This is a genomic window from Phyllobacterium trifolii, assembly GCF_014192095.1.
Classification (GTDB): domain Bacteria; phylum Pseudomonadota; class Alphaproteobacteria; order Rhizobiales; family Rhizobiaceae; genus Phyllobacterium; species Phyllobacterium trifolii.
The window spans coordinates 271,108-328,623 of record NZ_JACHXN010000005.1 but is presented as its reverse complement, the minus strand read 5'-3'; the positions used below and the strand labels follow the sequence as shown (position 1 = coordinate 328,623).

Annotated in this window: 55 protein-coding genes (2 of these 55 cut by a window edge); 22 read left to right on the top strand and 33 right to left on the bottom strand. The window is 56.7% G+C overall.

The genetic code is table 11. From position 1 onward, the window contains the following. Positions 1–1,107: the 5' portion of an HWE histidine kinase domain-containing protein gene (locus FHS21_RS10480; RefSeq protein WP_162702110.1), read on the bottom strand. The gene continues 279 nt to the left of window position 1, outside the view; the window shows 1,107 of its 1,386 coding nt (coding positions 1–1,107); it begins with the start codon at positions 1,105–1,107; its stop codon lies beyond the left edge, outside the window. A 280-nt stretch (positions 1,108–1,387) separates the two neighbouring features. Here FHS21_RS10480 and FHS21_RS10475 point away from each other — a divergent pair, with 280 nt between their 5' ends. Beyond that, entirely contained in the window at positions 1,388–1,609 is a 222-nt protein-coding gene (locus FHS21_RS10475) for a hypothetical protein (protein WP_112532199.1), read from the top strand. A gap of 7 nt (positions 1,610–1,616) precedes the next feature. Here FHS21_RS10475 and FHS21_RS10470 read toward each other — a convergent pair whose 3' ends face one another. Both FHS21_RS10470 and FHS21_RS10465 read right to left on the bottom strand, forming a co-directional pair. After that, on the bottom strand, positions 1,617–3,005 hold the full coding sequence (locus FHS21_RS10470; protein ID WP_112532198.1) for a sensor histidine kinase: 1,389 nt from the start codon (positions 3,003–3,005) through the stop codon (positions 1,617–1,619). Between the two features lie 49 nt (positions 3,006–3,054). Next, on the bottom strand, positions 3,055–3,810 hold the full coding sequence (locus FHS21_RS10465; RefSeq protein WP_183661856.1) for a Crp/Fnr family transcriptional regulator: 756 nt from the start codon (positions 3,808–3,810) through the stop codon (positions 3,055–3,057). A gap of 142 nt (positions 3,811–3,952) precedes the next feature. Here FHS21_RS10465 and FHS21_RS10460 point away from each other — a divergent pair, with 142 nt between their 5' ends. Continuing rightward, positions 3,953–4,360, top strand: coding sequence for a response regulator (locus FHS21_RS10460; protein ID WP_112532196.1), 408 nt, complete (start codon positions 3,953–3,955; stop codon positions 4,358–4,360). Here FHS21_RS10460 and FHS21_RS10455 read toward each other — a convergent pair. Both FHS21_RS10455 and FHS21_RS10450 read right to left on the bottom strand, forming a co-directional pair. Continuing rightward, the gene (locus tag FHS21_RS10455) at positions 4,343–4,894 is read right to left on the bottom strand and encodes an RNA polymerase sigma factor (RefSeq protein WP_112532195.1); all 552 of its coding nucleotides are present in this window, start codon (positions 4,892–4,894) and stop codon (positions 4,343–4,345) included. The two genes, FHS21_RS10460 and FHS21_RS10455, sit on opposite strands and share 18 nt — an antisense overlap. Positions 4,895–4,905: 11 nt before the next feature. After that, the gene (locus tag FHS21_RS10450; RefSeq protein WP_112532194.1) at positions 4,906–5,109 is read right to left on the bottom strand and encodes a NepR family anti-sigma factor; all 204 of its coding nucleotides are present in this window, start codon (positions 5,107–5,109) and stop codon (positions 4,906–4,908) included. A 185-nt stretch (positions 5,110–5,294) separates the two neighbouring features. Here FHS21_RS10450 and FHS21_RS10445 point away from each other — a divergent pair, with 185 nt between their 5' ends. The 3 genes from FHS21_RS10445 (at position 5,295) to FHS21_RS10435 (ending at position 7,948) form a co-directional block, all read left to right on the top strand. Further along, positions 5,295–6,089 carry a response regulator gene (locus FHS21_RS10445; protein WP_183661854.1) on the top strand — a complete coding sequence of 265 codons (795 nt, stop codon included), beginning with the start codon at positions 5,295–5,297 and terminating at the stop codon, positions 6,087–6,089. A gap of 76 nt (positions 6,090–6,165) precedes the next feature. Further along, positions 6,166–6,330 (top strand): DUF1328 domain-containing protein, encoded by a 165-nt coding sequence (locus FHS21_RS10440; protein WP_027231091.1) that lies wholly within the window; start codon positions 6,166–6,168, stop codon positions 6,328–6,330. A gap of 151 nt (positions 6,331–6,481) precedes the next feature. After that, positions 6,482–7,948, top strand: coding sequence for an ArnT family glycosyltransferase (locus tag FHS21_RS10435; RefSeq protein WP_112532192.1), 1,467 nt, complete (start codon positions 6,482–6,484; stop codon positions 7,946–7,948). Here the strand turns inward: FHS21_RS10435 and FHS21_RS10430 are convergent. Beyond that, a complete protein-coding gene (locus tag FHS21_RS10430) occupies positions 7,890–8,609 on the bottom strand; it encodes a glycosyltransferase family 2 protein (protein WP_112532227.1) in 720 nt (239 codons plus the stop codon). The genes FHS21_RS10435 and FHS21_RS10430 overlap by 59 nt on opposite strands. 299 nt (positions 8,610–8,908) lie before the next feature. Here FHS21_RS10430 and FHS21_RS10425 point away from each other — a divergent pair, with 299 nt between their 5' ends. From FHS21_RS10425 to FHS21_RS10410, 4 genes are all read left to right on the top strand, one after another. Next, on the top strand, positions 8,909–10,279 hold the full coding sequence (locus FHS21_RS10425; protein ID WP_246410967.1) for a murein hydrolase activator EnvC family protein: 1,371 nt from the start codon (positions 8,909–8,911) through the stop codon (positions 10,277–10,279). Next, entirely contained in the window at positions 10,269–11,594 is a 1,326-nt protein-coding gene (locus tag FHS21_RS10420; RefSeq protein WP_112532191.1) for a S41 family peptidase, read from the top strand. Before FHS21_RS10425 ends, FHS21_RS10420 begins: the two co-directional genes overlap by 11 nt. A gap of 99 nt (positions 11,595–11,693) precedes the next feature. Then, entirely contained in the window at positions 11,694–12,833 is a 1,140-nt protein-coding gene (locus FHS21_RS10415) for a divergent polysaccharide deacetylase family protein (RefSeq protein ID WP_183661852.1), read from the top strand. 24 nt (positions 12,834–12,857) lie between these two features. Further along, entirely contained in the window at positions 12,858–13,382 is a 525-nt protein-coding gene (locus FHS21_RS10410) for an RNA pyrophosphohydrolase (RefSeq protein WP_112532190.1), read from the top strand. A 34-nt stretch (positions 13,383–13,416) separates the two neighbouring features. Here the strand turns inward: FHS21_RS10410 and FHS21_RS10405 are convergent, their stop codons facing one another. The 6 genes from FHS21_RS10405 to FHS21_RS10380 all read right to left on the bottom strand — a co-directional run bounded on the left by FHS21_RS10405 (position 13,417) and on the right by FHS21_RS10380 (position 20,410). After that, on the bottom strand, positions 13,417–14,277 hold the full coding sequence (locus tag FHS21_RS10405; protein ID WP_112532189.1) for an alpha/beta fold hydrolase: 861 nt from the start codon (positions 14,275–14,277) through the stop codon (positions 13,417–13,419). A gap of 37 nt (positions 14,278–14,314) precedes the next feature. Continuing rightward, positions 14,315–15,817 (bottom strand): xylulokinase, encoded by a 1,503-nt coding sequence (locus FHS21_RS10400; protein ID WP_112532188.1) that lies wholly within the window; start codon positions 15,815–15,817, stop codon positions 14,315–14,317. After that, positions 15,807–16,898, bottom strand: a complete 1,092-nt coding sequence (locus FHS21_RS10395; protein WP_183661850.1) for an ABC transporter ATP-binding protein — start codon at positions 16,896–16,898, stop codon at positions 15,807–15,809. The genes FHS21_RS10400 and FHS21_RS10395 overlap by 11 nt, the downstream gene beginning before the upstream one ends. 113 nt (positions 16,899–17,011) lie before the next feature. After that, complete coding sequence (locus tag FHS21_RS10390; RefSeq protein ID WP_112532186.1) at positions 17,012–18,466, bottom strand: extracellular solute-binding protein; 1,455 nt, start codon at positions 18,464–18,466, stop codon at positions 17,012–17,014. 43 nt (positions 18,467–18,509) lie between these two features. Then, positions 18,510–19,538 (bottom strand): carbohydrate ABC transporter permease, encoded by a 1,029-nt coding sequence (locus FHS21_RS10385; protein ID WP_112532185.1) that lies wholly within the window; start codon positions 19,536–19,538, stop codon positions 18,510–18,512. After that, entirely contained in the window at positions 19,535–20,410 is an 876-nt protein-coding gene (locus tag FHS21_RS10380) for a carbohydrate ABC transporter permease (RefSeq protein ID WP_112532184.1), read from the bottom strand. Before FHS21_RS10380 ends, FHS21_RS10385 begins: the two co-directional genes overlap by 4 nt. A gap of 247 nt (positions 20,411–20,657) precedes the next feature. On the opposite strand from FHS21_RS10380, the gene FHS21_RS10375 reads away from it, so the two are divergent. Genes FHS21_RS10375 through FHS21_RS10365 form a run of 3 tightly spaced genes read left to right on the top strand, consistent with a single transcriptional unit; the run spans position 20,658 to position 23,181 of the window. After that, positions 20,658–21,284: a glucose-6-phosphate isomerase family protein gene (locus FHS21_RS10375; protein ID WP_210283466.1), complete on the top strand. Its 627-nt coding sequence runs from the start codon at positions 20,658–20,660 to the stop codon at positions 21,282–21,284. A gap of 29 nt (positions 21,285–21,313) precedes the next feature. Further along, positions 21,314–22,267, top strand: coding sequence for a shikimate dehydrogenase family protein (locus tag FHS21_RS10370; RefSeq protein ID WP_112532183.1), 954 nt, complete (start codon positions 21,314–21,316; stop codon positions 22,265–22,267). A gap of 2 nt (positions 22,268–22,269) precedes the next feature. Beyond that, on the top strand, positions 22,270–23,181 hold the full coding sequence (locus FHS21_RS10365; RefSeq protein WP_112532182.1) for an SIS domain-containing protein: 912 nt from the start codon (positions 22,270–22,272) through the stop codon (positions 23,179–23,181). Positions 23,182–23,191: 10 nt separating this feature from the next. On the opposite strand, the gene FHS21_RS10360 is transcribed toward FHS21_RS10365, so the two are convergent. The 9 genes from FHS21_RS10360 to FHS21_RS10320 all read right to left on the bottom strand — a co-directional run bounded on the left by FHS21_RS10360 (position 23,192) and on the right by FHS21_RS10320 (position 33,202). Continuing rightward, positions 23,192–23,944 (bottom strand): GGDEF domain-containing protein, encoded by a 753-nt coding sequence (locus FHS21_RS10360; RefSeq protein WP_112532181.1) that lies wholly within the window; start codon positions 23,942–23,944, stop codon positions 23,192–23,194. 101 nt (positions 23,945–24,045) lie between these two features. After that, the gene (locus FHS21_RS10355; protein WP_112551629.1) at positions 24,046–24,831 is read right to left on the bottom strand and encodes an LssY C-terminal domain-containing protein; all 786 of its coding nucleotides are present in this window, start codon (positions 24,829–24,831) and stop codon (positions 24,046–24,048) included. A gap of 263 nt (positions 24,832–25,094) precedes the next feature. Continuing rightward, on the bottom strand, positions 25,095–25,502 hold the full coding sequence (locus FHS21_RS10350) for a F0F1 ATP synthase subunit epsilon (RefSeq protein WP_112532179.1): 408 nt from the start codon (positions 25,500–25,502) through the stop codon (positions 25,095–25,097). A 58-nt stretch (positions 25,503–25,560) separates the two neighbouring features. Beyond that, a complete protein-coding gene (gene atpD / locus FHS21_RS10345) occupies positions 25,561–27,207 on the bottom strand; it encodes a F0F1 ATP synthase subunit beta (protein WP_183661848.1) in 1,647 nt (548 codons plus the stop codon). A gap of 18 nt (positions 27,208–27,225) precedes the next feature. Beyond that, positions 27,226–28,104, bottom strand: coding sequence for a F0F1 ATP synthase subunit gamma (locus FHS21_RS10340; protein ID WP_112532178.1), 879 nt, complete (start codon positions 28,102–28,104; stop codon positions 27,226–27,228). Positions 28,105–28,125: 21 nt separating this feature from the next. Next, the gene (atpA, locus tag FHS21_RS10335) at positions 28,126–29,655 is read right to left on the bottom strand and encodes a F0F1 ATP synthase subunit alpha (RefSeq protein WP_112532177.1); all 1,530 of its coding nucleotides are present in this window, start codon (positions 29,653–29,655) and stop codon (positions 28,126–28,128) included. Then, positions 29,655–30,215 carry a F0F1 ATP synthase subunit delta gene (locus FHS21_RS10330; RefSeq protein WP_112532221.1) on the bottom strand — a complete coding sequence of 187 codons (561 nt, stop codon included), beginning with the start codon at positions 30,213–30,215 and terminating at the stop codon, positions 29,655–29,657. Before FHS21_RS10330 ends, atpA begins: the two co-directional genes overlap by 1 nt. A 245-nt stretch (positions 30,216–30,460) precedes the next feature. Beyond that, the gene (locus FHS21_RS10325; protein WP_112532176.1) at positions 30,461–30,850 is read right to left on the bottom strand and encodes an AGROH133_08824 family phage infection protein; all 390 of its coding nucleotides are present in this window, start codon (positions 30,848–30,850) and stop codon (positions 30,461–30,463) included. A 168-nt stretch (positions 30,851–31,018) separates the two neighbouring features. After that, positions 31,019–33,202, bottom strand: coding sequence for a primosomal protein N' (locus tag FHS21_RS10320; RefSeq protein WP_183661846.1), 2,184 nt, complete (start codon positions 33,200–33,202; stop codon positions 31,019–31,021). Positions 33,203–33,322: 120 nt separating this feature from the next. Here FHS21_RS10320 and fsa point away from each other — a divergent pair, with 120 nt between their 5' ends. After that, a complete protein-coding gene (gene fsa, locus FHS21_RS10315) occupies positions 33,323–33,976 on the top strand; it encodes a fructose-6-phosphate aldolase (protein WP_112532174.1) in 654 nt (217 codons plus the stop codon). 55 nt (positions 33,977–34,031) lie between these two features. Here the strand turns inward: fsa and FHS21_RS10310 are convergent, their stop codons facing one another. From FHS21_RS10310 to leuS, 7 genes are all read right to left on the bottom strand, one after another. Next, positions 34,032–34,826 (bottom strand): ATP-binding cassette domain-containing protein, encoded by a 795-nt coding sequence (locus tag FHS21_RS10310; protein ID WP_112532173.1) that lies wholly within the window; start codon positions 34,824–34,826, stop codon positions 34,032–34,034. 9 nt (positions 34,827–34,835) lie between these two features. Next, positions 34,836–35,615, bottom strand: coding sequence for an ABC transporter permease subunit (locus FHS21_RS10305; RefSeq protein ID WP_112532172.1), 780 nt, complete (start codon positions 35,613–35,615; stop codon positions 34,836–34,838). Continuing rightward, positions 35,612–36,775, bottom strand: a complete 1,164-nt coding sequence (gene ssuD, locus FHS21_RS10300) for an FMNH2-dependent alkanesulfonate monooxygenase (protein WP_162702106.1) — start codon at positions 36,773–36,775, stop codon at positions 35,612–35,614. Before ssuD ends, FHS21_RS10305 begins: the two co-directional genes overlap by 4 nt. Before the next feature lie 20 nt (positions 36,776–36,795). Beyond that, positions 36,796–37,752 (bottom strand): aliphatic sulfonate ABC transporter substrate-binding protein, encoded by a 957-nt coding sequence (locus FHS21_RS10295; protein ID WP_112532170.1) that lies wholly within the window; start codon positions 37,750–37,752, stop codon positions 36,796–36,798. A gap of 186 nt (positions 37,753–37,938) precedes the next feature. Further along, complete coding sequence (locus FHS21_RS10290; protein ID WP_112532169.1) at positions 37,939–39,096, bottom strand: AAA family ATPase; 1,158 nt, start codon at positions 39,094–39,096, stop codon at positions 37,939–37,941. 29 nt (positions 39,097–39,125) lie between these two features. After that, positions 39,126–39,572 (bottom strand): LPS assembly lipoprotein LptE, encoded by a 447-nt coding sequence (gene lptE, locus FHS21_RS10285; protein WP_312879859.1) that lies wholly within the window; start codon positions 39,570–39,572, stop codon positions 39,126–39,128. Positions 39,573–39,690: 118 nt separating this feature from the next. Further along, positions 39,691–42,309, bottom strand: a complete 2,619-nt coding sequence (gene leuS / locus FHS21_RS10280; protein WP_183661844.1) for a leucine--tRNA ligase — start codon at positions 42,307–42,309, stop codon at positions 39,691–39,693. Positions 42,310–42,442: 133 nt separating this feature from the next. Here leuS and FHS21_RS10275 point away from each other — a divergent pair, with 133 nt between their 5' ends. Beyond that, positions 42,443–43,105 (top strand): YggS family pyridoxal phosphate-dependent enzyme, encoded by a 663-nt coding sequence (locus tag FHS21_RS10275; protein ID WP_112532166.1) that lies wholly within the window; start codon positions 42,443–42,445, stop codon positions 43,103–43,105. A 13-nt stretch (positions 43,106–43,118) separates the two neighbouring features. Here the strand turns inward: FHS21_RS10275 and FHS21_RS10270 are convergent, their stop codons facing one another. Beyond that, the gene (locus FHS21_RS10270; protein WP_112532165.1) at positions 43,119–43,655 is read right to left on the bottom strand and encodes a YcbK family protein; all 537 of its coding nucleotides are present in this window, start codon (positions 43,653–43,655) and stop codon (positions 43,119–43,121) included. 293 nt (positions 43,656–43,948) lie between these two features. On the opposite strand from FHS21_RS10270, the gene acs reads away from it, so the two are divergent. Next, on the top strand, positions 43,949–45,901 hold the full coding sequence (gene acs / locus FHS21_RS10265) for an acetate--CoA ligase (RefSeq protein WP_183661842.1): 1,953 nt from the start codon (positions 43,949–43,951) through the stop codon (positions 45,899–45,901). Between the two features lie 170 nt (positions 45,902–46,071). Here the strand turns inward: acs and FHS21_RS10260 are convergent, their stop codons facing one another. From FHS21_RS10260 to FHS21_RS10250, 3 genes are all read right to left on the bottom strand, one after another. Beyond that, the gene (locus FHS21_RS10260; RefSeq protein WP_112532163.1) at positions 46,072–47,337 is read right to left on the bottom strand and encodes an SAM-dependent methyltransferase; all 1,266 of its coding nucleotides are present in this window, start codon (positions 47,335–47,337) and stop codon (positions 46,072–46,074) included. A 356-nt stretch (positions 47,338–47,693) separates the two neighbouring features. Further along, complete coding sequence (locus tag FHS21_RS10255; protein WP_112532162.1) at positions 47,694–47,981, bottom strand: addiction module antidote protein; 288 nt, start codon at positions 47,979–47,981, stop codon at positions 47,694–47,696. Then, positions 47,974–48,243 (bottom strand): type II toxin-antitoxin system RelE/ParE family toxin, encoded by a 270-nt coding sequence (locus FHS21_RS10250; RefSeq protein WP_376772091.1) that lies wholly within the window; start codon positions 48,241–48,243, stop codon positions 47,974–47,976. Before FHS21_RS10250 ends, FHS21_RS10255 begins: the two co-directional genes overlap by 8 nt. Before the next feature lie 228 nt (positions 48,244–48,471). Here FHS21_RS10250 and FHS21_RS10245 point away from each other — a divergent pair, with 228 nt between their 5' ends. Continuing rightward, a complete protein-coding gene (locus tag FHS21_RS10245) occupies positions 48,472–49,866 on the top strand; it encodes an MATE family efflux transporter (protein ID WP_246410966.1) in 1,395 nt (464 codons plus the stop codon). Between the two features lie 96 nt (positions 49,867–49,962). Here the strand turns inward: FHS21_RS10245 and FHS21_RS10240 are convergent, their stop codons facing one another. After that, a complete protein-coding gene (locus tag FHS21_RS10240) occupies positions 49,963–50,175 on the bottom strand; it encodes a DUF1674 domain-containing protein (protein WP_112532219.1) in 213 nt (70 codons plus the stop codon). A gap of 134 nt (positions 50,176–50,309) precedes the next feature. On the opposite strand from FHS21_RS10240, the gene htpX reads away from it, so the two are divergent. The 6 genes from htpX to purH form a co-directional block, all read left to right on the top strand. Next, positions 50,310–51,281, top strand: coding sequence for a zinc metalloprotease HtpX (htpX, locus tag FHS21_RS10235; protein ID WP_112532161.1), 972 nt, complete (start codon positions 50,310–50,312; stop codon positions 51,279–51,281). Beyond that, complete coding sequence (locus FHS21_RS10230; RefSeq protein WP_112532160.1) at positions 51,278–52,675, top strand: RsmB/NOP family class I SAM-dependent RNA methyltransferase; 1,398 nt, start codon at positions 51,278–51,280, stop codon at positions 52,673–52,675. Before htpX ends, FHS21_RS10230 begins: the two co-directional genes overlap by 4 nt. Before the next feature lie 61 nt (positions 52,676–52,736). Then, a complete protein-coding gene (locus tag FHS21_RS10225) occupies positions 52,737–54,446 on the top strand; it encodes a heparinase II/III family protein (RefSeq protein ID WP_183661840.1) in 1,710 nt (569 codons plus the stop codon). A gap of 138 nt (positions 54,447–54,584) precedes the next feature. Then, a complete protein-coding gene (locus tag FHS21_RS10220) occupies positions 54,585–55,637 on the top strand; it encodes an aldo/keto reductase (RefSeq protein ID WP_183661838.1) in 1,053 nt (350 codons plus the stop codon). A gap of 42 nt (positions 55,638–55,679) precedes the next feature. Then, on the top strand, positions 55,680–56,906 hold the full coding sequence (locus tag FHS21_RS10215) for an MFS transporter (RefSeq protein ID WP_112551627.1): 1,227 nt from the start codon (positions 55,680–55,682) through the stop codon (positions 56,904–56,906). Between the two features lie 210 nt (positions 56,907–57,116). Next, positions 57,117–57,516, top strand: the 5' end (the start) of a protein-coding gene (gene purH, locus FHS21_RS10210; protein WP_112532156.1) for a bifunctional phosphoribosylaminoimidazolecarboxamide formyltransferase/IMP cyclohydrolase. It continues 1,217 nt past the right edge of the window; only the first 400 of its 1,617 coding nucleotides appear in the window; the start codon lies at positions 57,117–57,119; the stop codon falls past the right edge of the window.

Below are 57,516 nucleotides of genomic sequence, written 5' to 3'. Positions count from 1 at the left end.
TGCATTGGTAGCAAGCTCGTGCAGCGCAATGCCAAGCCCGAGTGCGTGGTCCGGCGGTAAAACCATGTCCTCCCCTGCGAGCTCGATCTGTCGAGGATCAAAACCCGCGTAAGGCTCCACTTGTTTTGCAATCAGATCGATCAGGCTGATGCCGCTCCATTCTCGATCGGAAAGCAATGTATGTGCTTCCGAAATGGCCCGAAGACGTCCTGAAAACGCCTCCATGAACTCGGCTGGATCGGATGTTCGATTGAGCGTCTGCCGTGCCAGCGATTGTAACATTGCCAAGGTGTTTTTGACGCGGTGATTGAGCTCGCGTAGCAGGAGCCGCGTTTTTTCGGCAGCTTTCTTTGTGTCCGTAATATCAATATTGACACCAACCGCCACCACGGGTCTCCCCTGGACATCGCGTTCGAAAATGCGGCCGCGTCCTAGAAGCCATTGACCCGATGACGCAGCGCGGAATTCTCCGACATAATCCTGATTACTGACCAGCGCGCGTGTGAAGGCCGATTTCATGATTGGAAAATCGTCGGGGTGCATTGCCCGGAAGACGTCTTCGCCGCTGACAGGTTGATCGGGACTAAGACCAAGCATGGAATAGGCCATCCTGTTGCCACTGAACTTGCCCGTGCGCAGATCCCATACCCAACTGCCGACATTGCCGACCTCAAGTGCCATGGAATTACGATCTTCATCCTGATGCAACTTCGCCATGGCGTCGGTTTCCGTGCGGGATTCACGTTTGAGCGAGATAAACGAACCGGCAAGTCTTGCCAGAAGCATGAGTTGCTCCTGCTGGCTTAAAGCAAATTCCGTTCGGGGCTCGTCGGACAGGACGCTGAGAGCTCCAATACACTCGTTTGAGACGCAGATCGGTGCAACGGCCAGGAACCGGAGATTCGGCCCATGGGTCACCGCATCGATTTCGGAATAGCGAACATCCTCCGCGGCGTTCAGAATGATCAGGCAACTCTTGTCAGGTGCTGCCAGTGAACTGGCTTCAATAGCCCAGATATTGGCTATCCCAAGACGCCCTGCATGGGACAAGATACGGCTTCGTTTCTCATCCACAAGCGTGATCTGTGCGCCGCTGCTGTTGGACATCGACAATGCGAGTTCCGCCAAACAATGGAATTCGTTGTCATGCTCGCGAATTTCAAGCGTCTTCAAACTCGAAAGAACATCACGACGCGACGACCCCGACAGAAATTCTAACGTGCTTTCTGAAATGTTTTCCGATCTCATATCCACATGATGGCTCGCATCGCCACCCTACTCATACCATCGATATAGCTCCCTCAAGAACGCAACCCTTTGTGCTTTGTTCCTTATTTGGAACATTTATCCAGCACCTTCGTTTTCGTTAGATCGAAGGAGGCCGAAAATGCTTGAAGCGAATGACATTCTATCTGACGAGGGTCTGAGCAGGGTCCAGAAGATTGCCAAACTGGAAGAACTGCTGAGCGAGGCTCGGGGACTACAGCGAGCGGCCACAGAAAGTGGTATGGATCCTGATGATGGTGTAACACGAAATTTGCGGGACATTGAACTTGCCCTTGGTCATCTGAATGCTGAAAAGCCGGAAACAGGTGCGGCAACGCTCTGACGACCGATCACTCATCCTTTTGAGTGGCCTCCGCTGACTGTATCTCCATGAGGCCGGGTAGCGCCACCTTTACTGAGGTGCCCCCACCCGGATGGACAGAGTAGACAACCGATCCGTCGAATTGCTGGCAAAGCTGATTGACGATAAGCGACCCAAGTCCAGAGGAGCGATTCTTCGATGTCTTCTGCATGCCAATGCCGGTATCGGCAATCTCCAGCCGCAGAACGTCATCTTCACCCCGCACAAGATCGATTCTTATCTCTCCGGCCTTGCTGCCCGGAAAAGCGTGTTTTATGGCGTTCATCGTCAACTCGCCGATGATTATTCCCAGCGTCGTCGCATCGCGGGAGCTCAGGTTTATTGGGGCAAGCTCTGCAACAATCCTGATATCTCGGTCATGGGCGGTCGACTGCTTGATATCAGCGATGACGTCCGGCAAATATTCATCCGCACGAACAGTCTCATGATCCTTTCCAAGCCGCAGACGTCTGTGGGCCGACGAAATGGTTTGAATTCTGTCGCGGGCTGCCCCGAGTGCGGCGCGTATTTCCTCCGACGATACGTCCCGCATCTGAATACCGAGTAGCGACGAGACCGTCGCAAGCGAATTTCCTATGCGGTGGTCGGAATCCTGCAGCAGTGTTTCCACGCGAGCCCGCTCCCGCTTTGCCAAGAGCATGGCTTTTTCAAGTTCCGCCGTCCTGTTTTGGACCATACTCTCCAGAATTGTTTTTTCTGAAAGAAGCAATGTTTGTCCCTCTGTCAGCTTGCGTACATAACGTCTGGTCCGGTTCGCAAGAATGACTGCCAGAATGAGACCACCCCCGAGGGAAGAGAGCGCAGCTATTGTTAGCCAGCTTCTCATTTGATCCACAGCAATGTTTCGTTCAATCAACCTTCGATCTTCTTCTGCGAGAAAGCCGTCGACCGTCTTGTTGATTTCATCGAGTTGACCAACGCCGAAATTTGGTCCGAGGGACTCACGCGCTTCCGTACTCATCCCCGCAACCGCCTGGGCAATCGCCGCATCCACGTTTCTCTGTTTTGCTTTCGCCAGATCGCGGATTCGAGTCGCCGTAGCTTGCTGCCGCGGATTTCCCTTGGTCATTTCCGTAAGCGTATTGAGGCTCTCGTCGAGCCGGGCTGTTACGTTCCGATAATGATCGAGTAACGGGGTACTGTCCGTCAAGATGAACCCGCGCTGACTGTTGTGAGCCTCGGTCATCAATGACAGCGAACCATACGCCTGTTCGCGCACCTTATAGGTGGCGAGGATATCGTCGATCTGATTGTTGACGCTGCGCGCAAGGATAATCGTGGAGCCGGCTGAACCAATAATCATGCCGAGCGAAAGCACGATCGCCAAGCCCCTTAGCGGCCTCTGTGAAAAACTCATGACAACTCTGCGCCACCACAACAAATGATGTGCCCTCCATGGGAATATCCTAGATATATGGTCGAAGCGTGCCCGGCAAACCCTGCCATCCCGATATGTCCAGGAGCACGTCCTCCTCAAGGATCTCGCACCCGCGATCAAGCCAACGAAGGGCGTTGCGAGCCGCGAGCTTCTTCAACGTCTTGTTAGTGTGAACAATCGAAAGGCCTAGCGTATCAGCCACATGTTGCTGCGTCAGCGGCACCATCAGCTTGTTACTCCTGACCATCCCCACTGATTTGGCACGCTGGAACACGAAGGCAAAAAGATAGGCTGCCCTCTCCAAGGCCGTGCGCCGTCCTACGCTCAGCAGGATTTCGTCGAGCATTTGTTCCTCGCGGGAAGCAATCCAGGTTATGTCATAGGCAAGTTCGGGATAGTTTCGGAAGAGGTTCGCAAGTTTATCGCGCTGAAATACACAAAGTATCATCGGCGACAAAGCCTCGATCGAATGCTGCATCTCACGCATCACAGATCCCTGCAGACCAATCAGATCACCAGGAAGAACATAGTTCAGGATCTGCCGGCGACCGTCTTCCAATGTCTTGTAGCGGAAGCCCCAGCCCGAGAGCACGGTAAAGAGGTGCGCACTGTTGGCACCCTCCACAAGGACAGTCGTACCGGCGTCGGCAACCAGCTCACCCGTTTTGAAGTCCGTGAGGAACGATATTTCTTCTTTGATATGCCGTTGAAAATGCGGAAACTCCTGCAATGGACACTTGTCACAGGGGTACTGCCGGGCAGCCGAAGTTTTCGTGGTTTTCATTGTGGCCGTTCAGTTGATGTCGGGTTACAAGTTATCATGCCGCCTGTGAATTGCTTAACATTTCTTCGCAATCCGCATGTCTTAGTTAAATGACATTGCGATTCCGTCCTGTGCATAAGAAGTCCCCACAGGAGCATCTTAAATGGAATTGAAAGGCATGCGACTTCTGGTCCTCGAAGATGAATATCTGATTGGACTAGAGCTGGAGCGCATCGCGGAAGAGTGCCAGGCGCAATCCGTCGATCTGGTTTCGAATGTTAATGAACTACTTGCCTGGATCGAAAGCGGGGCCGAATGCGACATTGCAATCATCGAGGTGGAAGCGCACGGCGTTTCTTCGTTGCAGGCGGCTACCCTATTGCAATCGCGAGGCGTGCCGCTCGTTTTCACCACTGCTTATGATGTGGAAGCAGGTGGCATAGATGGATTTGTAGGAGTTACCGTTGTCGGTAAACCCTATGGCAAGAGTCAAATTATCAAAGCTGTAGCCGCCTTATCGCCGTCGAAAAAGCGATTCAATGAAACCGGCTCCTCAGGCGAACTTGTTTGATGTGACCTGCGTTGCGATCGAATCAGGACCGTAGTCCACCTCCCCCTGAATCTCGAGCAATTCCTGCAGACGTGTTCTGGCACGGCTCACACGGCTTTTGATCGTTCCGACGGCGCACTCGCAGATTTCGGCAGCCTCTTCATAAGAAAAGCCCGACGCGCCGACAAGTATGATCGCTTCACGCTGATCGTCGGGCAGTTTTTCGAGCGCTTTGCGAAAATCCTGCAAATCCAGCGAGCCATATTGTGCTGGATGAACGGACAACTGCTCGGTGAATATCCCATCGGAATCCTGAACCTCGCGCCCGCGCTTGCGCATCTGGCTGTAGAATTCGTTGCGCAAGATCGTAAACAGCCAAGCCTTGATATTGGTGCCGGGCTCGAACGAATCCTGTTTGGCCCACGCCTTCATAATCGTATCCTGCACAAGGTCATCTGCCCTGTCCGGATTACCGATCAGTGACACTGCAAATGCTCGCAGTTTCGGCAAGGCAGCAATCAAATCTCTCTTGAAGTCGGCAGATTCATGTACCATTCAACAGCCTGTTATTTGGATGATTGCGTATGATTGCGTTCAGCCTCATCAAGCTTTTCAAGAAGATCGAGAAAACGAGCCGGTATTTCTTCCTCCTGCACTGATGCGTAAAGCGCGCGTAACTTCAGACCAATTTCTGTTTCAGCGTTCTTAATGTCGCGGCGGCGAACTCGCACCTTTTCAGGAGCGTCAATAGAATTCTTTTTGGCGTTCATTGTCTGATCTTTGCTGGTGGTTCGTCGCTGTAGTATGAATAGAGCCTGTACCCAAGGCACATTAATGATGACAATTCCTGACAAAGAAGAAAGTTCCGTTACAGGGAACTTTTTTTTTGCGAAAGTGTTTCAGGAAGGAACTCACCACGCCTCAGTACCCCACCCGAAACAGGGAAATCACTATAATGTCATTGTCCACCCGGATAGCCCCTCATCTGCCATATCTTCGCCGTTTCGCTCGCGCTATCACAGGCTCGCAATCTTCTGGCGATGCCTATGTTGCGGCGACGCTTGAAATTCTCATCACCGACGTTTCCCTTTTCCCTCAAGCAGGCTCCGATCGTGCTAGCCTCTACAAGCTGCTGATCAAACATTTCAACTCCGTCAATGTCCGCCCTCTCGAATTGAAATCCGAGTTCGGCTGGGAGAGACATGCAGCGGCCAACCTCACTGCAATCGCGCCGAAAGCCCGTCAGGCCTTCCTGCTGATCAGCCTTGAAGGTTTCAGCCAAGCCGAGACGATGGAAATTCTCGAAGTCACGGATGGCGAACTTTACGGGCTGTTGGACGAGGCATCCGTCGGCATTTCGAAACAGATCGCAACCGACATTCTGATTATTGAGGACGAACCTTTGATCGCCATGGATATCGAGCACATGGTCCAGACCCTCGGGCACCGCGTGGTTGGCATTGCACGGACGCGCGACGAGGCGCTCAAGATTTACTCCGCCACCCATCCGAGCATGATTCTTGCAGATATCCAGCTTGCGGATGGAAGCTCCGGTATCGACGCGGTGAACAACATTCTCAGCCAGGATGCGGTTCCTGTTATTTTCATCACCGCCTTTCCCGAAAGATTGCTGACAGGAGAACGGCCGGAACCGACCTTCCTCGTTACCAAACCGTTCAATCCCGATATGGTCAAGGCATTAATCACCCAGGCCCTGTTCTTCAAAGAGAGCAGCAAAGCCAAGGCGTAGAGCGCGTTGCTTTCCTGCCTCGGGAACAAAACAGCGTCTTGCCCGTTTTGAATCCGACAAGACAGGGAGATGATAAATGCTTTATTATGCTGTAATTTTTCTGATCATAGCACTTGTGGCAGGCGCGTTAGGTTTTGGTGGTATTGCCGGCGCCTCGGCCGGCATCGCTCAGATCATTTTCTACGTGTTCCTGGCGCTGCTGCTAATCTCATTGATCGCCAGCATCATACGTCGCGCTTAACCGCAGCAAATCACAAAAACCGCCGGTCTCGTACCGGCGGTTTTTGTGTATCTTTAAGAAGTCCTGTCCGGGATTGCGGCAAACTCAATTTTTGTAGTAGGTCACGCTGAATGAAGCGTGGGAGCCAAGGGTGTTCTGGCGAAATTTCAGCATGGCCTCACTTGATGGCCCACCAATCAATTGGTCAAAACTTGCGCGTCTCGCTCCGCGTGCAATCGTTCTGTACATCCTTGCCATTTTAGTAGTGCGCCTTTTTCTTTCGCGGTTTATGGAAATCGATGAGGCGCAATTCGTTGGCGAAGTTGCGTTCGCTTGGAACTATGGCAACTCGCATCCGCCAATGTACAATTGGCTGGTGCGACTCGCGCTCGAACTGACTGGTTGGAACTGGGTTCTTGCTGTCGCTCTGGTGCGCCTTTCCCTGCTTGGGCTCTATCACTGGCTTAGTTTCGATACTGCGCGCCGACTGGGTGGTGACCGCGCAGGCGTACTAGCATTAACTGCGTCGGCGTTTCTGCCACAGATAGTCTGGATGTCCATCCAGACTACAGCACATACTATTCTCGTTATTTCCGCATCAATCGGCATCGTTCATGCCTTTGCCCTGTTGCGTGAGGGGAAGGGTACGCGTGCATACATCTGGTTTGGCATCTGGGCGGCAATCGGGGCCTTGGCCAAATATAACTTCTTCATTTTTCTGGTCAGCTTCCTCATCGCTGCGGTGATGACTGCACCAATTCGCCGTCAATTGTTCCAGCGGCGGATCTGGATCTCGATTGCTATTTTCATTGCTGCTTTTACACCCGTTATTGTCGCCTCCCTCAACGCACCCTTGGCGGCGACAGCCGGCAGAATGCATAAGCTTGCGCAGGCCATCGGCTACCTGGAATCATTCGATCTTCCGCGGGTAGGGATCGACGGGCTTGCTAGTCTCTTGATTTCAACTTTCCTGTGGGCCGGCCCTGCCCTCATAATCTTCTGGATTGGTCGGAGCCGCGATCATCCACGTCCCCCGCCGGATGGCGGCGCGGATGTCCGCAAGCTCCTGCTTCGCACGGTACTGATTGGCCTTGCCGCCTTCGCCGCGCTGGTTTTCATTGCCGACTACCATTCCGTCGCAGAGCGCTATATGGCCCCGATTCTGGCACCAACTGCGATCCTTTTGGCGCTTTCTTTGCCGCAGGCACTCGGCGCACGCAATGTGCTCGTCATCTCAGGCGCCATGTACGTCCTTGCCCCGTTGGCGGTCGCGATGATTGCCCTGTTCGGCACCCCTCGATTCAATTTTCCCTTCGACGGCGTTGCCGACGCCATTCGCGCACAGAACCCCACGCCTGCGAGGATCGCGTCCAACCGTCAGGATGATGCGGGCAATGTGGCAGCGCTCTTGCATTGGCCGCCTGAACGGGGCGAAGCCTCGGATATTGTTCTGGTCTGGCAGGGCAATGATGATCCTGGCGAAGAAGCGCTAGCGCGATTACCGGCCGACGCGCAGCCGATCGGACCGGTAACGCGGGTGACCGCGCGAGTGCGAAACTTCAATGGTGAATTGCGAACCTTTAGCTTCCAGCGCTATTCATCTCGGTTACCGATACCGGATCAGAATAGCGGCGGATGAGCCAGAAAACGCCGACTGTATCAAGAAACGCCACCGCGGCGCGGTCAAAAAAACCATACTTCGATACGCCGGCCAGTCTTGGCCGGTCCTCGACGTCGACCTCGATTACTGGCAGCCCGGCCCGTCGCGACAAAGCCGGGATGAACCGATGCATGTTGTCGAAATAGGGCAGACTTTGCGCTACTACAGCCGGAAGAATCTTGAAACCGCATCCCGCATCCCGGCAATCATCCTTCAGCAGCCGTTTGCGCACGAAATTTGCGGATCTTGAAGTCAACAGTTTGACGATGCCATCGTTGCGCCGTTTCCTTACACCTGCGAAAAGCGCGGGTGACGCGCGCTCAAGGCGAGGCCACAATCGCGCAATATCCATAGGGTCATTCTGGCCATCGCCATCCAGCGTCGCAATCCATCGGCCTTGGGCCGCCCGAAAGCCGCTGATCAAGGCGCGTGATTTGCCGGTGCGTTTTTTGTGGCGCAGCACACGGGTGTGGTCGCCGGCGGCCGCTGCTTCCTCTGCCGATCCATCAGCGGACCCGTCATCGACCACAATGATCTCATAGGATGGGCCGGATAAGAGGGCTGTATTGATTTCCCTCACCAGGTTTCCGATGTTGCCGGACTCGTTGTAACATGGGATTACGATCGTCAAATCGGTCATATTGAGAACCATTGGTGAAGGGGATGCCACATCCGGATGCCCAAGATCACTGAGTGATTTTGCAGATGCAGCCACCACCTAAATATAGACATGTTGGAGCGAATTCCATCCCCTTGGACAGTATCCGCGTCAAGAAGCATCGACCAATGTTCAATGCGGTGTTCGGAGCGCCGCAATTCCGCCACGTCAATCAATGCTAAATCATCAGGCTTTCGGCGCGGCTGGTTTATGGTTAATACTTCATTAATCGAAGTCTCCCTAAAGTCGGGATAAAACCATCGCTCTAGTCCGGTCCGGCAATGAAATTTGAGGCATCAAAGGCAACCCTGAAAGGCAAACGCACATTCTCACATGTCGTTTTCCTGATTGTAGCCTTGGCCGGCATGTCAGCCATTCCATCGTTCGTTCAAGCACAAGAACATGGCTTGCAACCGGCTCCGGAACCTTTGGATGCAAAGCGCGCACAAACTGCCAAGGAACTCGAAGACCTGACCGGGCAGATATCGATGTCCTCGGAACGTGTCACGGCGCTGGACAATGAAATCGCGTCGCTGAAAAAGGATCAAACCACGATAACCGCCGCACTCATCCAGTCGGCCAAGACCGAGAAAAAGTTGAGTGAGGATATCACCGGCTTTAGCGACAAGCTCGCCGGTCTGCGTGAGCGAGAAGACAGTATAAAGGCGTCGCTGAAATCTCGGCGTGGCGCGCTCGCCGAAGTGCTTGCGGCCTTGCAGCGCATGGGCCTCAACCCGCCGCCGGCAATTCTCGTTCGTCCGGATGATGCCCTCGCATCCGTGCGAAGCGCGGTTCTTCTCGGCGCTGTTGTTCCCGAAATGCGTCAGCAAACCGAAACCCTGATTGCAGATCTCAAGGACCTAACCCGCGTCAAGACCTCGATTGCCGAGGAACGGAGCCGTCTGACCGCCGCACTTTCAGGGCAGGCGGAGGAGAAGACACGGCTCGACCTGCTTCTTGCTGAGAAGCAAAAAATGCAGACCACCTCTGAAGAAACGCGCCTCGCTGAGCAACAGCGTGCCGAGGACCTCGCCAAGCGGGCCACGTCGCTGCGCGATCTGATTGCCTCCATGGAAAAGGACATGCAGGAGGTCAAGAAGGCCGCCGATGCTGCAAGCGCGCAGGAGCAACAGAAGATGGCTGCAAGCCAGCAACGTGCCGATGATTTCGCCTCCAACCAGAGCCGTCTTTCGGCACAGGTTAATTTTGCGTCGCTGAAAGGCCATCTTTCCATGCCAGCAGCAGGTAAGCTTGTGAAGCATTTCGGCGACGATGATGGTGTGGGCGGCACGGTTCAGGGTGATACGCTCGCGACCGCTCCAGGCGCCACAATTACTTCACCGGTCGACGCAGTAGTCCTTTATGCAGGCGCATTCAGGTCATACGGTCAACTCTTGATACTTGACGCGGGCAATGGATATCATGTTGTCTTGGCGGGAATGAATAAAATCAACGTCTCCCAGAACCAGTTTGTACTGGCTGGAGAACCGGTCGGTGTGATGAACAAGCAACTTATTGCGAGTACCGCACCTGTTCCGATGGGAAATGGAGCTCCAATGCTTTACATTGAGTTCCGGAAGGATACAAAACCTGTTAATCCCGCTCCCTGGTGGGCGGAAAGGCTTGCTGGAAGGACCGCAAATGATACGTAGGCTAACGCTTCTCATGGCCGGAGCCCTGTTGGGTGCGACGGCAATGGTCGTTGTGCAGGGAGCTCTGCCCACAACCGCTGCAGAAGCTGCGGGCACCGATACCTATAAACAGCTATCAATTTTTGGTGATATATTCGAGCGCGTCCGCGCCCAATATGTCACGCCACCCGACGACAAAAAGCTGGTCGAGAGCGCCATCAACGGCATGCTTACCTCGCTCGATCCACACTCATCCTACATGAATGCCGAACAGGCGCAGGACATGCGCGTTCAGACCAAGGGTGAATTCGGCGGCCTCGGTATCGAAGTCACCATGGAAAACGAACTTGTGAAGGTCATCGCTCCGATCGAGGACACGCCGGCATCGAAGGCTGGCGTTTTGGCGGGCGACTATATTTCGCAAATCGATGGCACTGAGGTGCGTGGCATGACGCTGACCGACGCCGTCGACAAGATGCGCGGCGAGGTGAACACGCCTATCGAACTGACGCTCATTCGTCAGGGTGCCGACAAGCCAATCAAGCTCACTATTGTCCGCGACGTAGTCAAGGTCAAGGCTGTCCGCTCCCGGGTCGATAACGACGTTGGTTATGTCCGCGTCATTTCTTTCACGGAACAGACCTTCGAGGACCTGCAGAAGGCAATCAAGGACATCCAGAGCAAGGTTCCGGATGACAAGCTCAAGGGCTTCGTCCTCGATCTGCGCTTGAACCCCGGTGGTCTGCTGGACCAGGCCGTCGCCGTCTCCGATGCTTTCCTCGACAAGGGCGAAGTTGTCTCGACACGTGGCCGCGATCCGCAGGATATCACCCGGTTCGACGCTAGGCCCGGCGATCTGACCAACGGCAAGCCGCTGATCGTCCTGATCAATGGCGGCTCGGCCAGTGCTTCGGAAATCGTCGCCGGTGCGTTGCAGGACCATCGCCGCGGAACGATCCTCGGAACACGCTCGTTCGGCAAAGGTTCGGTCCAAACAATCATACCGCTCGGTGAAAGCGGCGCATTGCGTCTGACGACGGCGCTCTACTACACACCTGCTGGCAAATCCATCCAGGGCAAGGGTATTGTCCCGGACATAGCTGTCGACCAGCCGCTTCCCGCCGACCTTCAGGGCAAGGCGGAGCCAATGAGTGAATCCAGCCTGAAGGGTCACATCAAAGGCGTGCAAGAAGATGCTGAGGGTTCTGGGTCGATCGCCTATGTGCCGCCAGATCCGAAAGACGACCTGCAGCTCATCCAGGCACTGAAGCTTCTGCGCGGCGAACAGGCAAATGCAGCCTTCCCGGCTGATCCCAAGAAGGGTGTGCCGAACTGACATGAAAATGGGGACCGGACTTTTCTCCTATAGTCTGGTCCCCATGGTTCATCTTCCCAACCATGTTTCCTTCCCTGATATCTACTGCGGCCAAAACGCGTGAACTCCGATCTCAACCGGCCGCTGGGACAAAACGGCAAACGGCCAGACCCAAAATCTGACAAGACACCGGCCGTCCGCTGGCTACTGCCATCGGCTGCGATTGTCTGTGTCCTTGGTCTTGCCTCGCTCGTCACTTACACCAGCCATCAAGGCTTCCGCAGGCCCGTACCTGAACCGCCAAAGCCGCAGATTGCGGAGGCCGCACCGGCCACTATCCCGCCACCAGTCCCAGCACATGACACTAAAAGCCAGCCGGGCAATATCGTCACGGCGCCTGAAGGCGGCCCCAAGGTAATTGTCGTTGGCGATCCTACACGGCGCGCCCAGGACCCGCGCACTGCCCATATTCCCGAACCCGATATGCTGGAGCAAAGCCCGCAGGGGCCATTGCCCATAATTGCGCCCGATGGCCGTCGCCCGCTCGATATCTATGCCCGGCCATGGTCAGGCGCGCGTGGTGCTCGCGTCGCCATCGTCATCGGGGGATTAGGCCTGTCGCAAACCGGGTCGCAACAGGCAATCCAGACGCTGCCTCCCGAAGTGACACTGGCGTTCTCGCCGGAAGGCAACAGCCTCCTCCGCTGGATGCAGGCAGCACGTCAGGATGGCCATGAAGTGCTGATGCAGATCCCGCTCGAACCATATGACTATCCGCGAGTCAATCCAGGACGCAACACGTTGACCGTGGATGCATCGCCCGCGGGAACTTTGGAAAACCTGCACCGGACAATGGGCCGCATCACCAACTACACTGGTGTCATGAACTATATGGGTGCACGCTTCACCGCCGAACCTGAGGCACTGTCCACTGTCATTCAGGATATCGCCAAGCGGGGCCTGCTCTATCTGGACGATGGCACATCGGCGCGCAGCAAGGCCGATAACGTTGCCGCGCAACAGGGCGCACCTTTCGCCGCAGCCGATCTTTTGATCGACGCTTCGCAGGATCGCGGCGCGATTCTGAAGAAGCTTGATGAGCTGGAGCGCATTGCCCGTGCCAAGGGTACTGCGATCGCCACCGGCTCCGCCTTCGACGTAACAGTGGAAGCGGTCACATCATGGGCCAACGAGGCGAAGGCGCGCGGTGTAGAGATAGTCCCTGTCTCCGCCCTTGTCCGCGATCCGGAAAAAGGTTAGCAACCGGTGGCCTGGAGCTTTTGCATGAGCAAGAACAAGAAACCTGTCGATCCTGAATCCCTGCCCTACCGGCCCTGCGTTGGTATCATGGTGCTCGACCGGCAAGGCCTGGTCTGGGCCGGGCACCGCATCGTCATTGCCAATGACGAAATGGATGGTGCAAGGCAGCTGTGGCAAATGCCGCAAGGCGGCATTGATCAAGGCGAGAACCCGGAACCCGCAGCCTTGCGCGAACTCTATGAGGAGACGGGTATGAAATCCGTATCTCTCCTCGCCGAAGCACCCAATTGGATCAACTACGATTTGCCTCCTCATCTTGTTGGGGTTGCGCTGAAGGGCAAATATCGCGGCCAGACGCAAAAATGGTTCGCCTATCGCTTCGAGGGCAATGAAACCGAAATTGCGATCAATCCGCCTCCCGGCGGTCACACGGCCGAATTCGACGAATGGGCGTGGAAACCCATGGCACAATTGCCCGACCTCATCGTTCCCTTCAAGCGCAAGGTCTATGAAGAAGTGGTCGCAGCGTTCAGCCATTTAGTGGACTAAATTTTATCTCGTGCCACCTGCCAGATCTCACCGATTAACGCATGCTCTCTATACTCATTGTGTGCCCGGCCAACGCCTCGAGCATTGTGCCCCAGTCGTCCGGATGCAGTTCATGACCGCCTCCTTCAATTTCGACCAGCTTCGACGCTGGTACGATCTTGATGAATTCGCGGCCATGTTCGACGGGAAAGATGGGATCAGAGGTGCCGTGGACAACAAGAAGCGGTACTTGAAGGCCGGCGAGTTTGCCCTTCTGGGTATCTCCGCCGGAAAGCAGAAAATGATTGGTTGCACTTTCAAAACGGCGCGCTCGATCATAGTCCATTGCGATGAAGTCTCGCGCATGTCGCTCGTCAAACGGGTGTCTTGTACTGGAAATCGCGCGGACGTCGGCAAGCATGAACTCGACAACCTGCGTGCGATCTGACCAATCGAGATCGGCGTAACTGGCGGAATGCTCTGTGTAGGCGGCAGTCATTCCAGGTAGGTGAGCGGTATCAACGCCGACAGGTGATGTGCTTATCAGTGTCAGTGTTCGCGATCGTTCTGGATATTTCAACGCCACAAGTTGTGCGATCATGCCCCCCATGGACATACCAACAATATGCGCCGAGGAAATGCCGTAGCCATCGAGCACGCGGATCGCATCGTCGGCCATGTCATCGAAGCTGTATTCAGGTTTGCCAACCGGATAGTTTGTCGAAAGCCCCGTATCACGATTGTCATAGCGAATGACATAGCGGCCTTTGTCTGCAAGACGCTGGCAGAACTCCTTCGGCCACCACAGCATCGAGGCCATGGCGCCCATGATCAGCAGGATTGCCGGATCATTCGGATTGCCGAATGCTTCGCTCGCCAGCTCGACGTCATCTGTCTTGACTAATTTCGTTTGCATGCCGTCACCTTGCCTCTCCGCATTCACCCGCTAAACGTCACTGGGGCAAGCGGTCCAAGTCGTCGTAAAGCGCTTGACTGTGTTTATAAAGTTTCTCGAAGAATACCTGCATTGGCGCATAAATATCCGACCAACGGGCGTCCGGCATTATTTCATCGACATAGGAAACATGGTCGTCCACGGCCGCTACCAAATTGGCAAAGCGCCCGGTCGCGGTTGCAGCCATGATAGCGCAGCCGACAATGCCGCATTCAGCTTCAACGGGCACCAGAATCGGTATGTTGTAGACGCTGGCTTTTATCCTCATCCAGAGCTTCGTCTTCGCGCCGCCGCCCGAAGCGATTATCCGTTCAAGGGGCACTCCGGAGATGGCATCGAGAACATTGATGTGACGCTTCACCGCGAAGGCAACACCTTCAAGAATTGCGCGGTGCATGTGCGCAAGGCCATGGGAAGCGCCTATCCCGAAATATTGCGCACGCGCATTGCGATGTTCGCCAAGCCGCTCGCCTGCAAGATAGGGCATAAAGAACAGCCTTTCCGATCCAGGAGGGGCTTCCTCAGCCCTCCCAACGATATCGGAATATGACAGCTGCTTTTCATGGAAAGCCCGGCGAGCCCATCGCACGGCGTCCCCGCCCGATTCCAGCAGCATGAAGGCGCCCCAATTGCCCTCGACCGTCCCGACATTGCAGACGGCTGCGTCAAGCAGCGGCTGGTCCGCGACGGCAGTTATGATCGCGGAAGTACCCATGACTTCCGATCCGACGCCCGGACGGCATACGCCCGATCCAAGAAGCGCAGCCGGATAGTCCCCCGCCCCGACAAGGACCGGCGTCCCCTCGCGCAAGCCGATTTCGATCGCGGCGTTTCCTGTAACGTGACCAAGAATCTCTAGCGGATTACGCAATGGCGCCAGCTTGGCCCTGTCGAGGCCCAGAAGTGCGATCATCTTTTCCGACCATTCTCCAGTCATCGGATCCATGAGAAAGCTTGCACCTCCATCGGTGCGATCCATGGCAATCTCTCCGGTCAGCCGCAGATTGATATAGTCCTTTGGCATAAGGACTGCCGCTGTCCGCCGATAGGCATCAGGGTCATTGTCGCGCAGCCACTGCAGCTTGAAACCCGGCCAGGCTGGCGTCGCCGGATTGGCAGAGTCAGCGAGGTAGCTTTCCGGCCGATGCAACTTTTCGAAAGCTGCGACGTACCCGACTGTGCGTTTGTCGTTCCACAGCGGCGCGGTATCACGTACCAGTTTGCCGGCATCGTCCACGAGCACGGTACCGTGCATCTGGCCACAAGCAGCGATGGCGTCGATATTCGAGCGTGCGTGTGGAACCTTGTCAAGCACCTCGCGGATTGTCGCCACGACGCCCTGCCACCAATCGCCGGGCCGCTGCTCCGACCAGCCGAATTGCGGCACGATCTGCTCGTGTTCCTGCGCGGCGATCACAAGGATTTTGCCCTTGGAATCCACAAGCGCGCTCCGTACACTTCCCGTGCCTACATCAATCGCAAGCGTGAGCTTACCTGCCAAGTGCTTCGCCCGTACTCTTTAAGAACAGATGCATCCTTTCCACATCGATCGGAATGTTGACGACATCGTCTGGACGGATCGGCGAGCCCGCGGCAACCTGGGCCGTGAATGGCGCAGTTCCTGTCTTGCCAATGGCAAGCGTGTGTGGTCCGAGCGGCTCGATATCAGCCACCTTTAGCGGCACCGTTGGAAACGATCCCGTCGCAATCATTGTGTGCTCCGGTCTGATGCCAAGCACGACCTCTTCGCCGGCCGCGCTCGTCAGCGCTTGTGTTCGATTTGCCGGTATTGGCACCCTCACATCATTTCCCGCCCGAAAGCAGAGCCCGCTACCATCCCGCTCGAGCCGGCCTTCGATGAAGTTCATGCTCGGAGCCCCGATGAAGGCGGCGACAAACAGATTCTTCGGCGACTCATAAAGTGTGATCGGGTCCGCTGCCTGCTCGATACGTCCCTGGTTCATCACAACCACGCGATCAGCCATTGTCATAGCCTCTACCTGATCGTGCGTGACATAGACGATGGTGGTTTTCAGGCGGCGATGCAGAAGCTTGATCTCGGTTCGCATTTCAATGCGCAGCTTGGCATCGAGATTGGAAAGAGGCTCGTCGAACAGGAAAACTTCGGGCTGACGCACAATGGCACGGCCAATGGCGACGCGCTGGCGTTGTCCGCCCGAAAGCGCGCTCGGTTTGCGTTGAAGATAGGCGCCGAGATTGAGAATGCGCGCTGCATTTGCGACCGACGTTTCAATATCAGTCTTTGATGTGCCGCGCACTTTCATGCCATAGCCAATATTCTCGGCGACCGTCATGTGGGGGTAAAGCGCATAGTTCTGGAACACCATCGAACAGTTGCGCAAACCTGGACGGAGGTTGGTGACATCGCGGTCACCGATGCGGATTTCTCCGGAGGTCGCCTGCTCCAGCCCGGCGATCATGCGCAGGGTCGTCGTCTTCCCGCAACCGGAAGGCCCGACAAGCACAACGAATTCCTTATCAGCGATCACCAGATCGAGTGGTGGAATAACCTCGACCTTGCCAAACGATTTGGTGACCTGTTGCAAACGCACTAGGGACATGCCGTGCCTTTTCATACGAACTCCGTCGCGCTGCTACAGCGGCGACCGACGCTTCATTTCTCAACTGGAACTATCCCGCCAACACTAGCGGCGGGCGGGATAGCGACTCGTCATTATTTTGCCGGGAGGCCCATTGACGATCGATAGGCCGCAAGCTGCTTGTCGCGGCCAAAATCGTCGGTCAGCTTGTTCCATCCCTGCGCCACCGTATCAAGCGCCTGCTGGGGCGTCACCTCGCCAGCCAATGCTTTCGACAGCTCGATCTCCAGAATTTCTGTGTAGGAAAAATAACCCGGCAAGCGCATGTCAAGCGCGGTGTTCTTTGCGGTAACGGCATCCTTCTGGGCACCGAGGTACTCCTTGGCCTCACGTGCCGAGAATATCTTCGACCAAAGTTCGGCGTTGGTCGTATGCGAGATACGATACGGGTTGACCCCTGTGCCACCTGTGATCGCCGCCTGTCCCGACACAGCGGGACTGGTCAGAAACTTGATATAGTCCCAAGCTGCATCCTGATTCTTGGATGAAGCGGGAACAGCCGCCTGCCACCCGCCGAACGCCATGAACGATGTCTGGATAACGTGGTCGAACTTGTCCCACTTCTTGGTCTTGTAGTTCCAGATTTCGTCCGATCCAGGCAGCGATGCAGAGCCGACATTGCCCGCAACCTTGGATTGCTTGGGATCGGCGCCAATAACACCGGTATCACCCCAGCCAATCGACTCCGCCACCTGACCACCGGCAAACGCTGCATTCACTTCGCCAAACGAGAAATTCAGCGCATTGGGCGGCGCGAGTTTCGACGCCTTTATATATTCCTCCAACCCGCGGACCCAGCCAGGATTGTTAACCTGGGCATCCATCGTGTCCGGGTCAAAGAACATGGCGCCCGGATTGTCCGGATGGCTTGTATATCCGGCAACATGGCTGAAGAGGAACCAGAATTGCTGTCCGCCGCGGCGGAAAGCCTCTGCCGTACCCCACAGTCCGTTCGCCGGTTGCTGGAAGAATTCAGCAATATCGAGATACTGCTTCCAGGTCTTTGGCGGCGCCAGATCGTAGCCATACTTGGCCTTGAATGCCGTCTGGTTTTCCGGCTTCTCAAACAGATCGATACGGTAGGTATAGGTATGCGCATCGCCGTCCATCGTCTGCGACAGAACCTTGCCATTCCAGACCATCAGCTGTTCGCGATAAACGGGAGCGATATCCTCCCAGTCTGGGCCGGACTGCATAGCCTTGGGCATCTCCGACAGATAGTCGGTGAAATCCGGCGCCCAGGCTGGCGCGAAGGCAATCACGTCAAACGTGTCTTCGCCCGATGTCAGCGATGTTACGATCTTTGGATAGAGCTCCGACCATGGAAATTCAACGACATTCACTTTGCCGCAAGTTTTCTCCGTCCAGCCTTTGGCGGCAAGCTGCAGCGCGGAAGCGATATATGGTCCGGTCTGCGTCGTCGCAGTCAGGGTGATGCCGGTATAGTCGGGGTCGCAGGCAAGCGCCGATGACGCGCCCGCCATCGCCAGCAGACCCGCAGCCGTAGTACTCAATAGCAATCTTCTCATGTTTTCCTCCCTGGAATTTACGATGATCAGTTATTGTAAATGCTTATTTTATTGCTCCCAGAAGCAGGCCGGATCGCATCAGCCTGCTTAGAATTCCAGCCATGATAACCATGGGTATGATGGCAACCAAGGCGGCCGCGGAAATCGACCACCATTCGTCACCGCGCTGACTATTTTGACCCGCAACGAGAATTGGAAGAGTCTGCCATCTGGAGTTTGTCAGAAACAGCGCAAACAAAAACTCGTTCCAGACGAACGCCAAGGTGATCATGAACGTCGCTATCAGTCCTGGCTTCGACATTGGTACCACGATGCCAAAGAATATTCTCCACGAAGGAACATTATCCACCATCGCCGCTTCCTCCACTTCGATGGGCAATGCGGCAAAGAAATCGCGCATGAGCCAGATCACGATCGGTAGTGAAAAAGCCACATAGGCGAAGGTCAGGCCGGTATAGGTATCGACGAGCTTGAATCCGAGCTTTCCCATTTCAGTATACATCAGAAACAACGCGAATGCCGCGACGATCGGCGGAAACATGCGCTGGCTGACGAACCAGAAGACAATATCGTCATTGCCTAGAACGGGACCGGGGAGCCGTATCCGGCTGGAGCCTATCGCGAGAGCGAGGGCTGCGACAAAGGCATAAATGAGCGATGTTGCTTGTCCAAAACCCGCAACGTGTCGTCCAAGCAGGTATCCACCGAAAGCCACCACGACGAATATAACACCCGTCAGAAGTTTGACCTCGAAGGTGAATCTCACCAGGGCATAGGCTGCCATAGAACCCACCGCCGTTGCGATGACCGAGGCTGAAAGGCCAATAATCGTCGAGGCCATGAAGTTATTGTAGAACTGTCCGCGCTGGCCCGACAAAAGCTCGGTCCACGCCGTCAATGTCGGTTCAAAATCGACAAACGGCAGGTAAGTCGGCCCGCCAACAACACCCAATGGTGACTTGAATGACGTTATTGTCACCCAATAGAGCGGGAAGAAGGTAAATGCCAGCCAAAGCAGACAGCCTGCAAGCGCCCACCAGCGTCCATTTCCTTTCAGATCCCTCACACTCATTTGTGCTTCTCCAGATAGGGTTTCAGGATCGCGAGGTAGACAAGGCCGATTACGGTGATGACGATCAGGAACAGGAAGGACAGCGCCGACGTATAACCAAGATTGAACTTCTTGAAGCCTTCCTGATAGGCGAACAGCGTCAGGGTTTCGGTTGAAATTCCCGGGCCTCCACCGGTCATGACAAACACCGTGTCGATGATCTTGTAGCTCTCGATCAGCCGGATAAACACCACCGCCACAGAAATTGGCAGCATCATCGGGAAGGTGATCCCCCAGAACTGCTGCCATGAGCTGGCATTCTCCAGCGCTGCCGCTTCATAGACATCATCTGGCAAGGTCTGCAGCCCTGCAAGCAACATCAGCATGACGAAGGGCGTCCACTGCCAAACCTCAACAGAAATGATCGCCCCGATAGCCCATCTCGTCTGTGTCAGGAAAGGCAGGTTGGGAAAGCCGAAAAATGTCATCAGCTCATTGAGCGGACCCATGGTCGGGTTGAGGATTTGCCGCGCGATCAAAGCAACCGCGACTGGCGCTACAAGCATCGGCAGCAAGAAACTGACGCGGAACAGACCCTCGCCCGGAACATTTCTGTTGAGCGCGAGCGCCACGGAGAAACCTATGACATATTGCAGAGCCACAGAGATGAAGGCGATGATCGTCGTCGTCCACGCGACGTGCCAGAACCTTGGATTCTGCAGAAGCTCGGCATAGTTGCCGAATCCGACGAATCTTGGCGGAATTGGCGGGACGAGCCGCAAGCTCATGAAGCTGGTCGTTAGCGAATAGATCAACGGAAATATGGAAATCACCAGGACGATCAGTAGCGCTGGCCATATAAAAAAATGCTTGATCGGATCATTTCGAGTCATGCCGCACCGCTGACGCAGCAAACTGCGATCCGGAAGCAGGACACCTTAAAATCAGACATAGATCTCCTCCCACCAAGGACCTGACCTTGATGAATCCCCCGAACTCTTTGTAGCGTAATTACGCAATTTTTCTCAGTCAACACAATTCTACCCCGAATGCCTGCAAGCGAGTGCCCCGCTCGCATTGCAAATATTCGCTTGCGCGCGCACTTTTGTAGTTTTATGTAATTTTACTACAGAATGGAGATTGACTATTGTGCGCGAACCAGTCGCCAGCCTCGTAGACCCTTATGCCGGCGGAATGAGCGGGCACACCGGTCGCTATGAAAAGCGCTTGAGCGACCTCGCCGGGGTGTATGAGAACACACAAGCCCATGCGACGCTCGTAAAAAGCTTGAATGATCCAGTCGTCTATAGTGTCGAGGATTTTCGACCGGGCTCGCACGGCGGCGACCTTATTTACGGCGTCACCCGCATGAATGCCGGGCGCGTCGACAGGGAGTTTTTTCTTACGCGCGGTCACATTCATTCCAACGCGAATCGGCCGGAGATTTATTATGGTCAAAGCGGGCATGGCCTCATGCAATTGGAATCGCCGCAGGGCGAGACACGCATCATAGAAATCACAGCGCAGACTATCTGCTACGTTCCACCATACTGGATTCACCGTTCCATCAACATCGGTGAAACGGACCTTGTGATGGTCTTCGCTTACCCTTCCGATAGTGGTCAAGATTACAGTATAATCGAAAAATCAAACGGAATGCGCCATCGTGTGATGAGCAGTGATGACGGGTGGGAACTGGTGGACAACGCCTGTTACAACCAGCGAACAGGTGAACAGGTTGCTGCACTCATGAAGAATAATCCTTGATCAAAAGCCCCTCATCTGGAGAATCGTAAGTGATTGCTTACACACCAGCGACGCTGCCCACACTTTACTTCATCGGCGTCACAACCGGCAAAAGCTCCATCATGAAGGTCTTTCCCGCATGGGCCAAGTATCTACGACTTGAAACCGCTGTCATCAAGGGCATCGATTTTAAACTCCATGACGATCCTGCCGCCTACCGCGAAGCTGTGGCGTTCATCCGGGACGATCCCCTTTCTCTCGGCGCGCTGGTGACGACTCACAAGATTGATCTCTTTCACGCTTGCCGCGATATGTTCGACACTATCGATCCGCTTGCACAATTGATGGGTGAAACCAGCTGCATTTCCAAACGGGATGGCAAGCTGATCTGTCATGCGAAGGATCCCATTTCGTCCGGCCTTGCGATTGATGGTTTTCTCGGCGAGCAGTATTTTTCCGGTAGTGAAGCTGACCTCTTCTGCTTGGGCGCAGGCGGCTCTACGATTGCGATCACTTGGCACCTGATGCGCCGTTCGCGCGGCGAGGACGCCCCTCGGCGAATACTCGTTTCCGATCGCAGCCAGGAACGCCTGGATGAGATCCGCCGCATTCACGAACAGGTCGAAAGCGTCGTCCCCATAGAATACATTCTATCTCCTGAAACTGACGCCAACGACCATGTATTACGCCAGATCAAGCCGGGCTCCCTCGTCATAAATGCCACGGGCCTCGGCAAGGATGCACCGGGTTCGCCCTTGTCCAACGCCTGCCAGTTTCCCGAGCGTTCTGTGATATGGGATCTGAACTATCGAGGCGATCTGATTTTTCTCGACCAGGCACGCAGCCAGCAACAGAACCACAATCTGCAGGTTGTGGATGGCTGGACCTACTTCCTGCACGGCTGGACGCAGGTAATCGCTGAAGTCTTCAATATTGAAATCCCTGTGTCAGGGCCGTCATTCGATCGGATTTCGGCAATTGCCCTTGAAGCATCGGAACGATAGCGATGCATAGAGAAGCAGACGATAACGAAAGAGAGGCACGCCCAGATCTCCGGGATGCCGGTGGTCGGAATATTATAGAAATTATCCGCACGATGCGCGCCGAGCTGCGCAAATCAGATCGTAAGGTCGCGGATGTGGTTCTAATGAATCCCCAGCGAATCCTGAAGGCTACAGTGGGTGAGACAGCCACGCTTGCCGAGGTCAGCCAGCCTACGGTCCTGCGCTTTGCTATGGCGATCGGATGCAAAGGTTTCCAGGATTTCAAGATACGGCTCGCTCAGAGTCTGGCTTTCGGCACACCGGCGACCCATTCGGTCCTGCTAGATACCGATGATCCGGAGACCGTGGCTGAGAAGATCTTCGAGTACACCATGACCAGTCTCGATTGGGCGAGATCACACCTTGACCGGACCGCTCTGCGCAAAGCTATCGATATTCTCGCTCAAGCCCGGACCATCGAATTTTTTGGCTTTGGCGCGTCGGGCATAGTTGCGCGAGACGCCCAGCAGAAATTTCCACTCTTTGGTGTTCCTTGCGGGGCACAGCTCGATTCACATCAGCAAACCATGGTCGCCTCAATGATGAAGCAGGGCGATGTTGCCTTTGTGATTTCCAATACCGGAACAACGCGTTCCATCATCGAGATTGCCCGTATTGCTCGCGCCAACGGCGCCGCCGTTATTTGTCTGACGGGTTCGGACTCGCCGCTCGCCAGTTATTGTGACGTGGCTTTGATCGTCGAGACGCTTGAGAACACCAATATGTATACACCGACGATCTCGCGCATCGCCGCGCTCGTCGTGATCGATATTCTTTCGACCAGCGTGGCGATGCGCCGTCCCCTCGATGATCAAGCGCGGATTCACAATATGAAGCGGCAACTGAGTGATATGCGCAAAGTCCAGCCGATTTGAGAGCCTGGTGCTACGAAGCCATCTCGTAAACGATGCGATCACGCCCCTGGTTCTTGGCCCGGTAGAGGCATTCATCCGCGGCATTGACCAGTTGTTCAAGTGTTTGCCCAGGCTCATGAAACGCAACACCGATACTGACCGTCAATGACAGTTCGCTCCGGGCGACTTTCCGCGATATGCCTCGAACATCGAGCAGTATGCCATGCGCGACCCACGATGCTTTGCCATAGTCTGCATCGGCGAGGAAAACTGCAAATTCTTCGCCCCCAAAGCGCGCGCCGACATCGCGCCGACCCAACCGCTTTCCAATGAGCGTTCCTATCTCTTGCAGGGCATCATCTCCAGCGGCGTGGCCGAACCGATCATTGACCGACTTGAAGTGATCGGCATCTATATAGAGCACGGCCCCGGCACTGAGAGCAGGATTGTTGCCAAGTATCATTTGCTCGACCCGCAGATAAAACTCATGACGCGTTGACAGTCCTGTCATCCCGTCTTTGCGGAACGCGATGTCGAGCTCGTGCGCCATAATCTTCAGGCGATAGTTCAATCCGACCAGAAATGCCCCAAGCGGCCCTCCGACAACGATAACGATCAGCGTTGTCACAAGGATCGTCTTGTCGAGGCTGTCGTAACCGCCGAGCTTGAAGAAGAGGGCGGCCAGGACATTTGCGAGGACACCGCCGAGACCGAGCACCAGCAATATCTGCCTGACGGGCGACAACGCCTCGAACATCATCATCCAGCGATTGAAAGTGTTCATAGATGCCTTCCAGAGATGCGGTCGGCTTCTTATAGGCTCAAAAAATGAAAGATGCGGTAAAGACAGCCCATTACCCTATATCAGGCCTGATCGTAGCCGGGCTAATTGCCCAACGCATCCTTGATTGTCATCCAGGCATTGTCCTTGGCTTGAATGAGCGGCGGTGAGGCCAGTATTTCGGGGGGTTGGCTCCGGCGTTGCCCGTCATGGACCAAGGTCAGCATGCGAATTTCGCCATCGGTAAAATACGGGCTGCCCTCGCCATTGCGGCCATTCAGCGTCGGCCCGACACCCGAGACCTGATAGATCGTCTCCACCATACCCACTCGCGTAAGACTATTGGCAAAATAGTCACGCTCGGCATCGATATCCGGTGCGATGTCATGCGTTACCTGACCGGTATACTCGCTGAATCCCACGCGTTGATCGAAGGTTGCGGAACCGAGCCACACGGGCCGTTGTTCTACGCCCGTGTCCAGCACCTTCCACAAACGAACATGATGTCGCTGCTTTGCGCTGCTGCCAACGGGCATTTCGTAAGCAAGGTCCTCGCGGCGGCCGTCATAAAATAGCGGGCTGACCGGAGCCTGGTCGTAAGGCCGGTCGAGCATCACGCTTCCAATAATATCGATGCTGGAACGCAAGGTCACAGGATCAGCAGGATACCAGGCACCGGCATGCATGGCACGGATGATGTCCTCACGATCACCTATGAGTCCTACATTAAGCGGGTCGCCCGGAATGCCTCGTGCAGTCTTCGTCACCATGGGATGATTGGCGAGGCCTGGCTGTCGTTCATAGTGAGTCCAGGCCATTGGAAGGGCCACATACGCGAGCAACAGGTAAACGGCAACGACGATCGCAGCACCGACAAACAGACGCCTCATTTTCTACCTTGCCCCCGCCCCTATATTCTCTCGGACCGATCTTAGCGCGATAGCTTTGGAAAGAACATGATCCGGTCGTTCGACTGCACTTGATCGTCGGGGCGGCCGTTACACCATATCTAGGGCTTCCCCGGCCTTATAAAGGATCGTAAGCCGGACTTCTATTCGCCGCCTTGGCCGTTCGCCTGTGATCACTGGGGGAACTGCCGTAATAAAAAACGGGCCGAAGCCCGCTTGATTTATCATCGATCGGTTTGGCCCGATCAGGCAGCCTTGATGGCTTCCTCGAGCGTCTTCAATTGGCCGAGAAGGTCTTCTGCCTTGGCCCGATCTTCGCGGGTAGTCGCGTCTTCGAAGTCTTCCTGGGCGTCCTTTATGCGGTTCTGCAACTCGTCGGCCCTTATATCGGCGACGTGTACTGCCGATTCAGCAAGGAGCGTGCAGCCGTCAGGCGTAATGTCAACAAAGCCGCCGAAAACCACATAGCTGTCCAGCTTGCCGTCCGGTGTCTTCACGGCGACGACACCCGGCTTCACAGTTGCCATCAATGGCGCATGGTGCGCCATAACGGTCATGTAGCCCTCGGTACCTGGAACGACGACCTCGATAATCTGCTCCGAAAGAAGCAGACGCTCTGGTGAGACGAGTTCGAACTGAAAGGCTTCTGCCATGATATTCACTCAAATCCTGTGGCGAAAAGGCGGGCCGCAGCCCGCCATCAGTCATGCATTAAGCTGCTTCCGCAGCCAGACGCTGTGCCTTCTCGATCGCCTCGTCGATCGAGCCGACCATGTAGAACGCAGCTTCCGGCAGGTGATCATAGTCACCATTGCAAAGACCCTTGAAGCCCTTGATGGTGTCCGCCAGATCGACCAGCTTGCCCGGCGAACCGGTAAAGATTTCAGCAACGAAGAATGGCTGCGACAGGAAGCGTTCGATCTTGCGGGCGCGGGCCACAGCAATCTTGTCTTCTTCCGAAAGCTCGTCCATGCCAAGGATGGCGATAATGTCCTGAAGCGACTTGTAGCGCTGCAGGATCGACTGAACCTGACGGGCCGTCTGGTAATGCTCGTCACCGACGATCAGCGGATCGAGCATGCGCGATGTCGAGTCCAGCGGATCCACAGCCGGGTAAATACCCTTCTCGGAGATCGCGCGATTGAGAACCGTCGTCGCATCAAGGTGAGCGAACGAAGTCGCAGGCGCAGGATCGGTCAAATCGTCGGCCGGCACGTAAATGGCCTGAACCGAGGTGATCGAACCCTTGTGCGTCGTGGTGATGCGCTCCTGCATCTGGCCCATATCGGTCGCGAGCGTCGGCTGATAGCCCACGGCGGACGGTATACGGCCAAGCAAAGCGGACACTTCGGAACCGGCCTGCGTAAAGCGGAAGATGTTATCCACGAAGAACAGAACGTCCTGGCCCTGGTCGCGGAAATGCTCGGCAACGGTCAGACCCGACAGAGCAACACGGGCACGGGCCCCTGGTGGCTCGTTCATCTGGCCGTAGACGAGTGCGGCCTTGGAGCCTTCGCCGCCGCCTTCCTTGTTAACGCCGGATTCGATCATCTCGTGATAAAGATCGTTACCCTCACGTGTGCGTTCACCCACACCGGCGAATACCGAATAACCGCCATGCGCCTTGGCAACGTTGTTGATCAGTTCCATGATGAGAACTGTCTTGCCGACGCCTGCACCACCGAAGAGACCGATCTTGCCGCCGCGTGCATAAGGCGCGAGGAGGTCGACCACCTTGATGCCAGTGACAAGGATCTCGGCTTCCGTCGACTGCTCGACATATGCAGGGGCTGGCTGGTGGATGGCGCGGGAAAGCTTTGTCTTGATCGGGCCTGCTTCGTCGACCGGCTCGCCGATGACGTTCATGATGCGGCCAAGGGTTTCCTCGCCGACCGGCACCATGATGGGCGAACCGGTGTCGTAAACAACCTGACCGCGGATCAGGCCTTCGGTCGAGTCCATGGCGATCGTGCGCACAGTGTTCTCACCGAGATGCTGCGCAACTTCGAGAACGAGGCGGTTGCCGAGATTGTCGGTTTCCAGCGCGTTCAAAATCTGCGGCAGAACACCACCATCGAAGGCAACGTCGACAACAGCGCCGATAACCTGGCTGACACGACCGGCAACGCCAGTTGCCTTGAGAGCAGTCTTGGGTGTCGCTGATTTTGATACCTTTGCCGGAGCTGCGGCTTTGGCAGCTGGAGCGGCCTTGGCAGCTGCTTTTGGAGCAGCGGCTTTTGCAACCGGCTTCACGGCCTCGGCAGTTGCCTTTGCTGCAGGTGTCTTTGCTGCAGCTGTCTTTGCTGCCGGGGCAGCCTTGGCGGCTGCGGGTGTTTTCGGGGTCGCTGCTTTAGCCATCGATCCTTACCTTCGCGATTAGAGCGCTTCCGCGCCCGAAATAATTTCAATCAGTTCTTTGGTGATCTGGGCTTGACGCTGGCGGTTGTACGACATTGTCAGCTTGTTGATCATGTCACCGGCATTGCGGGTTGCATTGTCCATGGCGGACATACGCGCACCCTGCTCCGATGCCGCGTTTTCAAGGAGAGCGCGGAACACCTGGACGGAAATATTACGCGGGATCAGATCGCCGAGAATGGCGGCCGGATCCGGCTCATATTCATAAACTGCATCGCCTGCGCTCTCCGGCTCGACATCGCCGATTGCACTGGCTGGAATCAACTGCTGGGCAGTCGGTATCTGTGCGATCACCGACTTGAATTCCGAATAGAACAGCGTGGCAACGTCGAACGCACCTTCATTGAAGAGCGTAATGATCTTGTGACCGATCTCGTCCGCATTGACAAAGCCAAGTGTTTTGACTTCACGCAAATTGACATGATCGATGATATTCTTGCCGAGATCACGGCGCAGGATGTCTGCACCCTTCTTGCCAACGGTAATGATCTTGACCGTCTTGCCATCGGCGAGAAGCCTGCGGGTATGGTCACGAGCCAGACGCGCGATCTGCGCGTTGAACCCGCCGCAAAGGCCACGTTCAGAGGTGCAGACGACAAGCAGATGCACATCGTCCTTGCCTGTCCCGCTCATCAGCACAGGCGCATCATCGCCATCGACATTGGAAGCGATGTTCGCCAGCACCGCAGCCATACGCTGCGAATAGGGACGAGCGGCTTCCGCAGCCTCCTGCGCACGACGCAGCTTCGCCGCGGCGACCATTTGCATCGCCTTGGTGATTTTCTGCGTCGCCTTGACCGAGGCGATCCGGTTTCTCAGATCCTTTAACGAAGGCATCCGTTCATCCCGTCCGTAATGTTAAGCGAAGGACTTGGCAAAGCCGTCAACAGCGGCCTTGAGCTTGCCTTTGGTCTCGTCGCTGATCTGCTTTTCCTTGGCGATCGTCGCGAGAACATCCTTGTGTTCCGTACGAAGCCATGTGAGCAGACCTTGCTCGAAATTATTGACCTGACTGACGGCGAGTTTGTCGAGATAGCCATTGACGCCGGCGTAGATCACCGCAACCTGCTCTTCCGTCTTCAGCGGCGAGAACTGTGGCTGCTTCAAAAGCTCGGTCAGGCGCGCGCCACGGTTGAGCAGGCGTTGTGTCGAGGCATCGAGATCAGAACCGAACTGGGCAAAGGCCGCCATTTCGCGGTACTGAGCCAGCTCACCTTTAATCGAGCCGGCAACCTGTTTCATCGCCTTGATCTGCGCGGCAGAACCAACACGAGAAACCGACAGACCGACGTTAACAGCCGGACGGATACCCTGGTAGAACAGGTTGGTTTCAAGGAATATCTGGCCATCGGTGATCGAAATCACGTTGGTCGGGATATAGGCAGAAACGTCGTTCGCCTGGGTCTCGATGACAGGCAATGCGGTCAGCGAACCAGCACCGTTGTCCTCATTGAGTTTGGCGGAGCGCTCAAGCAGACGGGAGTGCAGATAGAAGACGTCGCCCGGATACGCTTCGCGGCCCGGAGGACGGCGCAGCAGCAGGGACATCTGGCGATAAGCCACGGCCTGCTTGGACAGATCGTCATAGCCGATCAGCGCGTGCATGCCGTTGTCACGGAAGTATTCACCCATGGTGCAACCGGCAAACGGCGCCAGATACTGCATCGGCGCAGGATCGGAAGCTGTGGCTGCAACGATGATCGAGTATTCAAGCGCGCCGCGCTCTTCGAGTATCTTGACGAACTGCGCAACCGTCGAACGCTTCTGGCCGATAGCGACGTAGACGCAATACAACTTTTCGCTCTCATTGCCTGCATCGTGAGCCGGCTTCTGATTAAGGAAAGTATCGAGAATAATCGCAGTCTTGCCAGTCTGGCGATCGCCGATGACCAGCTCGCGCTGGCCGCGGCCGACCGGGATCAGCGCATCGATAGCCTTGAGGCCTGTCGACATCGGCTCATGCACCGACTTGCGCGGGATGATGCCTGGCGCCTTGACGTCAACGCGCGAACGTTGCGTTGCCTTGATCGGACCCTTGCCGTCAATCGGATTACCGAGCGCATCGACAACACGGCCAAGCAATTCCTTGCCAACGGGAACGTCAACGATGGCGCCGGTCCGTTTGACGGTGTCGCCTTCCTTGATGTCGCGGTCCGAACCGAAAATAACGACGCCAACATTGTCGCTTTCGAGGTTCAGGGCCATGCCGCGGGTACCGTCCGGGAACTCGACCATTTCACCGGCCTGAACATTGTCCAGACCATATACACGAGCAATACCGTCACCGACGGACAGAACCTGACCGACCTCGGAGACTTCTGCCTCCTGACCGAAATTCTTGATTTGCTCTTTCAGGATTGCGGAAATTTCCGCGGCGCGGATGTCCATCAGCCGACCTCTTTCAGTGCAAGCTTAAGCGAAGAAAGTTTTGTGCGAAGTGAAGTGTCGATCTGGCGGGAACCCAACTTGACGATGAGACCTCCAAGGATCGACGGATCAACAGTGACATTGATTGTCACGTCCTTGCCGGCGACGCTTTTCAGCGTGGCCTTCAATTCTGTTTGCTGCGCCGCCGTCAGGGCATGCGCAGAAGTAACGTCCGCCGAAATCTCGCCGCGCTGCGCGCTGGCGATCTGGCGAAATGACTGGATCATCGCAGGTACCGCGAACAGGCGCCGGTTCTGCGCGACGACACGCAGGAAATTGCCGACTAGGCCGCCGATCTTGGCCTTTGCGAGAATGGCGGAAATCGCCTTTACCTGATCGCCAGATGAGAAGACCGGGCTCAGAACCAGCCGTTTCAAATCAGCACTACCATTGATGAGAGCCTGGAACTCGCCGAGATTCTTCTCCACCTCGGCAACGGATTTCGTCTCCAACGCAAGGTCGAACAACGAACCCGCGTAACGCTGGGCAACACCGGTAATGAGCGACGAAGTTTCTGCCACGAACGACAAGCTCTCTGCGTTGGAGCCAAAAATCTGGAAACCGGAAGGGATTTTCGGTCAAATCTTTGGCATTATTGATTTTTTTACCGCCGAAGGCACAACCCGAGAGCCGTATCCGACGAGATTTGAATGCCGTCTAGCATAGGAACTCAGGACTCGCAACACGCGAATCCCCTAAAAAGGCCGTCCCAATCGCCGCAGCTCTGGATAATTATGAGCAACTGATTCAACTAATGCTGTCATGTTTATGCAATGAAGCCGAAGGCGAAGAGCAAGGGGCCCGCTGCCAGCGCAATTTCGACAAGCACCGATATCCAGTTATAAACCGTGTTGCCTCGATCCGACATCATGGAGATCAGGCGGCCGAAGACCGTAAAGCCCCACGAAACGCCAAGAGCGATCCAGAGAAAGGGCTGGGAAAAAACCAGCGCGCTTAGCCCAAGTCCGAGATAAAATCCGGCAAATGTAGCACGCACTTCAGATATGGCTTCAGGCCGCTCGGGTTTGGTCTGCAGGCGCATGATTTTCAGTGCGACGCGAGGCGCAAAAAACAGAATTAATCCGAAGATGACTGTGATTGCAGCTGACAGCCAAGCCAGCCATTCGCCTGTAGTCGCCGGCCAATAAAGTTCCATTTCTTATCCCTTCCCCAAAATACCTGTAATCCTGCTTTCATAGCGCCGACCCAAAACTCGTCATGGGGTGGCGAAATGGTGGTTTTCAAGCACCGGAGCGGAGCGTACTTTTCGGTACGTGAGCACCGGAGCACAGAAAAGCGCCATTTCGCCACCCCGTGACGAGTTTTATAAAAAGCTTTGCGGATCAATATCAACCTGCACGCGCACCGATCCCCGTTCTTTTGGTCCTGCCGCCAGCATGGCGCGGATAAAGCCCTGAATATCCGCTTTGCGGGTACCGTGGATCAGGAGCCGGAAGCGGTGACGCCCCCGAACAAGCGCGAGTGGCGCCTCCGCCGGACCCAGCACGCTGATCTGCGGCGAGGCGGGCGCGGCACGCCGCAAAGCCCGGGCATGATTTTCCGCCTCTGGCCGTGTTGCTGCCGAGATAATCAATGCTGCCAGGCGGCCGAATGGCGGAAGCCCGGAGCGTTCTCGCTCCTCTATCTCGCGCTCATAAAAGGCTTGTGCGTCACCGGAAACGATCGCGCGCATGACAGGATGGTCCGGTTGATAGGTCTGCAACAGTCCAAGGCTCTTTTTGCCGGTGCGTCCGGCGCGCCCCGTTACCTGGTTGAGCAACTGAAACGTGCGCTCGGCCGCGCGCGGATCGCCATTGGCAAGCCCGAGATCCGCATCGACAACCCCGACGAGAGTCATGTTTGGAAAATTATGCCCCTTGGCGACGAGTTGCGTGCCGATGATGATATCCGCCTCTCCGCGCGCGATTGCATCGAGTTCAAGCCGCAGACGCTTCACACCCATGAGATCGGATGACAGGACGATAATGCGCGCATCGGGGAATGTCTTCTCCGCTTCCTCGGCGATACGCTCGACACCCGGGCCGCAAGCGACCAGATGGTCAAGCGTGCCGCAGGACGGACAAGCCTCAGGCCTGGCCTCGCGGTGCCCGCATTGATGACAGACGAGCTGACCGCGGAAGCGATGCTCCACAAGCCAGCTTGAACAGTCCGGGCACTGAAACCGATGGCCGCATACCCGGCATAAAGTTAAGGGCGCATAGCCACGGCGATTGAGGAACAGCAGCGATTGCTCCTTGCGTTGCAAGGTCTGGTTGATCGCCTCGACCAGTGCCGGTGAAAGAAAACCACCCGGTCGCGGCGGTGATTTGCGCATGTCGATCGATTTGAGGTCCGGCATCGCCGCTTCCGCATAGCGGCCCGGCAGGCGAATGCGTGTATAACGTCCTTGGCTCGCATTCACCTGGCTTTCGATCGATGGCGTTGCCGATGCCAGGACCACTGGAAAATTGCCGATATGCCCGCGCACCACCGCCATGTCGCGCGCATTGTAAAACACACGATCTTCCTGCTTGTAGGCCGGATCATGCTCTTCATCGACGATGATCAATCCCAGATCCTTGAACGGCAGGAACAATGCCGAGCGCGCGCCCGCGACAACTCTGACCTGGCCCTCCATCACTTGTCGCCAGACCCGCTCGCGCGATCTCGGTGCGAGGTCGGAATGCCACTCCGCAGGTTTCGAACCGAAACGGTCGTGGAACCGATCGAGAAATTGCTGGGTCAGCGCAATCTCCGGTAGCAGGATCAACACCTGTTTGCCTTTTTCGATAGCCTTGGCCACCGCCTCGAAATAGACCTCGGTCTTGCCCGAGCCTGTGACGCCATCGAGCAAGGACACCGAAAAGCCATTCGTCGATACCGCTTCGACCAGTTGATCTGCAGCTTGCGTCTGATCGGGAGACAAGGCTGCTTTCGCATAATCCGGATCGGGAGCAGCTACGATTGGCCGCGCCGGGATCATCACCTGTTCGAACACACCCTGAGCGGCGAGACCATCAATAACAGTTGCTGACACGCCAGCGGCATGAGCAAGTCCGGTTCGGGTCCACGCCATTCCGTCTTCCGCAAGTTCCAATACGCGGGCGCGCGCGCCCGTCATCCTGTCAGGCTCGCGGCCGGAGAACCGCAGACCTGGGACAGGCGGCTCCGGATCGAAAGCCGCAGGCACCCGCAGCACCATCCGCGCCACCATACCAGGCGGCGATATCGTATAATCAGCAGCCCAGCGCATGAACCGCATCATGCCATCATCGACCGGAGGACAGTCGAAGAGTTCTGAAATCGGCCGCAGCTTTCTGGCATCAATCGAGTCTGTCGAGCCTTCCGTCACAATGCCCGCAACCTCGCGCGGCCCCAGTGGCACACGAACGATTGAACCGGCCTGCACCGCCATGCCGTCCGGCACGGCATAGCTATAGGGCCGCTCGGCCGGCATCGGCACAAGCACGGGAACTATTTTTTGCGGGATGAACGAATCCTGGCTCATATGGGCGTGACCTTGACGCGGCTTTGCGATAAAGAAAAGCCACTTTCGATGGGATATAGCCCATCTCCGATAATAGGCCAGGTCACTGGACGCTTTGTCATATCAGGAAGGACTGCTCCGATGAAATTCTTTGCCGATACCGCCGATGTAAAGGAAATCCGTGAACTCAACGATCTTGGATTACTCGATGGCGTGACAACCAACCCTTCGTTGATTCTCAAATCCGGCGGCAGCATCTTCGAGGTCACCAAGGAAATCTGCAGCATCGTCAAGGGACCTGTTTCGGCCGAAGTGACAGCGGTCGAATATGAGCAGATGATGAAAGAGGCGGCGGTGCTTGCCAAGATCGCCGACAATATCTGCATCAAGGTACCGCTTACTCTCGACGGCCTCAGGGCCTGCAAGGCGCTTCGCTCCGATGGACACCTCGTCAATGTCACACTTTGCTTCTCCGCCAATCAGGCGCTGCTGGCCGCGAAAGCCGGCGCAACATTCATCTCGCCTTTCATTGGCCGTATCGACGACATCGGCATCAATGGCCTTGAGCTGATTTCCGAAATTCGCACGATCTACGACAACTACGACTATCCGACGGAAATTCTTGCGGCCTCGATCCGTACCGTCAACCATGTCAAGGAAGCCGCACTCATCGGCGCGGACGTCGTAACCGCACCGCCAGCAACGCTGAAGGCGCTCGTCAAGCATCCGCTGACCGACAAGGGTCTCGAGACTTTCCTCGCTGACTGGGCAAAGACCGGCCAGAAGATCGCCTGATCTGAGTATTACTATCTGAATTCAACACCCGCTGACATCGTCCGCGGGTGTTTTCTTATCGATTATACAACTGATCCAATATCTGCCGTTCAAAAAACGCCAGTTCGGGCGAAGCATGACGGCGTGGGCGTTCTACCGGGATCGCCAGGTCGAGCGCGATGCGTCCGCTATCGATGACGATGACCCGGTCGGCAAGCGAAACGGCCTCGGCTACATCATGCGTCACCAGCACTGCGGTGAATTTCTTCGCCAGCCAGATTCGTTCCAGCAATTGTTGCATCTCGATCCGCGTCAGCGCATCCAATGCGCCCAGCGGTTCGTCGAGTGCCAATATGGATGGGTGCCCGACCAGCGCCCGCGCAAGAGCAACGCGCTGCCGCTGCCCGCCTGAAAGGACGGACGGCCAGTCGCCGCCACGATCGGCCAAACCGACTTCGGCCAGAATTTCCAGGCTTTTCTTGCGCGCAGCCTCGCCCTTTTCGATACCCGTCAGCCCTACACCGACATTGGCGGCGACCCGCGCCCAAGGCAAGAGTCGCGGCTCCTGAAACATGATGCGGGTACGTTTCTGCTCATCCTCCAGGACGCCTGCAACGATCTCGCCCGATGTCGGCTTGTCGAGCCCGGCGAGCAATCGCAACAAGGTGCTCTTGCCGCAGCCGCTCTTGCCGATAACCGCAACGAATTGTCCCTCGTAGACATCAAGGTTGATGCCTTGCAGCACAGCCTTGCCGCCAAACTGCTTGGCAACATTACGAAACGAGAACGAGACCTTGCCTTGCGGTGCCGGCGTATAGGCTGGCGTCGTCGTGGAGTAGGATTTGCGGGCTGTTACGGTCGCTGCGGTCATCTTGGTTCCTCAAACAGTCTGGAAGGCAGGGTGCCATTGCAGTGATATCCGCTCGAGAAACCGCGCCAGCGAATCCGCCAGCTTGCCAAGGAGCGCATAGATCAAAATCGATAGAACAACGACGTCGATCAGCAGAAATTCGCGCGCCTGCATCGCCATGTAACCAAGACCCGAGGACGCGGAAATCGTTTCGGCGACGATCAATGTCAGCCACATGATACCCAGCGCATAGCGCAACCCGACAAAGATCGAGGGCAGCGCCCCCGGCAGGATCACACGCACGAACAGCTGTGTGCGTGACATGCCATAGATGCGGCCCATCTCGACCAGCTGCGGATCGACACCCTGAATGCCAAGCAGTGTATTGACGTAGATTGGAAAGAACACGCCGAGCGCAACGAGAAACAGTTTCGCTTCCTCGTCTATCCCGAACCACAGGATTACCAGCGGGATCAGCGCCAGATGTGGAATGTTACGGATCATCTGCAGCGTTGTGTCGGTCAGTTCGCGGCTGAGCGCCGATAGTCCATTGGCAAGGCCAAGCGCGAAACCGATGCTACCGCCGACAAGAAAGCCGCTGAGGGCGCGTAATGTCGAAATGCGGATATTCTCGATGAGTTCACCCGACAGAAGCAATTTCCAGAACGCCTCTCCGACAGCGGACGGTGCTGGCAAGACGTTGGCCGGTATAAGCCCCGCTCGCGACGCGCCTTCCCATCCGGCCAGCAGCAAGGCTGGCAAAAGCCAGCCCAGCGCACTGCGCCCGATAGAACGGAGCGCCCGGCTCACGAAGAGGCCTGCAAGCGTTTGTCGCCATAAAAGCCAACGCCAAACTCGTTCTCGATTGACCGGCGCGGGGCACGCGCATTTCCGCCAAGACCAAGTTCCGGAAACAGAAGTTCCGCAACACGGTAGGCTTCTTCCAGATGTGGATAGCCCGAACCGATCACGGTATCGATGCCAACCGCCTGATATTCGCGAATCCGCGTTGCGATGCTTTGCGGCGATCCGACAAGTGCGGTGCCTGCACCGCCACGTACGAGGCCAACGCCCGCCCAAAGGTTGGGACCGACAACAAGCTTGTCGCGGCGCCCGCCATGCAGTTCCGCCATCCGGCGCTGTCCGACAGAATCCATTTCCTTGAGGAAACGCGCCTGTGCGACTTCGATCTGTTCATCAGTGATCCTGCTGATCAGCCGGTCGGCCGCCGCCCAGGCTTCATCTTCAGTTTCGCGAACGATGAAATGCAGGCGAATGCCAAAGCGCAGCTTACGGCCTTTTTGAGCCGCCTTTGCGCGGGCACGCTCGATCTTTTCGGCTACCTGCGCCACCGGCTCGCCCCACGTCAGGTACATGTCGACCTGTTCCGCCGCAAGGTCTTGTCCCGCATCGGATGAACCACCGAAATAGAGCGGCGCGCGTTCCTGTACCGGCAGGAGGTCAAGCCTGCCCCCTTCTACCCGATAATGTTTGCCGTCAAAGTCGACCGTTTTGCCGGAGACAAGATCGCGCCAGATCTTCAGGAATTCCGCAGCCTGTTCATAGCGCTGGTCATGAGGCAGGAAGACGCCGTCGCCTGCAAGTTCCTTGGGATTGCCGCCAACGACCACGTTCAGCAGCAGGCGCCCGTTGCTCAGGCGGTCAAGTGCTGCCGTCTGCCGCGCAGCGAAAACCGGCGACGTCACACCCGGGCGCAGTGCCACCAAAAACTTCAACCGCTCCGTATGTGCGGCGAGCCCCGCTGCGGTGATCCAGGAATCTTCGCAGCTTTGTCCCGTTGGAAGTAACACACCCGGGAAACCCAGCCGATCCACCGCCTGCGCGATCTCGCGGAGGTAATCATGCTCCGGCGGCCGCTGCTGTCGTTCCGAACCAAGATAGCTGCCATCGCCGTGCGTCGGGATGAACCAGAAGAAATCAAGCGGGGTGTTGTTTACTGGCTGCGTCATATCGCGTCTCCGATCCATAGTCAGTTGGTTGGGGCCGCCCAAACGGCATCGGAAATCTTGATGGCATTGGGAATGAGCTTCAGCTTGAAAAAGCGATCTGCCGTTTCCTGCTGATGCGCGATTATTGCCGGTGTAATCGGTTCGACGCTGAAAACGGAACGGTTCGCCGCGAGGGTCTGCGCGTCGAGAGGCACGCCGGTCACTTCATGCAACGCTTCGGCCACCTTGTCCTTGTTGGCGTTGGCCCAATCCGCAGCGACCTTCAGCGCACCGATTGTCTCCGTCACGACTTCCGGATGTGCCTTGGCAAAATCGCGATTGGCAATGAGGTAGGTGTTGACGTTGAGAACGTCACTGGTGCGGACGAGAATGCGCGGATTGTATCGCGTCTCGGCAATAGCGAAGAATGGATCCCAGATTGCCCAGGCATCGATTTTATCGCTGGCGAAGGCAGCAGCGGCATCGGCCGGGCTCAGGTAAACCGGTGTAATTTCATCGTAGCCCAACTTGGCTTTTTCCAATGCCGCAATAAGAAGATTGTGCGCGCTTGTCCCTTTACCAACACCTACTTTCTTGCCCTTGAGGTCGGCAAGCGACTGGATGGACGAGCCGGGCTTGACGATGATGGCCTCGCCCTTGCCATTGGGCGCAAGAGCTGCGGCATAGGCAATCGCGGAACCCGCGGATTGTCCGAAAATCGGCGGCGCATCACCGACCCAGCCAACATCTATGCTGCCGACATTCAGCGCTTCAACGAGTGGCGGACCTGCGGTGAACTCGACCCATTTAACCGCAATACCCTTCGGTTCAAGTGCTTTTTCGATCACCTGCTGCTGGCGGGCGATCACAGGCAGACCTGTTTTCTGATACCCGATTTTCAGCTCTTTTAGAGGCTCAGCGGCCTGTGCGAATGTGGTGGCAAATACAGCCGCAGCCAAAAGGGCCGCGCCAAATGCTCTGCGTGTCAATCTGGACATTGATCCCTCTGCGGATGCGGGCTTTGTTGACGAAGCCTTCCCGCCCGACCGGGAATTGGTCCAATGCTAGTTAACTCGACCAATCTAATAGAGAAAAGAAATTCTGTAGAATCTGGTGCAAAAGGATTAGTTTTCCCTCAGCTCGAATAGTGAGGAGCCAGAGATTGCATCCGATGCGACGCCTCACTACTCGTCATCACCGAAACGGCCGTCTAGTCTCAATCCCTCGATGGAGGTTGCGCCGTCCTGGCGGACTACGGTCATGGCACGCACGCCGGTCCGGGCGGTAATCTCATCCGCCAGCGCACGCGAATGCGTGACGATCCACAACTGCGTGCGCTCCGCAGCCTGGCTGATCATGTCGGCAAGAGCCGGCAGCATCGACGGATGCAGGCTGGTCTCCGGCTCATTCAGCGCAATCAGCCGCGGCAGCCGATAAGAAAGAAGCGCACCCGCGAGCGCAAGAAACCTTATCTGGCCATCCGACAGTTCTTCCGGACGGAACAGGCGCTGTGGAAATTCGGGAAGGCGCAGACCGAAAGTTGCAGTCTCTCCCGGAACCGGCACATCGAGGGTGGCACCCCCTAGTGCTTCGGCGATGCAGCGATCGAGATCAACTGTGTCCTCGCGAATATGCACCAGCGTCGCAAAGACAGCAGCAAGATTGCCCCCGTCTTCGTCCAGCATCGGTGCAGTGATTGCCAATGTCGGCCGTCGAACAGGCGAATCGCGGTCGGTGCGAAAGCCGTGATAAAAACGCCAACCAAACAGCGTGGCACGCAGATCGCCGATCTCGGGGTACCGCCCCGAACTACCGAGAATCGCCAACCCTGTTTCGGAATCGAGAAGCTTGACTGGATGCTCGACGCGCCTGCCGGAATCATCCCTTGCAAACACCGCCGGTCCCTTGCGGCCCATCATCTCGACAGGTCTGCGGCCACTGTCGATGCTCAGCGTTTCTTCTTTAATCTGCGGTTCGAAGGCAAAACCCGCGGCGGCCGGCGGTCTCAGCCCGACCTCCACCTGGTAACTTGGCGCCAGTCCGGTTTCGACAGAATAACCGGATCGGATTGCGCTGTCATGGTCATCAAATTCGGCATTGAAAACCATGCGTACCGGACCGGATCGGCGCTTGCCGGTCCACAGGGCCGACTGCATGCCACCTTCGCGCGCAATCTCGTAAGAAAGCGTCCCTTCAGCCGAAGCCTTGACCAGTTGCATTGCCCGATAGAGATTGGATTTGCCGACGCCGTTCTCGCCGACAAACAGTGAGAGCGGACCGATATCGAGCCGTATCGAACGCAACGATCGGTAACCGGTAGCTGAAAGCGAGGTCAGACGCATCGACTGCAGCCCCGTCCAAATTCACGAACTCAGAGCTTTGAGAGATCCTGCGCGATGCTGAGATTGATTGCTTCGGCAACCTCTCGTGCAGCGCGAATGTTCGCGTCGCGCTGGGCTCGAAGCACGGCATAGCGCTGTCTAGGCGCATCATAATCCGCGGTGACTATGCGTGTTCCGTTCCCGACAACCTTTCCGTCGGACAGGCGCGTCAAGGTGTAGTTGCCCGTCATGCGCATTGAACCAGCTGTTGGCTGGCCGGATTTGTCATTGGTGGCGTTCTGCACGAGTAGCAAAGACAGATCCCTCGACGAGATGCCAAGCTGAAGCGAGTAGACCGGGCTGGTGGGTTCTCCCGCTCCACCCCCGAACAGGAAAATCAGATTGTTGCGCACTTCTTGGGTCACGCGGTCGCCGGGCTGGTTGATCGAGATGCTGGCAAGCTTCGAGCGTATATTGTCGTTAACGCTTCCAGTCACCGTAGGGCTCGGAGTCGAATACAGCGGCCTCACTTGGCATCCTCCGGCAATGAGGGCCATTCCAAGAACGCAGACCGATAACAACAGACGCCCGGCACGCGATCCCGGTTGAAAACGATCAGGCAACGACATTGATGATCCTCTGCGGTACAATAATGACTTTCTTTGGCGGATTACCATTCAACGCGGCCCTGACGAAATCAAGCGCGAGGGCGGCTTTTTCGACCGCCAATTGATCTGCATCTCGGGCAATTGTCAAATCACCACGCTTCTTGCCGTTGATCTGCACCGGCAATGTCACATCGTTCTCGACGATGAGCGCCTCATCATAGGTTGGCCATGGCTGATGTGCTATAAGATCCTTGCCATTCAGCACTTTCCAGCACTCTTCAGCCAGATGCGGCATCATCGGTCCGACCATCGCCAACAGCATATTGGTCGCTTCGCGGCTCGCGGCGATCATCGCCATGTCAGCTTCCCCGGCGGCGATTTTCTGCAGAGGTCCTGAAAGCACATTCACCAGTTCGTACAGCCGGGCGACCGCTTTGTTGAAAGCGAGCTTTTCGATATCCTCGCCGACCAGCTTGACTGTCCGGTGTGCAGCCTTGGAAATTTGCAGTGCTTCACCTTCGAGAGCGGATGCAGGCTCGACGGCCTGCAATACTCCCGCTACCTCCGAGATTAATCGCCACACGCGCTGCACGAAGCGGTGCGCACCTTCCGCGCCCGCCTCCGTCCAGATTACATCGCGCTCAGGCGGCGAATCCGACAGCATGAACCAGCGCGCGGTATCGGCACCATACGAAGCGATAATATCGTCCGGATCGACCACGTTCTTTTTGGACTTCGACATCTTCTCGATAGAGCCGATCTCGATCTCTTCTCCGGTCTCGATCAGGATCGCGCGGCGCTTGCCGTCACTCTCTTCGACCTTGACCTCCGCTGGCATAACCCAGCCATCCTTGCCCTTGTAGGTCTCGTGCACGACCATGCCTTGCGTGAACAGGCCCTTGAACGGCTCGCTGATGTCCAGATGGCCCGCGACCTTCATTGCCCGCGTGAAAAACCGCGAGTACAGCAAATGCAGGATCGCATGCTCGATGCCACCGATATATTGATCGACCGGCAGCCAGTGATTGGCGATCTTCGGATCTGTGGGTTCGTTCTCCCAAGGCGCCGTGAATCGCGCAAAGTACCAGGACGAATCGACGAAAGTGTCCATCGTGTCGGTTTCACGGCGCGCAGCCTTGCCGCACTGCGGACAGTTCACATGTCGCCAGGTCGGATGACGGTCAAGTGGATTGCCCGGACGGTCGAACTCGACATCGTCCGGCAGCTTGACTGGCAGATCGGCCTTCGGCACAGGAACGACACCGCAATCGTCACAATGGATCATCGGGATCGGACAACCCCAGTAGCGTTGGCGCGAAATGCCCCAGTCGCGCAGACGGAAGTTGACCTTCCGCTCACCTTGCGGCTGGTTGCCAATCGTCTGCTTTTCCAGCCGGTTCGCCACATCATCGAAGGCCGCAGCAGGCGTCAGTCCGTCAAGGAATTGCGAATTGATCATCACCCCGTCATCGACATAGGCCGTTTCAGTGATCTGGAACGTTGCCGCATCCGCGTCCTTCGGCATGACCACAGGGACTACGGGCAAGCCATATTTGTTGGCAAAGTCCAAATCGCGCTGATCGCCGGATGGGCAGCCGAAGATCGCGCCCGTGCCGTAGTCCATTAGCACGAAATTTGCGACATAAACCGGCAGCTTCCAGTTCGGATCGAACGGATGCGCCACGCGCAGGCCGGTGTCAAAGCCCTTCTTCTCCGCCGTCTCCAGCGCAACAACGGACGTGCCCGCACGGCGGCATTCGTCGTTGAACTCCGCCAGGGCCGGATTGGTTTCCGCGGCCTTCTTCGCCAACGGATGGTCTGCCGCGATCGCTATAAACGACGCACCGAACAGCGTATCGGGACGTGTCGTATAAACCTCGATCTCGCTTTCTCCTCCGGCGTGAGACTTATCATCCAGCGCCCAGCGGATCAGCATGCCTTCGGACTTGCCGATCCAGTTGCGCTGCATCAGCCGCACCTTGTCAGGCCATTGGTCGAGATCGTCCAGCGCGCTCAGCAATTCCTCATTGAAATCGGTGATCTTGAAGAACCATTGCGTTAGCTCACGCTGTTCGACCAGCGCGCCGGAGCGCCAGCCGCGGCCATCGATCACCTGTTCATTGGCAAGAACCGTCATGTCCTCCGGATCCCAGTTGACCTTGGAGGATTTGCGCGTCACCAGCCCCTTTTCGACGAAGTCGAGGAACAGCATCTGCTGGCGATGATAATATTCGACATCGCAGGTTGCGAACTCGCGCGACCAGTCGAGGGACAGCCCCATGGACTTCAGCTGGCTGCGCATGGTTTCGATGTTTTGATAAGTCCAGGTCTTCGGGTGAACCTTGTTCTGCATCGCAGCGTTTTCCGCCGGCATGCCGAATGCATCCCAGCCCATCGGGTGCAGTACATTAAATCCCTTGGCGCGCTTGTAGCGTGCAACGACATCGCCCATCGCATAATTGCGCACATGTCCCATATGGATGCGGCCCGAAGGGTAGGGGAACATCTCGAGCACGTAGTACGGGTCACGCGGATCGTCATTCGGCGTTTCGAAAAGTTTGGCGTCGTCCCAAACCTTCTGCCAATGCTTTTCGGCTACACGGGGATTGTATCGTTCGGTTGCCATGAACGGGATTCTCTTGCAAAGGATAATAGTTGCGGGGACCTTCACCATGGAATGGCGGGACCGTCAACCATTTGAAGCTGAAGGAACCCGCGAAAACCGGGCTCGTGTATCATAAATAGGACTCAACCGCGCCATGCCCAATGCCGTTGAACAACTTTTTGCCGTTCAGAGCGAAATCCGCAAGGCCGAGGTCGAGGCCAACCGCTCAGAGGGCTCGGTAACATTGGTAGCGGTTTCCAAGACTTTTGATGCCGACGCGATTCGCCCGGTTATCGAAGCCGGGCAGCGCGTTTTCGGTGAAAATCGCGTACAGGAAGCTTTGGCGAAGTGGCCGTACCTGCGTACCGATTTTCCGGATATCGAATTGCACCTGATCGGCCCGCTACAGTCCAACAAAACGCAGGAAGCTGTCGCTCTTTTTGATGTGATCGAAACTGTCGATCGCGAGAAGATTGCCTCAACTCTCGCCTTGGAGATGAAGAAGCAAAACCGCTTTCCGAAGCTCTTCGTTCAAGTCAATACCGGCTCGGAACCCCAAAAAGCGGGCATCGAACCTACGGAAGCATTGGCCTTCATAACCCGTTGCCGCAACGTGCATGGCCTCATGATCGAGGGCCTTATGTGCATCCCGCCAGCCGATGAAAATCCTGGGCCACATTTTGCCCTTTTGCGCAAAATTGCTGACGAAGCCGGCGTGGAGAAGCTTTCCATGGGCATGTCGGGCGATTACCGGATCGCCATAGGTTTCGGCGCAACGTCGGTGCGCGTCGGCTCGGCGATTTTCGGCGCTCGTTAGGTCGTAAATTGGCCTACCAGCTACGGCGCGGCCCGGTGTCGATGTGATAGTAACCCGCCGGGTAGCGCTTCAACCCACCCACGTCTTTCGTGGAAGAAAGAAAATTGACCAATCCGGACGCGCCGCCATGCACGCGGAAGTCCACCGCCTGACAGTTAAGGTGATAGGACTGATCACGTCCGCCAACACTACGATTGCGTGATCGCGAACGAACGGTGGAGTTGACAGTAATCGGACCATATTTGGCCGATACGCGGTTGAGCACATTCCTTAAACGTTCCGGGACACACTTCGACGGGGCCTTGTAATCGATATAGGCCTTGCCGCGAGGCATGGCGGCGAGCACCAGAGGGCTAATCTTGTCGAAGACGGAATCTTTCAACAGATGCGCGTGCTCATCACCGAACAGATGAGCGCCAATCCGCTCCTGGGGATTCGACGGCTCAGGAAACGTTCCGGCATCCGCGGGGATTGCCAGTACGAGCACGGTCAGAAAAAGCATCGTGAATTTCGCGCGGAACACAACACTGCGCAAGGGTTGAATTATCATTCTTGGATCCTTGGTGTGGCGCAGGCTTTTATGATTGTGCGGCGCGCCTCATTTGTCCTCCCAAGTCAAGGCAGCGACCGATCAAGCCGAAATGTGTTCAAAATGGACCGCGTTCCATGACAAAATGTAACGGTATATTACAACGCCCGGTTGTAGGTGACGGCGCAACACCTCCACGATCAGCCATTTGAGATATTTACGCCATGATTTGCATGATGCTATGGAAAGCACTTCGCCCCTCGATCAAGGGGCCGCGGGTGGAGGCCCGTCATCTCAGGTTCTGGAGGAAATTGATGTCCGAGAAGGTTTATCCCGTGCTGGCAAGCGCGAAGAAAAGCGCGCTCATCGACGATGATACCTATCAGAACTGGTACAAGCAGAGCATCAAGGATCCGGAGAAGTTCTGGGCCAAGCACGGAAAGCGCATTGATTGGTTCAAACCTTTTACCAAGGTGAAAAACACGTCGTTCCAGGGAAAGGTCGCGATCAAATGGTTCGAGGATGGCGTCACCAACGTCTCCTACAACTGCATCGATCGCCATCTGAAAAAGCGCGGCGATCAGGTTGCTATCATCTGGGAAGGCGACAATCCCTATCTCGACAAGAAGATCACCTATAACGAGCTCTATGAGCAGGTATGCCGTCTCGCCAACGTGTTGAAGAAGCACGGGGTCAAGAAAGGCGACCGCGTCACCATCTATATGCCGATGATCCCGGAAGCCTCCTACGCGATGCTGGCGTGCACACGCATCGGCGCCGTTCATTCCGTGGTTTTCGGCGGCTTCTCTCCCGACGCGCTTGCGGGCCGCATCGTCGACTGCGAATCCACCTTCGTTATCACCGCGGATGAAGGTATGCGGGGCGGCAAGCCTATCCCGCTCAAGGATAATACCGACAAGGCGATTGATATCGCCGCCAGGCATCACGTCAGGGTAAAGAACGTGCTGGTTGTACGCCGCACCGGTGCTAAGACAGGCTGGGCGCCGGGCCGGGATCTCTGGTACCACGAGGAAACGCAGAGCGTTAAGCCGGAATGCAAGCCGGAGAGGATGAAGGCGGAAGATCCGCTGTTCATCCTCTACACATCAGGCTCGACGGGGAAACCAAAGGGTGTTCTCCACACCACCGGCGGTTATCTGGTCTATGCGGCGATGACGCATCAATACGTCTTCGATTACCATGATGGCGATATCTATTGGTGCACCGCCGATGTCGGCTGGGTCACTGGCCACTCCTATATTGTTTATGGGCCGCTCGCCAATGGCGCGACCACGCTGATGTTCGAGGGCGTTCCCAACTACCCGTCGGTTTCGCGCTTCTGGGAAGTCATCGACAAGCACAAAGTCAACATCTTCTACACCGCCCCTACCGCCATTCGCGCGCTGATGAGCGCCGGTAATGACCCTGTCGCGAAGACCTCGCGCAAGTCGCTGCGCATCCTTGGCTCGGTCGGCGAGCCGATCAATCCGGAAGCCTGGGAATGGTATTATCAGGTCGTCGGCGAAAAACGCTCGCCCATCGTCGATACATGGTGGCAGACCGAAACCGGCGGCATACTGATTACGCCGCTACCCGGCGCAACCGCGCTGAAGCCGGGTTCGGCAACGCGGCCTTTCTTCGGGGTGCAGCCACAGCTGGTCGACAATGAAGGCAATGTGCTTGAAGGAGCCGCTGACGGCAATCTGTGCATCACCGATTCATGGCCCGGCCAGATGCGTACGGTCTATGGCGATCACAAGCGTTTCATCGAGACCTATTTTTCCACCTACAAAGGCAAGTACTTTACCGGCGATGGCTGCCGCCGTGACAAGGACGGCTATTACTGGATCACCGGACGCGTCGATGACGTGCTCAATGTTTCGGGTCATCGCATGGGCACGGCAGAAGTGGAATCCGCGCTTGTCTCGCACGATACGGTCTCGGAAGCCGCCGTCGTTGGTTACCCGCACGACCTGAAGGGCCAAGGCATTTATTGCTATGTCACGCTGATGGCCGGCCTTGAGGGCACTGATGCGCTGCGCAAGGATCTCGTTGCACATGTGCGCAAGGAAATCGGACCGATTGCTTCGCCCGACAAGATACAGTTCGCGCCGGGTCTGCCCAAGACCCGCTCGGGCAAGATCATGCGCCGCATCCTGCGCAAGATTGCCGAGGACGACTTCGGCGCGCTCGGCGATACATCGACGCTTGCCGATCCAGCTGTCGTCGACGATCTGATCGCCAACAGGCAAAATAAGAAGGGTTGAGGGCGGCACGTCCACTGTGCGTGGTTCGACGGGGCTCACCATGAGGGAGATGGGTGGGTTGCAGGGAGTCAAGTTCTGCAACGTTGGTGATTATCCTTGCAATCAACCAATCTCCCTCATGGTAAGCCCCGTCGAACCACGCACACAAGATAATGCAAGCTGACTAGAATTTACCTGTACAAATCAGCCCGCGTCTGCGGCACGGCAGATAAACCCCGTTTGCGCTTGGATGCCAGCGTCTGGTTGATCTGCACGGTGCCGCGCTCGAACGCCAGCGCGCAACCGGTCAGATAGAGTAGCCAAAGCCGTGCCTTGGGCGCGCCGACTTCGGCGATCGCTTCGTCAAATCGGGCGTGCAGCCGGTCCGCCCACATCCGGCAGGTCTTGCCGTAATGCTCGCGAAGATTCTCGACATCATGCACTTCGAAGCCGTGGCCCTCGAGATTTTCCACCGTCATGCCGAGGTGATCAAGCTCACCACCGGGGAAAATATACTTCACCAACGCCAGGTGCTCGGCGCTTTTTCGCCCGAAGGTCTTCTTGTTGCGTTTCATGCGCCGCGTGATCGCATGATGCAGATAAAGCCCGCCCGGCCGCAGCAGGCGGCGCACGCTGGAATAATAGGTATCGTAGTGCGCTATGCCTACCGCTTCGAACATGCCGATTGACGAGATCTTGTCGAACTGACCCTCGAGGTGTTCGTAGGATTTGACGTGGATGGTTATCTTGTCTTCGAGGCCCTCAGCCTTGATCCGCTCTCGCGCCAGTGCAGTCTGCGCCTCGGACAGTGAAACACCCGTCCCGGTCACGCCATAATGCTTCGCCGCATAGATCAACATCGCGCCCCAGCCGCAGCCGATGTCCAAAAGCCGGTCGCCGGGTTGCAACCGCAGCTTGCGGCAGATTAGCTCCAGTTTATCCGCCTGCGCCTGATCGATCGTATTGGCCCAATCAGTGAAATAGGCGCAGGTGTAGACCATGCGATCGTCGAGAAAGAGCTGATAGAAAGCGTTCGACACATCGTAGTGATGGGTGATGGCTTCCTTGTTGGAGCCGCTGACGTAGGGGTCCTTGCCGCCCAACCCGGAATTGCTGGCCTTGCCGCGGCCAAGCAGCAGCGAAGGAACATCTTTCAGCAATTGCCATTTCGGCAGGCTCTTTAGCTTCTGCTTGAATTTGCCCTTGGGGCCACGCTCGACGAGGTCGAACAGCGTACCATTCTTCACATCGATTTGTCCGGAAACCCATAATTCGACGATCGAGCCAATGTTCGGCTTCAGGGCAAGCTGGCGCACAACCATGGGATCGTTGATCGCAAGAATTGGGCCATCGGCTTCGCCAATTCTGGTGCCATCCCATAATTCGACGGCAAATTGCGGCTCTAGTACATCGATTACCGTGCGGATAATCCGCGCCGCTCTATCTTCAGCTGCCATCCTGCACCCCTAAAAACACCGCGCTGCCGCTGATTGGGCAGCGGGTGCTTCGCGAAAAAACATTTTCTTGGCTTATGGCCGCAAACCGCTATTTGCAAGCCATCAGAAAGTCTCGACAAATTTTTCACTTGAAACGCGGGCAAAGACACCCCATTCTTGTTTTGTGTTCAACGAATGTAAAGGAGGTGATCCGATGTCTCGTGATTTCGAAAACTGCCACAAGGCGTCTGATGCTTTCCATCGGGGATCGTCTCTCCGTTGAATAAGCGCCCTGGCTTAGTCCAGGGAAGAAGGCCAAACGACAGCTTTGTGCCAGACGGAATTGCGGGGCCACCCTTCGGGGTGGCCCTTTCCGTTTATGCCGCGCGCTTGCCGGTAATCTGAAATCCGATCGCCTTCATGACGGCCATTGTCGTTTCGAGAGTGGGATTCCCGTTTTCGCTTAGCGAACGATAGAGCTGCTCTCGAGCCAGACCCGTTTTTCGAGCGATCTTGGTCATACCCTTCGCTCTTGCCACTACACCCAATGCCCTCGCAATATATGCTGCATCCCCGGTTTCGAAGGCATCGGAGAGAAATATTTCTATCGCCTCGTCGGATTTCAGCGCGTCGGCAGGATCGTAGTCATATAATTTCTCAGTCATCGTGTTCCATCCAATCCTTAGCCAGTTGCTTGGCGTGGCGAATATCCCGATTCTGCGTGTTCTTGTTTCCACCACAGAGCAAAATCACAATCTCTTGCCCGCGCTGCTTGAAATAGATGCGATACCCGGGTCCGTAATGAATACGCAGCTCGCTAAACCATCCCCTACTGACACTACATCGCCGGGCAAACCATTCTCCAGACGAAAAAGACGGGCCGCGATAGCGGCTCTCGCTCTTTGGTCCTTCAGATTTCGTTCCCATCTTCGGTAAGTAGCTGTTTGAGTGAGTTTTATCATAAAAACGTATTTTATAAATCACATTTCGTCAATTGAATTCCGAATGGTATATGACGGTCAAAACATGTGACACCAACGCCAGATTGCATAGGGCAGCTCTTTGCTCTTCGCCAAATTGATGATACCAAGATTTGCCTGAAAACGGTGCATTCTGCCTAATCCCAAGGCAAGATCCCTCTGAAAGTTTTGAACAATGTCGGCTGCTATAGTCCAAAACGCGTCAAAGCGTGCATGGCGTGATGAAATCGTTGCGATGCTCTCGCTGAGCTGGCCGATGATTCTCACCAATCTTGCGCAGACGGCGATGACAGCGACCGATGTCATGATGATGGGCTGGGTCGGAGCAAGTACGCTGGCGGCCGGTGCGCTGGGCACCAATCTCTATTATGTTCCGATGATTTTCGGCCTCGGCTTGATGACGGCAACCTCGCCGATGATGGCGCGCGAACTCGGACGCAACAAATTCACCGTCCGCGAAATACGCCGCACGGTACGTCAGGGGCTGTGGATCGCAGTCACCATTTCGATTCCGATTTGGCTTATATTGTGGAACACCAAAACGATCCTCATCGCCATGGGGCAGGATCCCGCGCTCGCTGCCGAGGCTGGCAATTATGTGCGTGCGCTGCAATGGGCGGTGCTGCCCTTCTATTGCTATATCGTGGTGCGTTCTTTCATCGCTGCTCTGGAACGCCCCGGCTGGGCGCTTGTCATCGCTCTTTTTGCCGTCGCCTTCAATGCGTTGGCGAACTGGTTGTTGATCTTCGGTCATTTTGGCTTTCCGAGGCTCGGCATTGTTGGGTCTGGCATCGCAACGTCGCTATCTTCAGCCTTGATGTTTGCCGGCTTCGTCATCGTCATTTCTTTCGACAAGCAGTTCCGGCGCTACCGCCTGTTCGGACGTTTCTGGCGTGCGGACTGGCCACGCTATCGCGAACTATTGCGCCTTGGCCTGCCAATTGCTGCGATCCTCAGCTTCGAAGTAACGATCTTCAATGCTGCTGCCTTCCTGATGGGACTGATAGGGGCTGATTCGCTCGCCGCGCATGCCATCGCCATCCAGATCGCCTCGATCGCCTTCATGGTGCCGATGGGTTTTGGTCAGGCGGCAACGGTGCGCGTTGGGCGGGCCTACGGCGCGCAGGATCCTGAAGGCATCAAGCGCGCCGGCTGGGTCGCGTTCACGGCTGGCACCGGCTTCATGGTCCTCACCGCAATGCTGATGCTATTGGCACCCCACGCTCTCATAAGTGCTTTCATCGACGTCAACGACCCTGCCAACGCCAAGGTGATTTCGCTCGCTGTTACATTTCTGGCCTTCGCCGCCTTGTTCCAGATATTCGATGGTGGTCAGGCCGTCGCGAGCGGCATGCTGCGCGGCTTGCACGATACCACCATACCGATGATCTATGCAGCTATCGCCTATTGGGGTGTCGGTCTGCCACTGTCTGTCGGCCTCGGCTTCTGGCTCGGCTTGGAAGGAGCAGGCATCTGGCTTGGGTTGCTGTGCGGTCTCGCAACGGCCGCTCTTCTGCTGATCAGCCGCTGGCTACGGCGCGAAAAACTTGGAATCGAGATTATCCGCTAGAGCAATTCCAGGAAAAGTGGGAACCGGTTTTCCGTCCGGAATTGCGTAACCAAAGAGCTGGAGCAACTCCGTGATTCGAAGAAAAGCGGAATTGCTCTAGAAATCGATCGTCCGCCCCTTGATCTCCCAATCACCGAAGCGCGCAGGATCCTTGCCGCCGCGCCCGCCGATTTCGCGCGGCTGATCGGCCTTTTCCTTCTCGGCCTTGCGGCGTGCTTCCGCCTCTTTCAATGCCCGCTGCGCGGCTGGCGGCAGCTGCTCGAATGTCGGACGTGGCCGGCTGTCGTCATTATCCGCGTGCGGCGTCATTGTCGTATGGTCGTCGTTCATAACGCTGATACTCGTCATTGAAGCTTGCTGTATAAAACACCATCATATAGCGGAAGACGACCAATAAAAGGAATGAACTTGATAGATTTTTCCAATGCGGGAGGACTGATGCCATGAATGTGATGCGCACCGGAATGCTGCTTGCCTTTATGACTGCCCTGTTCATGGGCGTCGGTTTTCTCATCGGCGGAACCGGCGGCATGATGATCGCCCTTGTCATAGCCGCGGGCATGAATCTGTTCAGCTACTGGAATTCCGACAAGATGGTGCTGAACATGCACCACGCGGTCGAGGTCGATGAGGCGAACGCACCGGAATATTACTCCATCGTTCGCGATCTGGCCGCAAATGCAAATCTTCCCATGCCGAAGGTCTATCTCATCCAGAACGATCAGCCCAATGCCTTCGCGACGGGGCGCAATCCGCAAAATGCCGCCGTCGCCGCCAGTACGGGCCTGCTGCAGCGCCTTTCACCCCAGGAAGTCGCAGCCGTCATGGCGCATGAACTTGCCCATGTCGAACATCGCGATACACTGACCATGACTGTCACTGCCACCCTTGCCGGCGCCATTTCCATGCTTGGCAATTTCGCGATGTTTTTTGGCGGCGGCAGCCGTGAAAACCATAATCCGCTCGGCTTCATCGGCGTTCTGATCGCCATGATTGTCGCGCCATTTGCCGCCATGATCGTGCAGATGGCAATCAGCCGCACCCGTGAGTATGCCGCCGACCGGCGCGGTGCACAGATCTGCGGCAATCCGCTGTGGCTGGCATCGGCTCTCGACAAGATCGCCCGCGGCGCAAAGCAGATCGTCAACGAGGATGCCGAACGCAACCCCGCCTCCGCTCCGCTTTTCATAATCAATCCGTTGAGCGGCCAAGGCGCCGACAATCTGTTCTCCACCCATCCGAGCACGGAAAACCGCATCGCCGCGCTCGAGGCGATGGCAAGCGAGTTTAGCCAAGCACCCGCCGCCTCCCGCCCCAACCGCGCATCGCAGGCACCAATCGATGACGAACAGTTGGATGACCGACCGTCCCCGTGGGGCCGCGATGGCGGCGGCCGTAAAGGCCCTTGGGCATGAGCGCGGAACCCGGCACCAGACGACCAGCCAAACGACCTTTAGGCAAGAAACCGGCGGATTACATCGATGCGGAAGACCGTCCCGGTCTCGCAGCGCGTCAAGTGGCGACGCGCCTGCTTGGCGCCGTCATCGAGAAGCACACCTCGCTCGACGGCCTGACCGACAACAGCAACGGCCATCCGCAATATATGGCACTCGACGACCGCGATCGCTCACTGGTCCGCGCCATTCTCGGCGCCGCACTGCGCAATCGCGGCAGCATCGAAGCCGCCATCGGCCAGTTGATCGACCGGCCATTGCCGGAAAATGCCGTTGCGCTGCGCCATCTTCTGGCAGTAGCCGCCGCGCAGATCCTTTATCTTGACCTGCCCGACCGTGCCGCGGTCGACCTTGCGGTCACCGCCGCCAATAATGATCCGCGCAATCGCCGCTTCGCCTCGATGGTAAATGCTGTCCTTCGCCGGCTGTCACGCGAAAAGGAAACGTTCAAGAGCGAGGTCCATTCGCACGCCAGCAATGTTCCAGCCTGGTTCGAGAACTGCCTTATTGCTGCTTATGGCAAGGACAAGACCAAAGCCATTCTCGACATCCAGAGCAAGGAACCACCAATCGACCTGACCGTGAAAGGCGATCCGCAGATGTGGGCGGAAAAGCTTGGCGGCATCGCATTGCCAACGGGTTCGGTACGTCTTGCCACGGTCGAAGGCGCGCTGACGTCTCTTCCGGGGTTCGCGGAAGGCGAATGGTGGGTGCAGGACACCGCTGCAAGCCTGCCAGCGAAGCTCTTCGGAGACATCGAGGGCAAGCGCGTCGCCGATCTTTGCGCTGCGCCGGGCGGCAAGACTGCTCAGCTTGCACTGGCGGGCGCCAATGTCACGGCACTCGACCTTTCGGCCAACCGGCTGAAGCGCCTGCGCTCCAATCTCGAACGTCTCAAGCTTTCCGCCGAGACGGTTGAAGCCAATCTTTCCGCTTACCAGCCAGCAGAGCTATTCGATGCGATCCTGCTCGACGCGCCGTGTTCTTCAACGGGCACTGTGCGGCGGCACCCGGACGTGCCCTGGACCAAGACGCCCGAAGACGTAGCGAAGCTGGCACAACTCCAGGCCAAACTCCTTGATCATGCCGTTACTATCGTTCGCCCCGGTGGTATTGTGGTCTTTTCCAACTGCTCGCTCGATCCACTCGAAGGCGAGAAAGTTGCCAATGATTTGCTTGCAAGGAACCCGGGCATAGAGCTCCTGCCGGTGACCAAGGATGAGGTCTGTGGCCTCGCTGAACTCATCACCGCGGAAGGCTTCGTTCGCTCCACACCGGCCGACCTTGCCCACGAAAATCCCGCGCTTTCCGGCATGGATGGCTTCTTCGCAGCACGCTTCAAACGGAAATACTAAAGTTTTAACGGTTTCTGCTCCATAGTCGGCGTTTGTCGAGGCGATTCGAAGCAATAATAATATGGTCGCGCTGAGCGAAACACCGCAACTGTGGGGACTGGCAACAGCGCAACTTTGGCGCCGTTTCCGCAGGCGCGTGCGAATGGGGCCGCTCTATCGCTGGCGGTTCACCGGTTTTACGCCCGAACGCGTTCTCATTGCCCCGCAAGATCTTCGTCCTGCAGATCCGCAACTGGCGGAAGAGTTCTACCATGGCCGTTTCGCCCTTGCCGGCAGGGTCGTCGAGACGGGCGGGCGCTCACCATTCCTGATCGAACCGCCCAATGCCGCGTGGCAGGCGGCCCTGCATAATTTTGGCTGGCTACGCCATCTGCGCGCCGCCGGCACAGATCTTGCCACCGCCAACGCGCGGGCGCTGCTCGGCGACTGGATCACTACTCACGGCCGGTCGATTTCAGGACCCGCCTGGCTGCCCGAAGTCACTGCCCAGCGGATTATCGCCTGGCTGCAGCATTCGAGCCTCATCCTCGCCGGCACGGATCTTCGCTCGTACCGCCAGTTCATGCGCTCGCTCGCCATGCAGGTGCGCTATTTGCGAACCATGGCCGCCGTCATGGATGATGGCGAGGAAAAGCTGCGCGCGCGCATCGCCCTCGCGCTCGCTGTATTGGCCTTGCCCGTAACGTCCAGTACCAGCCGGTCGGCCCGGCGCAACCTCGAATTCGAACTCGTACGGCAGATCCTGCCGGATGGCGGCCACATCTCTCGCAACCCGCTGACGATCCTTGAACTGCTCGCCGATCTTCTACCCTTGCGCCAGACCTATGCGAGCGGCCAGGAAGCGCCGCCCAAGGCATTGATCGAAGCCATCGAACGCATGCTGCCCGCGCTGCGATTCTTTCGTCACCACGACGGCAGTCTTGCCTTGTTCAACGGTGTCGGCGCGACCATGCCGGAACGGGTAATCGCAGTGCTGCGCCATGACGATATCGGCGGCCTGCCGCTGACCCATGCGCCGCATTCGGGCTATGAACGGCTATCCATGGATTCCACAACGATCATCGCCGATACGGGTCTCGCGCCGCCTGTGACGGCCTCTCGCGATGCCCATGCCGGCTGCCTTTCTTTTGAGATGTCCTCCGGGCGCAATCGTTATATCGTCAACGCCGGCGTCGATCGCTATGGCCCGCCGGAATTTCGCCCCCTGGCGCGTTCTACCGCCGCCCATTCCACAGCCACAATCAACGACACGTCCTCCTGCCGGTTCAGTTCCACGTCGGGACTGTCGACGATGATCGGTACTCCGATTATCGCTGGTCCGACGAAGGTCAATATTGAGCGGATCGAACGCGAAGGCGCAGTCGGATTCGTCGCCAATCACAATGGTTATGTCCGGCCCTTTGGCATCTATCACGAACGCCAGATTGTCCTTTCGCACAATGGCAGCGTCATCGAGGGCATAGACAGTTTCTTTGCTTCCGGGCGTAATCCACTCCGCGACACGGGTGCAGAGGACGTTGTCATCCGTTTCCACCTACACCCGTCAGTCAACATCACGGTCGACGAACATGGCCTGATCATCCTGCAAGCGGAAAATGATGACATCTGGATGTTTTCGGCGACGGTCCAGCCCTTTGTCGAGGACTCGCTGTTCTTCGCCGGGTTCCGGGGGCCGGTCAAAACCCGCCAGATCACGCTTTCGATCAATGCCGCCCAGCGCCCGGAAGTCGAATGGCAGTTCACCCGCACGACCCTCGGGGTTTATGGATAACATTCTACCCGATCACTAATCTGTGTCTAAGCTTCGGGGGCGACATCTGGCCGTATGGCTTGTATAGAGTTGCACCGTTGCGCTCGCTCGCCGGGCTTTGCACCTCTGTCATCATTATAGTCACCAGGAGTCTTCACCATGGAGTATCGTCAACTCGGCCGCTCCGGCCTCAAAGTATCCGCGCTCAGCCTCGGCACGATGACCTTTGGCGGCAAAGGCAATTTCGCCAAGACCGGTGACACTGACCTGGAAGGCGCAAAGCGCCAGATCGGCATGGCTCTCGATGCCGGGATCAATCTTATCGACACCGCGGACATCTATTCGACCGGTGCTTCCGAGGAGATCGTCGGACAGGCCCTCAAAGGCAAGCGCGACAGCGTCCTCGTCGCCACCAAGGCCAGGTTCCGCATGGGCGAGGAAATCAACGACGCCGGCCTGTCGCGCTACCATTTGATCCGTGCTGCAGAGGCCAGCCTGAAACGCCTTGGCACCGATCACATCGACCTCTACCAGTTGCATCAGTGGGACGGACTGACACCGCTCGACGAAACGCTGGAAGCGCTCGATACGCTCGTGCGCTCCGGGAAGGTGCGTTACGTCGGCGTTTCAAATTTCTCGGGATGGCACCTGATGAAGGCCATGGGCGTTGCGGCACTGGAAAAGTTTATCGCGCCTGTCAGCCAGCAGATCCATTACAGCCTCGAGGCGCGGGAAGCCGAATATGAGCTGATCCCTGCGACCCTCGACCAAGGCCTTGGCGTCTTGGTGTGGAGCCCCCTGGCTGGGGGACTCCTGTCCGGTAAATACCGCCGCAACAAGGCAACGCCGGAAGGTACGCGCCAGCTTGCCAATTGGGGCGAGCCGCCGATCCGGGATCAGGAGCGGCTTTACGACATCATTGAAGTTTTGGTCGGCATTGCCGAAGCGCGCAATATTTCTGCGGCGCAAATTGCGCTTTCCTGGTTGCTCGGGCGCAAGGGCGTGACGTCCATCATCGTTGGCGTTCGTACGGACGCCCAGCTTGCCGATAATCTCAAGGCTGCCGATGTGATTCTGAGCGACGAAGAACGCGCCAGCCTCGATAACGTCAGCCAGTTGCCGCTGATTTATCCCTACTGGCATCAGGCCCGGACCGCGTCTGACCGGCTTTCGGCCGCCGATCTTTCCCTTATCCAACCTCATCTGAAATAGCGAAAAGCCGGGGGTGGGAGGACCGCCGGCAGCGAGAACCTGATGGCCTATTCCCGAGATACCGTACTACCACAACCGGAAGCTGCAGAGATCGCAGCCGAAATGCCGGGGCTTTCCCCGGCATTGACCTTTTTGTTCGCGTTCGCCTGCGGGGCGATGGTCGGTAATATTTACTATGCGCAAGCGCTTATCGGTCTCATCAGCACCGATCTCGATATGCATGGCGGCATGGCCGGTTTTATCGTTACCGTGACGCAACTCGGCTATGGCGCGGGACTGCTGTTCCTGGTTTCATTGGCCGATCTGGTCGAAAATCGTCGCCTGGTTCTTCTGACGCTCGCTGGCACCGCACTTGGTCTCGCCGGAGCAGCCCTGTCCGGCTCGGCAATGACCTTTCTCCTGTCCTCCTTCATCATTGGTTTCTTCGCCTGTGGTGCTCAGGTACTCGTGCCTTTCGCTTCCCATCTGGTTCCCGCCGCCTCACGCGGCCGCACGATCGGCAATGTCATGGCGGGGCTATTGACCGGCATCATGTTGGCGCGACCGCTGGCCAACCTGGTCGCTTCCGAGTTCGGATGGCGGGCGATCTTCTGGATTTCGGCAGCGGCAATGCTCGCTGTACTTGTACTCTTGCGTGCCGCGCTGCCACAACGCCAGCCGCATGGCACCATGCGCTATGGGGCCATCCTCAAATCGATGTGGCATCTGCTTGTCACCACACCGGCTCTGCAGCGCCGCGCTTTCTATCAGGGCATCATCTTCGCCAGTTTCAATCTGTTCTGGACCGGCATACCGCTGCTTTTGACCGACATTTTTGGCTACAGCCAACGCCAGATCGCTCTGTTTGCCCTGGCCGGTGCTGCCGGTGCGCTCGCGGCTCCCGTCGCTGGCCGGCTCGCAGACCGTGGCTATACAAGACAGGGCACTGCCACCGCCATGATCACGCTTACGATCTGGTTTCTGATTGCCGGTTGGGCCGGAACTGCCATCTCCATCACCGCGCTCGTCCTTGCGGCGATCTTCATCGATAGCGCCGTTCAAACCAACCAGATACTTAGCCAGCGCATTATCTTCTCGCTCAATGACCAGGCGCGCGGCCGCCTCAATGCGATCTATATGACCATCGTTTTCCTGCTTGGTTCGGCCGGGTCGGCGCTTGCCGCCGCCACCTATTACTATGGTGGCTGGTGGGTTACTTCGCTGGCGGGGGCCATGATGGGTGTTGCGGTCCTGTTGGCGTTCACCACAGAGCCACGCTCCCGGTCGTGAATCGCCGCAGGGCGCTCAAAAAAGTAGGATTTCCTGCCTCCCTGTGCTAGGGCCCCTTGAGATTCAGGTCAGGGCGAGGCGAAAATGGTGGTTTCCCGAGCACCGGAGCGCAGCGTACATTATGGTACGTGAGCACCGGAGGTCAGAAAAACGCCATTTGCAGGCCGCCATGGCGTGAATCTTCCAGTCAAAGTTTGAGGACGTACATCCATGGCCGTCGCCGCCAAATCCTTTCCCGCTCCAAACCTTTTTCCCGTGAAGAGGGCCCTGCTTTCCGTTTCGGACAAGGCCGGCCTTACCGCGCTGGCTCATGCGCTGCACCGCCATGGCGTCGAAATCCTCTCCACCGGTGGCACCTCGAAGACGATAGCCGCAGAGGGCATTCCAGTCCGCGACGTCGCCGACATCACCGGCTTTCCGGAAATCATGGACGGCCGCGTCAAGACCTTGCATCCGAAAGTGCATGGCGGGCTGTTGGCCGTGCGAGACGATCCGGAACATGAAGCGGCGATGAAGGCGCATGATATTGGCGCCATCGATCTCGTCGTCATCAACCTCTATCCATTTGAAGAGGTCCGTCATTCCGGCGCCGATTACGCGAATATCGTCG

Coding starts and splice junctions, on each gene's coding strand:
- FHS21_RS10475 (WP_112532199.1), top strand. CDS start 1,388: ATGCTTGAAGCGAATGACATTCTATCTGACGAGGGTCTGAGCAGGGTC.
- FHS21_RS10470 (WP_112532198.1), bottom strand. CDS start 3,005: ATGAGTTTTTCACAGAGGCCGCTAAGGGGCTTGGCGATCGTGCTTTCG.
- FHS21_RS10465 (WP_183661856.1), bottom strand. CDS start 3,810: ATGAAAACCACGAAAACTTCGGCTGCCCGGCAGTACCCCTGTGACAAG.
- FHS21_RS10460 (WP_112532196.1), top strand. CDS start 3,953: ATGGAATTGAAAGGCATGCGACTTCTGGTCCTCGAAGATGAATATCTG.
- FHS21_RS10455 (WP_112532195.1), bottom strand. CDS start 4,894: ATGGTACATGAATCTGCCGACTTCAAGAGAGATTTGATTGCTGCCTTG.
- FHS21_RS10450 (WP_112532194.1), bottom strand. CDS start 5,109: ATGAACGCCAAAAAGAATTCTATTGACGCTCCTGAAAAGGTGCGAGTT.
- FHS21_RS10445 (WP_183661854.1), top strand. CDS start 5,295: ATGTCATTGTCCACCCGGATAGCCCCTCATCTGCCATATCTTCGCCGT.
- FHS21_RS10440 (WP_027231091.1), top strand. CDS start 6,166: ATGCTTTATTATGCTGTAATTTTTCTGATCATAGCACTTGTGGCAGGC.
- FHS21_RS10435 (WP_112532192.1), top strand. CDS start 6,482: ATGGCCTCACTTGATGGCCCACCAATCAATTGGTCAAAACTTGCGCGT.
- FHS21_RS10430 (WP_112532227.1), bottom strand. CDS start 8,609: ATGACCGATTTGACGATCGTAATCCCATGTTACAACGAGTCCGGCAAC.
- FHS21_RS10425 (WP_246410967.1), top strand. CDS start 8,909: ATGAAATTTGAGGCATCAAAGGCAACCCTGAAAGGCAAACGCACATTC.
- FHS21_RS10420 (WP_112532191.1), top strand. CDS start 10,269: ATGATACGTAGGCTAACGCTTCTCATGGCCGGAGCCCTGTTGGGTGCG.
- FHS21_RS10410 (WP_112532190.1), top strand. CDS start 12,858: ATGAGCAAGAACAAGAAACCTGTCGATCCTGAATCCCTGCCCTACCGG.
- FHS21_RS10405 (WP_112532189.1), bottom strand. CDS start 14,277: ATGCAAACGAAATTAGTCAAGACAGATGACGTCGAGCTGGCGAGCGAA.
- FHS21_RS10395 (WP_183661850.1), bottom strand. CDS start 16,898: ATGTCCCTAGTGCGTTTGCAACAGGTCACCAAATCGTTTGGCAAGGTC.
- FHS21_RS10390 (WP_112532186.1), bottom strand. CDS start 18,466: ATGAGAAGATTGCTATTGAGTACTACGGCTGCGGGTCTGCTGGCGATG.
- FHS21_RS10385 (WP_112532185.1), bottom strand. CDS start 19,538: ATGAGTGTGAGGGATCTGAAAGGAAATGGACGCTGGTGGGCGCTTGCA.
- FHS21_RS10380 (WP_112532184.1), bottom strand. CDS start 20,410: ATGACTCGAAATGATCCGATCAAGCATTTTTTTATATGGCCAGCGCTA.
- FHS21_RS10365 (WP_112532182.1), top strand. CDS start 22,270: ATGCATAGAGAAGCAGACGATAACGAAAGAGAGGCACGCCCAGATCTC.
- FHS21_RS10360 (WP_112532181.1), bottom strand. CDS start 23,944: ATGAACACTTTCAATCGCTGGATGATGATGTTCGAGGCGTTGTCGCCC.
- FHS21_RS10355 (WP_112551629.1), bottom strand. CDS start 24,831: ATGAGGCGTCTGTTTGTCGGTGCTGCGATCGTCGTTGCCGTTTACCTG.
- FHS21_RS10350 (WP_112532179.1), bottom strand. CDS start 25,502: ATGGCAGAAGCCTTTCAGTTCGAACTCGTCTCACCAGAGCGTCTGCTT.
- atpD (WP_183661848.1), bottom strand. CDS start 27,207: ATGGCTAAAGCAGCGACCCCGAAAACACCCGCAGCCGCCAAGGCTGCC.
- FHS21_RS10340 (WP_112532178.1), bottom strand. CDS start 28,104: ATGCCTTCGTTAAAGGATCTGAGAAACCGGATCGCCTCGGTCAAGGCG.
- atpA (WP_112532177.1), bottom strand. CDS start 29,655: ATGGACATCCGCGCCGCGGAAATTTCCGCAATCCTGAAAGAGCAAATC.
- FHS21_RS10325 (WP_112532176.1), bottom strand. CDS start 30,850: ATGGAACTTTATTGGCCGGCGACTACAGGCGAATGGCTGGCTTGGCTG.
- FHS21_RS10320 (WP_183661846.1), bottom strand. CDS start 33,202: ATGAGCCAGGATTCGTTCATCCCGCAAAAAATAGTTCCCGTGCTTGTG.
- fsa (WP_112532174.1), top strand. CDS start 33,323: ATGAAATTCTTTGCCGATACCGCCGATGTAAAGGAAATCCGTGAACTC.
- FHS21_RS10310 (WP_112532173.1), bottom strand. CDS start 34,826: ATGACCGCAGCGACCGTAACAGCCCGCAAATCCTACTCCACGACGACG.
- ssuD (WP_162702106.1), bottom strand. CDS start 36,775: ATGACGCAGCCAGTAAACAACACCCCGCTTGATTTCTTCTGGTTCATC.
- FHS21_RS10295 (WP_112532170.1), bottom strand. CDS start 37,752: ATGTCCAGATTGACACGCAGAGCATTTGGCGCGGCCCTTTTGGCTGCG.
- FHS21_RS10290 (WP_112532169.1), bottom strand. CDS start 39,096: ATGCGTCTGACCTCGCTTTCAGCTACCGGTTACCGATCGTTGCGTTCG.
- leuS (WP_183661844.1), bottom strand. CDS start 42,309: ATGGCAACCGAACGATACAATCCCCGTGTAGCCGAAAAGCATTGGCAG.
- FHS21_RS10275 (WP_112532166.1), top strand. CDS start 42,443: ATGCCCAATGCCGTTGAACAACTTTTTGCCGTTCAGAGCGAAATCCGC.
- FHS21_RS10270 (WP_112532165.1), bottom strand. CDS start 43,655: ATGATAATTCAACCCTTGCGCAGTGTTGTGTTCCGCGCGAAATTCACG.
- acs (WP_183661842.1), top strand. CDS start 43,949: ATGTCCGAGAAGGTTTATCCCGTGCTGGCAAGCGCGAAGAAAAGCGCG.
- FHS21_RS10260 (WP_112532163.1), bottom strand. CDS start 47,337: ATGGCAGCTGAAGATAGAGCGGCGCGGATTATCCGCACGGTAATCGAT.
- FHS21_RS10255 (WP_112532162.1), bottom strand. CDS start 47,981: ATGACTGAGAAATTATATGACTACGATCCTGCCGACGCGCTGAAATCC.
- FHS21_RS10250 (WP_376772091.1), bottom strand. CDS start 48,243: ATGGGAACGAAATCTGAAGGACCAAAGAGCGAGAGCCGCTATCGCGGC.
- FHS21_RS10245 (WP_246410966.1), top strand. CDS start 48,472: ATGTCGGCTGCTATAGTCCAAAACGCGTCAAAGCGTGCATGGCGTGAT.
- FHS21_RS10240 (WP_112532219.1), bottom strand. CDS start 50,175: ATGACGCCGCACGCGGATAATGACGACAGCCGGCCACGTCCGACATTC.
- htpX (WP_112532161.1), top strand. CDS start 50,310: ATGAATGTGATGCGCACCGGAATGCTGCTTGCCTTTATGACTGCCCTG.
- FHS21_RS10230 (WP_112532160.1), top strand. CDS start 51,278: ATGAGCGCGGAACCCGGCACCAGACGACCAGCCAAACGACCTTTAGGC.
- FHS21_RS10225 (WP_183661840.1), top strand. CDS start 52,737: ATGGTCGCGCTGAGCGAAACACCGCAACTGTGGGGACTGGCAACAGCG.
- FHS21_RS10220 (WP_183661838.1), top strand. CDS start 54,585: ATGGAGTATCGTCAACTCGGCCGCTCCGGCCTCAAAGTATCCGCGCTC.
- FHS21_RS10215 (WP_112551627.1), top strand. CDS start 55,680: ATGGCCTATTCCCGAGATACCGTACTACCACAACCGGAAGCTGCAGAG.